Raw genomic sequence first — 41003 nt, forward strand, 5'->3', positions numbered from 1 at the left:
TCGTCCGTCACGGTCACCTGGGTTCGCTGGGCCACCCGACCATTCTGCCGCACCCGGTCCGGGTCGTCCCTGCTCGTCCTCGTCCCGCCGTCGTCGGCCACGAGCCGCGGCGGCGCTGGTTCATCCCGGTCCGGCGGCACACCCGACGAGCGGCGTCGGAGCCGTCGGCCCGTCCTCGACGTCCGAGGGACGCGGCTCGACCGCGAGCGGTCGCCGGCGGGCGACGGCGTCCCGGCGGCCGCTCCACCACGACGCCGCGCGGTCGACCACGAAGCCGAGCAGGATCCCCGCCACGACGCCGACGGCGACCGCCAGCAGCGGCTGGTCGCCGAGCCACCGCGCGGCGAGCATGCCGAGCGCGACCGACCATCCCGCCCAGACGACGGACGCGACGGCCGAGACCCCCATGAACCGTCGTCGTGAGAACCCGACGGCGCCGGCCGTGACGTTGACGGCGGTACGCCCCACCGGCACGAACCGGGCGCCGAGCACGACCGAGGACCCCCTGCGGTCGAGAGCCCGGGCCGCCCAGGCGACGGTGCGCCGACCCCGGGCGCCGCGCAGGACCGGCAACGAGCGCGTACCGAGCGCGCGGCCGAGGGAGTACGCGAGCTGGTCCCCGCACCACGCCCCGAGCGCGGCCACGAGGAGCACGAGCGACCAGGCGACGCCGCCGCCCTCCTGTGCGGCCACGGCCAGCGTCACGATCACCGTCTCCCCCGGCACGGGCGGGAAGAACCCGTCGGCGGCCGTCGTGGCGAAGAGCGTGGGCAGCGCCCACGCCGAGTCCACGAGCGCCAGCAACCACGCCTCGACCTGCCCCCAGAGCCCTGCGATCCCGTCGACCATGGGATCCAGGTTGCTGCTTCTGCCGGCCGTGCACCATGGGGTATCCCCCCGGTCCTACCCTGAGGCGCCCCCGACGCGCACCGTCGCGGCGGCACGCCGGCGGTGCCGTGTCCGGGTGGTGCGCCGGGCCCTGTGGACCGCCGGACGGCGCGTCCCCGCGGTGGTGGACAATGAACCGCGAGGAGTGACCGAGAGAGCACCGTGGAGCGAGGAGCACTGTGATCACTGTCAGCACCGACGGCTCGTGCCTGCGCAACCCGGGCGGAGCGATCGGGTGGGCGTGGATCAACCACGACGGCACGTTCGACTCCGGCGGCGCCGAGAGCGGGACCAACCAGGTCGCCGAGCTCACCGCGCTGCTGCAGGCGGTCCGCTCGCACCCGGGCACGGACCCGCTGCTCATCGAGTCGGACTCGCAGTACGCGATCAAGAGCGCGTCGGAGTGGGTCGTGGGCTGGAAGCGCAAGGGGTGGCGCACGGTCGGCGGACAGCCGGTGAAGAATCTCGAGCTCGTCCAGGCCATCGACCGCGCCATCGACGAGCGCCCGGGACCGGTGCGCTTCCGGTGGGTGCGCGGGCACGTCGGCAACGAGTTCAACGAGCGGGCCGACCAGCTCGCGGGCCTCGCCGCCCAGGACTGGGCCGCGGGGCGCGGGCACCTCGACGGCACCCTCGTCCCGGAGCTCGGCCACGGCGCGGCCGGTCGCGCGCCCGCGCCGGCGGTGTCCTCCGCGCGGATGTCCGCGGCAGACCCTGCCTGGGACATGGACACGCTCTTCGACTGAGGGCACGCCTGGGGCATCCTGGGGCACGTGACGACACGCTCCCCCAGCGCCCTGGTCCGCGATTTCTTCGACGTCGTACGGTCCGGCCGCGAACCCGGTCGAGCCGGTGAGTTCATGGCTCCGCTCGTGCGCGCGCACCAGGTCACGTCCCACGCGCCGACGACCGTCGAGCGGACGCCCGCCGAGTACGCCGAGCACGTCGGGGCGATGGTCACGGCGTACGGGCACTTCTCGCTGACGGTCGACGAGCTCCTCGCGGACGACGACCGGGTCTACGTCCGCTGGACGCAGCGCGGTCGCCACCTCGGGGACGTGGACGGGATCGCGCCGACCGGGCGCGAGGTCGTCGAGGTCGCGAGCTGCGTCTACCGCGTCGCGGCCGACCGCGTGGTCGAGTACTGGATCCAGGTCGACCGTGCCGGCCTGGCCGCGCAGCTCGCGCGAGGTCCCGCGGCCCGCTGAGTGGTGTGGGACACGGGTGGGACCATGGGTCCGTGACCGTCCTGCCGAGCTCGATCCCGAGCGTCTCGCTCGCCGGCCCCGGGCCGGGGCACCGTGCCGACGAGCCGCGCGTGGGGCGCGTCGTCTCCGACCGCCCGCTCGACCTGCACCTGACCCTCGACCGCCTCGCGCGCGGCCCGTACGACCCGACGTTCCGCCGCACGCCAACGGGCGACGTCTGGCGCACGAGCCGCATGGCGTCGGGCCCGGTGACCTGCCGCCTGTTGCAGACCGGGCCGCGCGACGTCGTCGGGCAGGCGTGGGGAGCGGGCGCGGACGAGGCCCTGGACTCGCTCCCCGGGCTCCTGGGCGAGCACGACGACGCGACCGGGTTCGCCCCGCCGGCCCTCCTGCGCGACGCGCACCGCCGAACGCCCGGGCTGCGCGTGCCGCGCACGGGCCGCGTCATGGAGGCGCTCGTCCCGGCGATCCTCGAGCAGCGCGTCCAGGCCGTCGCCGCCTGGCGCTCGTGGGCGTGGCTCCTGCGTCGGCACGGCGAGGTCGCACCGGGGCCGGCCGGACCGGCCGGGATGCTCGTCGTGCCTGACGCCGCGACCTGGGCCTCGATCCCCGTGTGGGACTGGCACCGGGCCGGGGTGGACCCCGGCCGAGCGCGCACCGTCACGGCCGCCGCTCGGGTCGCCCGCCGGCTCGAGGAGTGCCCGGCCGTGCTCGACACGCACGGCGCCGCGGCCGCGCACGCTCGGTTGCAGGTCGTGCCGGGCGTGGGCGTGTGGACGGCTGCCGAGGTCGCGCAGCGCGCGCTCGGCGACGCCGACGCGGTGTCCGTGGGCGACTTCCACCTCGCGAAGGCCGTCGGCTGGGCGTTGGAGGGCGAACGGGCCGACGACGAGCGCATGCTCGAGCTGCTCGCCCCCTACGCCCCGCACCGCTACCGCGTCGTCCGGCTGCTCGAGGTCTCCGGCCGCGCACGACCGCCGCGTCGCGGACCGCGCCTGTCGATCCAGGACCACCGCGCAGGCTGACGGACCGGCACCCGGAGACCGTCCGGGCACCGCGCCGTCACCGTCGGCCTCTCGCGGCCCGCGTCGTGCTCAGTCGGGCAGCGCGCAGGTCCCGTCGGCGCACGTGCCGGCGTCGCCGCCGACCATCGTGAGGCCGGCGGCGGCCTCGCGCTGAGGGGCCGCTGCCTCCGCGGCAGAGACGCTGATCAGCGTCGTCCGTCGCGGGTTCGCGGTCGAGTGGAAGACGTTTGCCGTCATGTCGGTCATCCGGACCTCCTCGTGGGACCTCACCGGGTGTTCGCCCAGTCTCGGTGGTACTGCGTCGCACGGCGACCCGGTCGGGGTCGGCCGCGCTGTGAGATGCGTCGCTCAGGCGGCAGCGACCTCGGCGGCGGCCTGCTCGATGGCCTGGACGAACACCGCCGGGTCCTGTGCGCCCGAGATCCCGTACCGGCCGTCGACGACGAAGAACGGGACACCGTTGATGCCGTAGGCGCGGGCCTGGTCGATGTCCGCCTGGACGGCGTCGGCGTACCGGTGGTCCGCGAGCGCCGCCGCGACCTCGTCCCGGTCGAGCCCCACCTCGGCGGCGAGGTCGGCGAGCTCGTCGGCGCGACCGACGTGGCGCCCGTCCTCGAAGTACGCCTTGAGCAGTCGCTCCTTCATCTCGAGCTGCTTGCCGTGCGCCTTCGCGTGGTGGAGCAGCTCGTGCGCCGTGAGCGTCTTCGTCTGGTGGACCGCGTCGAAGTCGAACGCGAGACCCTCCGCGGCGGCGAGCGTCGTCATCTGGCCCAGCATCTGCTCGACCTGATCGTGCGGCATCCCCTTGTGCCCGGCGAGGAAGTCGACCGCGCTGCCCTCGAAGTCGACGGGCGTGTCCGGGGAGAGCTCGAAGGAGTGGTACTCGATCTCGACGCGCGGACCCGTGCCGGTCTCGGCGAGGCGGCCCAGCGCCGTCTCGAGGCGGCGCTTGCCGACGTAGCACCAGGGGCACGCGACGTCGGACCAGATGTCGACCTTGACGGTCGTGGGAGCAGGTTCGGTCATGGACCGTTCAACCAGCAGGTGTGCTCATCGATTCCCCGGCGACGGTGTGACGTGCGTGGCGCGGTAGAGGTCCTGCAGGACCATGATCTCGGCACCGTGGTGGACGAGCTCGCGGTTCATGTGGGCCACGAGGTGCACGAACGGCGACTGCGCGTCGATCGGCGTCGCCTGGCTGAGCCCCACGGTGAAGGCCTCGTCGTCACCGAGGGCGTCGACCCCGACGCGCCACCGGTCCACCTCGTGCCGCAGGCCGGCGACGGCCGGCCCGACCTCGCCCGAGAACTCGACCGAGTCCCGGCGGCGCTCGTGCGCGCCGAACGTCCACTCCCAGCGTTCGAGATACGCCTCGGTGAGGTGGGCGACCAGCCACGCGATGGTGCGGGGCTGCGGCGAGTCGGCCCCCTCGGGCCACTCCATGACCCACTCGCCCGGACCGAGCGTGCGTGGCGTGCGCTCTGTGCCCCGCCGCACCACGCGCAGCGCGCCCGGCCCGGGTTCCCACTCGAGCTCGTCCTGCGTCACGGTCGCGAGCCGGTCCGCGAGCTCGAGCCACGAGAACCCGAGCTGCCCCCGGACCACCGCGAGCGCGGTCGGGACCTGGAGGACCGACCAGTCGAACTCCGGGCTGCCGTAGACGGTCGAGCCGTCCTCCGCCTGATGCACCACGAGCTGCTCCTTCGCCACGTCGTCGTCCTGCCGTCGCACAGGACGGTACGACCGACCACCCACACCCGCTCGCGCCCCCGCGAGCGGTCCGCGCGCCGTCGGGCCATGCTGGCAGCAGACCCCGACCAGGAAGGCCGACCGTGAGCACCCACGACGAGCTCGACCCCCAGATGGTGCTGCTGCGCCACGGCGAGACGGAGTGGAGCGCCAGCGGGCAGCACACGGGGACGACGGACATCGACCTGACCGCGGCCGGCGAGCAGCAGGCCGTCGCCGCAGGCGTGTGGATCCAGCGGTGGGCGGACGAGCGGGGGCGGGGGCCCGCCACGGTCCTGTCGAGCCCGCTGCGACGCGCGCGCCGTACGGCGGCGCTCGCCGGCTTCGCCGACGCGCCGACGGACGCCGACCTCGTGGAGTGGGACTACGGCCCTGCCGAGGGTCGTACGACCGCCGAGATCTCGGCCGAGCTGGGACGCGAGTGGCTCGTGTTCCGCGACGGGGTGAACGTCGTGCCGTCCGCAGACGAGCGCCGCGGCGAGGAGGTCGAGGAGGTCGCGGCCCGTGCGGCACGCGTCCTGGCACGCGTCGAGCCCACGCTGCAGGAGGGCGAGGACGTCGTCCTCGTCGCACACGGGCACCTGCTGCGCGTGCTCGTGACCCAGTGGCTCGGGCTCGACCCGCACCTGGGTGCGCGGTTCGAGCTCGGCACCGCGGCGATCAGCCTGCTCGGGTACGGGCACGGGCTGCGCACGGTCGAGGGCTGGAACCTGCCCCCGGGTCGCTGAGCCGACCGCGGACGCGTCTCCCGCCGCAGGGCCCGGCGGTGGCACCATTCTCCCCATGGGACTGAGCGAGAAGCACCTCACCGACGGTGAGCACGTCGTCATGGAGCTCAAGGAGCACGCGAAGGCGCTCTTCTGGCCGATCGCCCTGCTCGTCGTGCTCGTCGTCGCGGTGGCGGCGGCCGTCGTGCTCGTGCCGGACGCCGTCGTCCGGTGGGTGGTCGCGGGGATCGCCGCGCTCGCCGCGATCGTCTGGGTGTTCGTCCCGTGGCTGCGCTGGCGCACCACCGAGTACACCGTGACGAACAAGCGCATCTCGATGCGCTCCGGGATCATCACGCGCACGGGCCGCGACATCCCGCTGTACCGGATCAACGACGTCAACTACGAGAAGGGCCCGATCGACCGGGTCTTCGGCTGCGGGACGCTGGTCATCTCCGACGCCTCCGAGAAGCCGGGCCTCGTCCTGCACGACGTGCCCGACGTCGAGAACGTGCAGGTGCACCTGCACGACCTGCTGTTCTCGGCGGACGACGGGTCCGACGACGGCGAGTGGCCGCCCCGCGAGCCCCCGCGCGGTCGACACGCACCCCGGATCCCGCGCGCCGAGCGCTGAGCGGGTCGGTCCGCTCAGCCCGCTCGGTCCGCTCGACCCGCTCGGCCCGCTCAGTCTTCCAGGCGCTGACCCGCGGCGATCTCGGCGCGCTCCCGCAGCTCGTCGCTGAGCGTCGTCCCGCCGTCGAGGTGGGCCGCGAGGAGACGCCGGGCGAGGTCGGCCGCGCGGTCGGGGGCTTCGCCGCGACCGTTCCACGCCGCGAACCAGTCCGCGATCGTCACGCCGTGCTCGGGGCGGTAGCAGACCGTGACGGCGTCGCCGGCACGGACCTCGCCGCGCCGGACGACGCGCAGGTAGGTCCCGGTCCGGTTCGCGGCCGTGAACCGCACGACCCAGCGCTCCTCCTCGACCCGGCGCCCGAACGTCGCGCACGGGGTGCGCGGCTGCGTCACCTCGAGCAGCGCGGACCCCACGCTCCAGCGCTCGCCGACGACGGCACCGCTGACCGGCACGCCCCGCACTCGCAGGTTCTCGCCGAACAGCCCCGGGGGCACGTCGTGCCCGAGCTCGCCGGCCCACCACTCGGCGTCGTCCTCGCCGTAGGCGTACACCGCCTGGTCCTCGCCGCCGTGGTGCGCCCGGTCGGCCTGGACGTCCGCGTACAGGCCGAGGCGCCGCACCTTCACGGGCCCGTCGACCGGTCGCTTGTCGATGGCCGTGACCCCGACCGCGCCCGCGTCGGGCAGCAGCGCGTGCACCCGGCACACCGCCACGAGCTCGCCGGTCGGGGCGGACGACGCCAGCTCGGTCACGGGTACGGGTGCGGCGCTGCTCATCCCCCGAGTCTGGCAGCCCACCCCCAGAAGGTCACCCCTCACCCCACCCACTCGTCGCGCCACCCCCACCCCCACCCCGGCGCTCCGCGCCGCCGTCGAGCACGACCTGAGGGTCGCCACGCGTCCGGTGACGACCCTCAGGTCGTGCTCGACGACGTAGCGTCGGGGGATGAGCACCGTACGTCCCTCCCGGTGGGAGCAGAAGGTCGCCGCCGATCCCTCGCACTCGACCTGGTACCGCGACCGCATGCGCGGGCTCGCCGCCGACGGGGCCGACCTCGCGGGAGAGGCACGTCTGGTCGACGCGATGCTCCCCCGCGGCTCGCGGGTGCTCGACGCCGGGTGCGGCCCGGGGCGTGTCGGTGCGGAGCTCGCGGCGCGCGGGCACGTCGTGGTCGGGGTCGACGTGGATCCCGTCCTGGTCGACGCCGCGCGGCAGGACCACCCCGGGGCGGACTGGCGCGTGGGCGACCTGGCCGAGCTCGACCTCGTCGCCGACGGGGTCGCGGAGCCGTTCGACGCGATCGTGTGCGCGGGGAACGTCATGACCTTCCTGGCCGCCGGCACGGAGGTCGAGGTGCTGCGACGCCTGCGCGCGCACCTCACCGCCGGCGGTCGCGCCGTCGTCGGGTTCGGGGCCGGCCGCGGCTACGCGTTCGACGCGTTCTTCGCCGACGTCGGGACCGCGGGGCTGCGGGTCGACGTCGCGCTCGCGACGTGGGACCTGCGCCCGTTCGACGACGGCGCCGACTTCCTCGTCGCGGTGCTGTCCCGGGCCGCCGGGACGTCGACTGCGTGACCTGGCACGACACACAACCTACGCAACCGTAGGTTACGGTTGCGGGGTGAACGCGCTCGCGAGCAGGCCCTGGACCGAGCGGTACGCCCCCGGCGTCCCGACGACCGTCGAGATTCCCGACGAGCCCGTGACCGCGGCCCTGTTCCGCGCCGCGAGCCGCTGGCCCGCCCGCGCCGCCGTCGACTTCTTCGGCGCGGCCACGACGTACGCCGAGCTGGCCGCAGAAGTCGAACGTGCGGCCGGGGCGCTGCACGACCTCGGGGTACGCCACGGCGACCGGGTCGCCCTCGTCCTGCCGAACTGCACGTCCCACGTGGTCGCGTTCTACGCCGCGCAGCGCCTGGGCGCGGTCGTCGTCGAGCACAACCCCACCTACACCGCCGACGAGCTCGCGCACCAGCTCGCCGACTCCGGCGCGAGCGTCGCGGTCGTGTGGACCAAGGCCGTGCCGGCGGTCCTCGAGGCGCGCGGGCCCGCGCTGCGCGCCGTCGTCGCGCTCGACGTCGCACGCGACCTGCCGCGCTCGTCCCGGCTCGCGCTGCGGCTGCCCGTCGCGCGCGCCCGCGCCCAGCGCGACGCGCTGCGCGGACCGGTCCCGCCCGGCGTGCCCGACTGGCACGCGCTCGTGCGCCGCGCGCGGCGCCTGCCGGCGTCGCTGCCCCACCCGGGGCCCGACGACGTCGCGCTCGTCCAGTACACGGGCGGCACGACCGGCACGCCCAAGGGCGCGACGCTCACGCACCGCAACCTCGTCGCGAACGTCGTGCAGGGACAGGCGTGGGCCGGTTTCACCGAGGGCGCCGAGACCGTCTACGGGGTGCTGCCGTTCTTCCACGCGTTCGGGCTGATGTTCTGCCTGACCCTGCCGGCGCACATCGGGGCGACGCTCGTCACGTTCCCGAGGTTCGACCCGCAGGCGTTCGTCGCCGCGCAGGCACGCCGGCCCGCGACGTTCCTGCCGGGCGTCGCGCCCATGTTCGACCGCATCCTCGACGCCGCGGGCTCCGGCACCGACGATGGCACCGCCGACGGTGCCGACCGACCGGACGGCGCCGACGGCGTCGACGGGGGCCACGCCCGGCGACGGGCCGACCTCAGCTCGGTCCGGCTCGCGTTCGCCGGAGCGATGCCGATCACCGCCGAGACCGCGAGCCGTTGGGAGGCCGCCACCGGCGGGCTGCTCATCGAGGGCTACGGGATGACGGAGACGTCGCCCATCGCGCTCGGCAACCCCTGCTCCGACGACCGCCGCCCCGGGACCCTCGGGCTCCCGTTCCCGAGCACGGAGATCCGTGTCGTCGACACCGACGCCCTCGACGCCGACGACCTCCGCGACACCGAACCCGCCGGGCCGGACGCGTCGGCGGACGGTTTCCCGGTGGTCCGCGGCGAGCTCCTCGTGCGTGGTCCGCAGGTGTTCCGCGGGTACTGGAACCGGCCCGAGGAGACCGCGGGCCAGCTGCTCGACGACGGCTGGCTCCGCACGGGCGACGTCGTGCAGGTCGCGCTCGACGGACCGGACGCCGGGGTCGTGACGCTCGTCGACCGCATCAAGGAGATGATCGTCGTCGGCGGCTTCAAGGTGTACCCGTCGCAGGTCGAGGACCAGCTCCGGGCGATGCCGGGAGTACGGGACGTGGCGGTCGTCGGGCTCCCCGGCACGGGCTCGGACGAGCAGGTCGCGGCCGTCGTCGTGCTCGACGACACCGACGGCGCACCCGCACCGCCGCGCGTCGACCTCGCCGCCGTGCGCGAGTGGGGCGAGCGCCGGCTCGCACGCTACGCGCTGCCGCACGCGCTCGCCGTCGTGCCCGAGCTCCCGCGCTCGCAGATCGGCAAGGTGCTGCGCCGCGTGGTGCGCCAGGACCTGCTGGAGAACGACGACGTGGAACGTCGCGAGCGCTGAGCCCGTGCCGTCCTACCGTGTGACGCTGACCGTCGGTCTGCTGCATCTCGGCGTCGAGCCGGAGTCCGTGCTGCCCGCTGCCGCGGACGCGGCCCGCGCCGTCGCGACCGTGGAGGCGTACGACGTCGGCGTCGTGCGCGGCGAGGCCCGCGTGACCGTGCGGTTCGTCGCGGACGGTGACGAGGCCGCCCACGGCGTCGCCGACGCGGTCGAGACCGGGGTGCGGCACCTGGCCGCGACGTCCGGCGGGCGCCTGACGCGGCGCTGGGGCGGGCGCTGGTACCCCGCCTGACCGCGCGCAGGCGCCGACCACCCCCGTAACCTGGCGGTGTGCCCCGCACCGACACCACCGACCTGCCCCACGTCGTCGTCGTGGGCGGCGGCTTCGCCGGCCTCGCGACCGTCAAGGAGCTCGCCAAGGCGCCCGTGCGGATCACGCTCGTGGACCGCCGCGTCTACAACACGTTCCAGCCGTTGCTCTACCAGGTGGCCACCGGGGGCCTGAACCCCGGCGACGTCACCTACTTCCTGCGCGGTATCCGGCTCCGGCAGAAGAACGTGCGGGTCGTGCACGAGCACCTGGTCGGGATCGACCACGACAACCGGCGGATCCGCCTGCTCAACGACGAGCTGGTCGACTACGACTACCTGGTCCTCGCCAACGGCGTGACGGTGAACTTCTTCGGCACCCCGGGTGCCAAGGAGAACTCGTTCCCCATGTACTCGCGGTCGCAGGCGATGAAGATCCGCGACACGCTGTTCGTCCGGCTCGAGAAGGCGGCGGCCACGCCGGGGACCGACGAGGGGCTGCGGGTCGTCGTCGTGGGCGGTGGCGCGACCGGGGTCGAGGTCGCCGGCGCCCTCGCGGAGCTGCGCACCGCGGGACTGCGGCCCGCCTACCCCGAGATCCACGGCGACGCGTTCGAGGTCAAGCTCGTCCAGCGCGGCGGGGAGGTGCTCAAGGCGTTCCACCCGTCGCTGCGTCAGTACGCCGCGGACGAGCTCCAGCGCCGCGGCGTCGGTCTCCACCTGGGGGCGGGCGTCGCCGAGGTCCTGCCCGACGCCGTCGTCCTCACCGACGGCACCCGCATCCGCTCCGACCTGACCGTCTGGTCCACGGGCGTGAGCCCGCACGAGGAGGTCGACGACTGGGGGCTGCCGCGCGGCGAGGGTGGTCGCGTCGTCGTCGGGGCCGACCTGCAGGTCGAGGGCCTGCCCGGCGAGTTCGCGGTCGGCGACATCGCGGTCTCCCCCGCCGACCTCCCTCAGCTCGCGCAGCCCGCGATCCAGGGCGGCAAGCAGGTCGCGCACAACATCCTCGCGCTCGTCGAGGGACGCCCGACGACGGCCCTGCACTACTTCGACAAGGGAACCATGGCGGTGATCGGGCGCCGGGCAGCCATCGCGGAGGTCGTCGGCCGGGTGCGGCTCACCCGCGGGGTGGCGTGGCTCGCGTGGCTGTTCGTCCACATCATGGGCCTCATCGGCCCGCGCAACCGGCTCACGACGCTCGCCGGACTCGTCACGCGCTACGGCTTCCCCTTCCACCGCCGGCCCATCCCCATCGTCGGCGACGTGCCGACCATGCGCCCCCCGAAGCGGAAGACCACCACCGGCCCCTGACCTCGGACGATCGTCTCCCGGTGTACGGGGTGCGCTCCATCGCCTACCCTCAGGGGGACAGACCTGCCGCGAGGCAGGTGCAGGGGGGCGACAGCTGGGGGGCGCGTCGTGGTACGTGCAAGTGCTTTTCGTGGTGCGCGACGTGGCGTGCTGCCGATGACGACGGTGGCGATGGTGGTGCTGCTGTCGGCGTGCAGACCGGGCGTCCCGGACGCGGCTCCGCCGCCGCCACCGACCACCGCACCGTCCGACCCGAGCACCCCGGCCGAGCCGGACGCTCCCCCCGGGGCAGGGGACCCGACGACGGACGTGCCGGACCCGGGTGATGGCGACGACCCGGGTGATGGCGACGGAGTCCGCGTGCAGGTGGAGATCGAGCCCGCGTTCCTGGCACCCGCGCTGGCCGACACCGACCTCGCGCACGCACGCGCAGAGCTGGTCGGGCTGGGGGCTGGGGACGTCGCGGTCGTGGACGCGCGCCACGGGCGCGGCGTGACCGGACCGGACCGCGGCTGGGTGGTCTGCGGACAGGAGCCCGCGGCCGGGGAGCTGGTGCGGAGCTCCGTCACGGTCACTCTCGTCGCCGCGCGGAGCTCGCGCGGCTGCCGCTGAGCCCGTCGTCGCCACCCACGACTGGCGTACCGGGTGCGGGTACGCGACGGTGAGGTCGTACCCCTGCCGCACGCGAAGGAGAGCACGATGAAGATCGCCCTGGTCGGAGCCCACGGCAAGGTCGGGCGCGTGCTGATACCGATCCTGGCCGAGCACGGCGACACCGTCCTCGGGATCGTGCGCAAGGAGGGGCAGCCGACGCTCGTCGAGGAGCTGGGCGCGCAGCCGCTGCTGCTCGACGTCGGGGCCGCCTCGACCGACGAGATCGCCGAGGCGGTCCGGGGCTCGGACGCCGTCGTGTGGTCCGCCGGTGCCGGCGGTGGGAGCCCCGAGCGCACGTACGCGGTCGACCGCGACGCGGCGATCCGGACGATCGACGCCGCAGCCGCGGCCGGCGTGCCGCGGTTCGTCATGGTGTCGTGGATCGGTTCCGTCGCCGAGCACGGCGTCGACCCCGAGTCCGCGTTCTACCCGTACGCCGAGGCCAAGCTCGCGGCCGACGACCACCTGCGCGCGAGCGATCTCGAGTGGACCGTCCTCGGGCCGGGCACGCTGAGCGACGACCCACCGACGGGCGCGATCCACGTCCTGGCCGAGGACGAGGAGATCGAGGGCGGCCCCGGGCTCGAGGTGTCCCGCGCGGACGTCGCGATGGTCGTGGCGCAGGCGCTGCACAGCGACAGCGCCGTGGGCCGGTTCGTGCGGTTCACGTCCGGCGACACCCCGATCCTCGAGGCGTTCGGCCACTAGCTCGCAGGTCGGGACCGTCGCCCGCGTCGTCGCCCGTCGTCGTCAGGAACGGCTCTCGACCCATGCCCACCCGGCCGTGCCGAGCACGCCCGAGCTCGCTGTCGAGCACGACCTGGGGGTCGTCATCCGGCGGATGACGACCCCCAGGTCGTGCTCGGCGGGCTGCGGGGTCAGGTGCAGCTGATCGCGTCGAACGGGACCGTGTACTGCTGGTACACCGAGTCGCCGTTTCGCCACTGGTACGCGGCGACGGTGGCGATCCCGGCCTCGACGGACGAGGCACGGGTGCTGAACGACTGGTAGACGTTCTTGCCCGGTGCGAGCGACGAGACCTTCTTGTCCCCGTACGGCGTCGCGCCCTGCGCGGCCGGCCGCGCCGTGATCCGGAGGTCGGCCGGGGCGGCCTCGCCGTTGGTCGCACGGATCGCGACGTAGGCCGTGCCGTCGAGGCAGCGCGCCTGCGCCTCGATGCCGTCGACGCGCGGGTTGCCCACGCCGTTGATCGCAAAGGTGTCCTCGGACAGCGACGCGACGGCGTGCCCGATCGCGCGCGACATGATGTCGAGTGCCGCGGGGTCGACGTTGTCGATCGTGTCGAGCGGCGAGTGGTAGTTCGGGTCGTGGGTGATCCCCTCGGTACCGCCGAACAGCGCGACCTCCTCCGCGGTCTTCACGTCGTCCGCACCGGTGAACAGACCGGACGCCGGGATGCCGTTGACGATGAACGCCTGGTAGTCGGAGCGGCCCGAGAACTCGGTGTCCACCCAGGGCTGGTCGATCCCGTCGAAGTAGTCGGTGAAGACCTCCTCCGTCTCGGGCGACCCGGCCGGGACGTCGACCGGCGCGGGGTACGTCGACTCGTCCGCGTCGTACACGCCGATGATGTAGTTCGGCGAGCCGACCATGTCGAAGTTCAGGTAGGTCGCGATGTCGTCGAGCGCCCCGGGGTCGTTCGCCGCGAGGTCGTCGACGTAGTGCGTCGACCCGACGAGGCCGACCTCCTCGGCGCCCCACCACGCGAAGCGGACCGCGTTCTCGACGTCCTGCCCGCCGTCCGTCGCCTCGGCGAGCTGGACCGCGACCTCGAGGATCGCCATCGACCCGGACCCGTTGTCGTTGATCCCCGGCCCGTCCTCGACGCCGTCGAGGTGCGCGCCGACCATGACGACGTTGTCGTCCCGGCCACCGGGCGTCTGGGCGATGACGTTGAACGTCTCGAACTCCTCGACGTGCGTGACGACCTCGACGGTCGCCTCCGGAGCGGCGCCGTCGGCCAGCGCCGCGAGGATCGCCTGCCCGTCGGCCTGCGTGATGCCGACCGTCGGCACCCACGCGTCGTCGTCGGCACCGAGCGTCGGGCTCAGGGCCCCGTCCGTGTTGTTGTAGAGGATGACGGCGACGGCGCCGGCCTGTGATGCGAACAGCACCTTGTCCGAGAACGGGCACGTCCCGCGACTGACGAGCGCGACGCCACCCGTGGCCTCGACACCGTCCCAGGTCTCGGCCGTGCAGCCCTGCACGAGGTCGTCGGACGGTTGCACGAGCGGTCCGGTCACGCCCCCCTCCGGCGTGTCCGGGGCGAAGGCCGCCGGGTAGATCGACTCGGTGACCTCGACGCCCGCCGCCGTCGCGGACAGCGCGTCGATCACGGGCTCCTCGAACGTGAAGTACTGACGCTCGGGCGCGTAGCCGGCGTCGGTCAGCGCCTGCTCGACGTACGCGGCGCTCGCCTCGTAGCCCGGCGTCTCGAGCGCGCGGGTGCCGCCGTTGGCGTCCGCGATCGCCTGCAGGTCCTCGAGCCGGTCCATGACGGCGGGCCCCGTGACGAGGTCGGAGAGCGGCGGCGGGTCGACGGCGGCCCGGACCCCGCCGGGTGCGGCACCGGCCGGCGCAACGGTCAGCGCGGCGAGCACCAGGCTCGCGGCGGCGACGGACGGGACGATCGTTCGCGATCTCACGTGTCTCACGCATCCTCCTCGGCAGTGGCCCCCGCCGGCCGTCCCCGGGGTGCCGGGATCAGCCGAGTCGCACAGGACGCGACGTCGCGAAGACCCGTGTGCTCGTGAGCGTAGGTCCGCTCCGGGTCCGGCGAAAGCCCAGGGCGGGTGAGTTCACGCGACGGTAACGAACGACGGCCGCCGCCGGCCCGCGGTGGTGCTCTCGGAACCGGGCGGAGTCGGGCAGACTGGGCGCGTGCCCGGATTCGCCGTCGTCGACCTCGAGACCACCGGGTTCTCCCCGCGGCTCGGCGACCGGGTCGCGGAGGTCGCGGTCGTGCTGCTCGACGACGCGGGCCGGGTCGAGGACGAGTGGTGCAGCCTCGTCAACCCTTGCCGCGACCTCGGGCCTCAGCACGTCCACGGGATCACGGCCGCCGACGTCGCCCTCGCTCCGACGTTCGACCGCGTCGCACCCGCGCTGCTGCGCCTGCTCGACGGTCGTGTCCTCGTCGCGCACAACGCGTCGTTCGACACGCGGTTCCTGCGGGCCGAGCTGGGCCGCGCCGGGATCGCGGCGGCGATCGACCCGCTCGCGTGCGTGTGCACGCAGCAGCTCGCGGGCCGCTACCTCACCGGCTCGCGCGGCCTGGCGGCGTGCTGCGCCGCGGTCGGGATCGTGCACGACGACGTCCACTCCGCCCTCGGGGACGCGCGGGCGACCGCGGGCCTGCTCGCGCACTACCTCGACGTCGCCGCCGACGACGAGTGCTGGGCCGTCGCGCGCGCCGCGGCGGCCGGGGTGCGCTGGACCCTGCCGCCGGAGTGCGGCGACCCCGCCGGTCTCGGAGCACCCTCGGGTCCGGTGCTGCGCGGGGCGAGCCGGCGGCACGCGCACTGGCTCTCCGGGCTCGACGTCGCCGGTACCCCTCGTGACACCACCGGCACCACCTCGCGGGAGGAGTACCGCCGCCTGCTCGACCTGGCCCTGCTCGACCGCTACGTCTCGCACAGCGAGCGCGCTGCCCTCCTCGCCACCGCCCGCGACGCCGGACTGACCCGCGGGGACGTCGAGTCCCTGCACCGCGACCATCTCGCGGACCTCGCCCGGCAGGTCCTCGACGAGACGGTGCTGCTCGGCGAGGTCGCCGGCGGCGACGCCTCCACCCGCGGCCCGGGGGACCACGCGGACGACCGCTCCCTGCTCGGCGCGCTGTCGGTCGACGCCGACCTGCACGAGGTCGCGGGCCAGCTCGGTCTCGACGCGGACGACGTCGCGGGCGCCGCCCAGGCCGCGCTGGGAGCGCGGCTCGTGGACGAGGCGGGCACCGGCGTCGGGCAGCGGGAGGCCTTCACGCTGGGACCGCGCGACGAGATCGTGCTGACCGGGTCGATGCGGCGCACCCGCGAGGCGTGGGAGGACGACGTCCGGCGGGCCGGACTCGAACCGTGGCGGTACGTGAGGCGGCGCACGCGGCTCGTCGTCGCCGCCGACCCGGACTCGTTGTCGACCAAGGCGCGCACCGCCCGGCGCTACGGGATCCCGGTCGTCACCGAGGACGCGTTCGCCCGCATGCTCCGACGGCCCCCGGCCGCCCGCCCGGTGGACCCTGCCGGCCCCGCCGGTACCGTGGGACGCTGGGCGTCGTGAGTCCCGACGCGCCCGGCACCGGTGACGTGCCCGACCTCGCCGACGAGCTCGCCACCGAGCTCGACCGGCTGTACGCGCTGCCGCTCGAGCAGTTCGTCGTCGCGCGCACGGCCGCGGCCCGGCGCGTCAAGGCGTCGGGCGACGCGGTGGGCGCGGCCCGCGTCGCACGGCTGACCAAGCCGACGGTCGCCGCCTGGGTGGTCAACCAGGTCGCCCGGTCCCACCCCGACCAGGTCGCGGCGCTCGTCACGCTCGGCGACGAGCTGCGGACCGCGACCACCGACCGCGACCGAGGTCGCATCACCGCGCTCGACCGGCTCCGGCGCGAGCGCACGGACGCACTCGTGGGCGAGGTCCGGTCCGCCGGCGAGGTCGCGGGCCGTGCGGTGTCGGCGGGCACGGTCGACCGGCTCGCCGAGACCCTGACCGCCGCCGTCATGGATCCCGACGCCGGAGCGCTCGTCCGGTCCGGCCGGCTCGGGCAGGCGCTGCAGCACGTCGGGTTCGGGATCGTCGACGAGGGTGGCGAGCCTGCCGACGTCGTGACGCTGCGCGACGAGGTCGCCGCGCGTCGCTCCCGGACCCGGGGCACCACCTCGACCGGCGACGCGGGCGCCGACGCGGACGCGGACCCCGTCGCGGAGGCCGAGCGCGAGGTGGCCGAGACAGCGGCCGAGGTGGACCGGCTCGAGGCCGCCCGCGACGAGGCCGACGCCCGGGTGCGCGAGGCCGGGGACGTCGTCGGGCAGGTCGAGGACGAGCTGGGCACGATCGAGGACGAGCTCGCCCGCCTCGCCGACGAGCGGGACGCCGCGCGGGCCCGGCTCGCCGACGCGAACGACGCCCGCGCGCGTGCGCAGGACGCCCTCGCGACGCTCGACGACGAGCTCGACACGGCGACCGACCGCGCCGCCGCGGCCCGCAAGGCCCGACGCGCCGCGCGCCCGCCCCGCTGAGACCGGACGCCAGGACACGGCTGCGCGCGCGCCCGACCCTGCCCTAGGCTGACGGACCATGACGAGCATCCGGGCCGCCCGCTCGCCCCTCGCCCCCCGAGCGGGCCGTACCCGCGCGCGCACGGTGGGCGCCGTCGCGGCCGTCCTGCTGCTCGCCGCCGCGTGCACCGGCGGCGACGAGGACGAGATCGAGCCCGTCACCGTCGGGGCCGACGAGTACCAGCCGGTCGTCGAGATGACCGTGCCCGTCCCGAGGTCGCCGGAGGACGAGGTCACGGTCGGCGTCGTGGCGCTCACGGCGGACGGGCCGACGACGCAGCTCCAGGTCGTCCTGACCCCGCACTTCACGTCGGTCGAGCCCGGCGACCTGGTCTCGATCTACGACATGTTCGGCAACGACGTACTCCCGACGATCGTCGACGTGGACGCCGTGACGAGCTACGAGGTCGTCTCCGACACGGGCACCGACCTCGAGACCGACGTCAACCGGGCCTCCGCCCGCAACGACGAGGCGGTCCTCTACCAGGCGTGGTTCCCGCGCCCCCAGGGCGACCCGGCGGCCGTCGACCTGTGGCTGCACCCGTCGTGGCCCGCGATCGAGGACTTTCCCGTCACGTACGAGCCCGAGGACTGAGCCGTGCGCGCGCCACGACACCTCGGCGCCGGGGCCGCGCTCGCCGCGCTGCTCGCGGGTGGCGGCCTCGTGCCCGCCGACGCCACCGACGACCCGTCCGGTCCCGTCCCCGGGTTCGACGCGCTCACGCTCGACGACCTCGGTGGTGCGCCGAGCGCCGAGGCGCTGGAGTCCGCGACCTCGACGTACGAGACCGACAACGCCCGGACGTACGCGCTCGAGGGCAGCGTCGAGAGCGTCCAGACGATCGAGGAGGAGGGCGAGGAGGTCGTCGTGACGCTCTCGTCCGACGTCCTGTTCGACGTGGGCTCGGCCGACCTCTCCGACGCCGCGGCCGAGCGGATCGGCGGGCTCGTGGACCGGGTGCCGCAGGACGGCCCGCTCACCGTCGAGGGCTACACGGACTCGGTCGGCTCCGACGAGGACAACCTCGACCTGTCCCGGCGCCGGGCGCAGTCGGTGGCGGACGCCGTCGCCGCAGCCCGTCCCGACCTCGACCTGACGGTCGAGGGCTACGGGGAGACGCGGCTCGCCGTGCCCGAGTCCGGCGACGACGTCGCCGAGGACCGCGCGCAGAACCGTCGCGTCGAGCTCCGGTACACCGGCCCGGTGCCGGGCCGGTCAGAGACGCGCGTCGAGACCGAGGACATCACGCCGGCCCAGGGTGAGTACGTGCCGGCCGACGCGCCGTCGGTCCACCCGGTCGGCGAGGCCGAGACGGTCGACGAGATGGTCGTGCCGGTCCCCGGGTCCGACGGAGCGCAGGTGCGGGTCGCGGTCGAGCCGCTCGTCGTGCGCGGGTCCCTCACGAGGCTCCGGCTCACCCTCACGCCGCTCGACGCGGTGGACGACGACGAGACGGACGACGTGTCCGTGTGGGACATGACGGGATCCGGCGAGCTGCACCCCACGCTCGTCGACACGCGCACGCTCGCGCAGTACCAACCGGTGCGCTCCTCCGGCGTCGAGCTCGAGAGCGACCCGGTCCGGGCGACGACGTCCGTCGACGGGACCGTGCGCTACGAGGTCGCGTTCGCCCGCCCGGTCGATGACCTGTCGTCGCTCGACGTCGCCGTGGTGGCGTCGTGGCCGACGTTCGAGGACGTTCCCGTGGAGTGGGACTGACCCGACACCACCTCGTGGACGAACGCGAGCTTGGCCCGCACCGGCTCGGTGAGCACGAACGGGTACAGGTCGTTCTTGCCCATCGAGCGGTTGATCTGGTTGAACGCGATCGCGAGCGGGTGCCACAGCGTGAGGATCTCCTCCATCGTGGCCTCGCGGTAGCCGGTCACGGAGAACGCGGGGTGCGTCGCGAGCGATCCCCGCAGCTCCGGCGCCAGCTTGTCGCCGATGAGCCCGCCCAGGTTCATCCCGAACGAGGCCGCGGTCTGCAGGGTGTCCGTGATGTGCAGGTAGTGGGCCCAGGACTCGGCGAAGTCCTCGTACGGGTGCATCGTCGCGTACTCGGAGATGAACTCGGCGCGCCACCCGTCGGGTGCGCCGTGCGCGTAGTGCCGGTCGATCGCCTGCTGGTAGTCGGCGGTGTCGTCGCCGAACAGCTCCCGGCACCGAGCCAGCAGGGCAGGTGACGACGACACGAGCTCCTGCCAGTAGTAGTGCCCGGTCTCGTGGCGGAAGTGGCCGAGCATGGTCCGGTACGGCTCGCCCAGCTCGACGCGCAACGACTCGCGGTACGCGTCGCCGGTCTCGGACAGGTCGATCGTCACGACGCCGTCCGCGTGCCCGATCGTCACGGGGTCGCCCGTCGTGGACGACAGCAGGTCGAACGCGAGGCCGCCGTCGCGCTCGGCGTAGCTGGTGATCGGCAGGTCGTTCTCCAGGACCTGGAACAGCAGGCGCCGCTCCGCGACGAGCGCCGCCGCGTACTGGTCGGTCGCGAGGTCGTCGCCGGGGGACGGGTGCCGCCGGACCAGGCGGCACGCGACGCAGAACGCCTCGAGCTCCGGCCCCTCGGGCACGAGCCAGTTGCACCCGAGCGGCTGGTTGGCGCACAGGATCCGGGGCACGCCCTCCCAGCGGGCCCGGCCGTCGTCGTCCAGGGCCCGCATCCGGTCGATGCCGTGGACGTAGCCGAGGGTGGAGCCGCAGGACACGCAGGTCGGGTCCTCGAAACCGACGAGGCTGCCGCAGCGCGAGCAGGAGAAGGCGCGCACGGGATCAGGCGAGGTAGGTGCGGGGCCGGCCGAGGAACGCCCGCAGCGCCTCGACGACGAGCGCGTGGTCGTCCGCCTGCGCCAGCCCGGACACCGTCACGACGCCCACCGGGCCGACGCCCTCCACCCGGACCGGGAACGCCCCGCCGTGCGCGGCGTACTCCTGCAGCGCGAGCTGGTGCTGCTCGCCGAACGTCTGGCCCCGGACCTTCGACCGCAGCCCCACGAGGTACGACGACGCCCCGAACCTCTGCACGACCCGGACCTTGCGCTCGACCCACGAGTCGTTGTCCGGCGTCGAGCCCTCGCGCGCGGCGTGGAACACCTGCTGGTGGCCCTTGCGGACGTCGATCGTCACGGGCAGGTCGCGCTCGGTCGCGAGCTCGACCAGGACGCACCCCAGGCGCCACGCGTCGTCGTGCGTGAACGCGGGGAGCACGAGGTCGCGCTCCTGCGCCTCGAGCGTCGCGACGAGCTCGGTCAGTGCGGTGCGGTCGTCGGCGTTGCTGGTCATGCGCACATCGTGGCACGCCGACGGACCCTCGAGCTGCTCAGTCGCCCCGAGCGTGCCGGGTCTCACGCTCGTTCGCCCGCTGGATCCCGTCGACGAGCTCGTCCTTCGTCATGCTCGAGCGGCCGTCCACGTCGAGCCGCTGCGCGACCTCCAGCAGGTGCTCCTTGGTCGCGTTCGCATCGACGCCGCCCGCGGACTCACCGTCCGGGTCGAGCCCGCCCTCCTCGGCACGCTCGTCCGACGGGCCGGGCTCGTCCTTGGGCTCCCAGTGGTCGCCGACCTTCTCGTGCGTGTGCTTGAGCGCCGCGAACGCGACCCGGCGGGCACGCTGGTCGGAGCCGTACTGGTCCATCGCCGCGTCGAACGCCTGCGCGAACGTGCGCTGCGCCTTCGCGTCCGAGCGCTGCAGGGTGCTCGGGATCTCGGACTGCTTCGCGTCGCCGTCCCGGGTGGCCTTCGGCATGGTCCTCTCCTGCCCGACGACGTCCGCCGTCTCCCCCGACCATCCCGCGCGGAGGACGATCCCGCCAGCGCACGGCGGCTGTGCCCGAGAGATGCAGCAGTGCCCGAGTGATGCGTTCCTGCCTGCATCACTCGGGCACCGCTGCATCGCTCGCCCCCGGAGGTTTCCGGGAGCCGGTCATGTCAGGGACAGGTGAGAGAGGCGTAGCCCGCCTCGGACGGGTGGGATGCGCCGTCGTCGGTCACGGTGGCCGTGGCCGTGCCGGCGTCGACCGACGTGGCGCGGACCGCGAACGACTGGTAGGCCGAGGTGCCCGGACCGACGTCTGCGAACGTGCGCGAGCCGTACGGCGTCGACAGCTCGACGTCCGCCGCGTCCGCACCGACGTTCGTGGCCCGCACCGCGACGTACGCCCTGCCCGCCAGGCAGCGCGCGCTCGCGGTGACGTCGAGCTGCGGTGCCGCGGCGCCGTCGTGCCGGACCGTGACCCGGTCCACGACCCGTTCGGTCGCCGTCGCGTACGTCGTGACGGTGAACGACGTCGGGGTCACGTCGACCTCGGAGTAGCTCGGCTCGCGGGACTGCTCCCAGCGAGCGGTCCAGGGCTTCGCGCCGTCGAAGTCGTAGTACTTGCTGCCCGTCGAGGAGTTGCCCGTCACGTACAGCACCTGCCCGTCCTGCGGGTCGAGGACGTCGCCGATCGCGGGCTCGGTCTCCGGCACGACGGGCGTCGTGCCGTCCATGAGGTGGCTGCGCGTGAAGATGTGGTCATGCCCCGCGAGGACGACGTCCACGCCGAGCTCGCTGAACACCGGCGCGAGACGCTCGCGCAGGCGGACCACGTCCGCGTCGCGCGAGTGGAAGGCTTGGCTGTACAGGGAGTGGTGGAACGACACGACGACCCACTCGTAGTCGTCGCCGCGCTCGTCGATCACCCCGCGCAGGTACGCCTCGCGCTCGTCGATCCCGGCGTCCGAGGACTGGTTCGAGTCGAGCGAGACGAACAGCACGTCGCCGTAGCCGTACCAGTAGTCGCGCATGCCCTCGGTCGCGTTCGGGCGCGCGTAGTGCTGGTCGTAGAGCATGCTGCCCGCGTCGTGGTTGCCGACGTCGGGTGCGAAGCGCAGCGTGCGCATGGACGCCGCGGAGAACAGGCCCGCGTACTGCTCGGTGCTGCCCGAGCTGTCGACCTGGTCGCCCGCCGAGACGAGGAAGGCGGCGTCGGGGTGACGCTCGTCGATCGTGCCCGCGTTGCGGACCCAGCTCGCGGTGTCGTTCGACGTGCTCCCGCTCGCACCGATCTGGATGTCGCCGACGAACAGGAACGAGTACTCGTCGCCGAACGTGCCCGTGTCGAACGTCGCCGGCTCGGACCAGCCGGTGGCCGCGCTCCCGACGCGGTAGACGTAGGACGAGTTCTCCTCGAGACCGCTGATCGCGGCGTGGTGGTAGGTCGCGCCATCGACCGAGGCGTCCGCGGCGGACGGCGCCGACTGCGCGTCGAGCGGGAACGTGCCGCCGACCACGTCCTGCGCAGGTGCCCACTGCACCTCGCCCGAGCCCGGCAGGTTGGCGAACCACGCGACCGTGGCCTGCGTCTCGTCCGCCCCGATGCCGAGCGTGACGTCGCGCACCTCGCCCTGCGTCGGGACGAGCGAGCGGACGTCGAGGTAGATGTCGGAGCTGGTCGGAGCGTCCTGGTAGAGCGCGACCGAGATCGTGTTCTCCCCCGCCTCGAGTGCGCTGGCCGGGACGACGAACGTGCTGGTCACGGGATCGCTGCGGCTCGTCCCGAAGTACTGCAGGTTCTGCGTGATCTCGCGGTCCTCGTCGCCGAGGCGCGCGACCTCCTCGCCGTTGACGTAGACGATCGCGGCGTCGTCGTACACGATCTCGCCCTCGAACGCCGCGGCTGCGTCCAGCTCGGCGGCCGTGACGTCCACGTCGGTGCGGAAGAAGAACGTGGGGACGTCCGTCGTCGTGCTCTCGACGTACTGCGTGAGGAGCGTGGTGATCGGGAACGCGTCGCCGATACCGGTCGCCTGGCCGCGCTTCGCGCCGAACGCGCCGGTGCCCGACTTCCAGGCGGAGTCGTCGAAGCCGGTCGTCGTCCAGACGCGCTGGTCCTCGTCCGACCCGGCGGGGTTCGTGTTGTCCTCGAGATAGCGCCACGTGGTGTCGCCCGAGCTGATGAGGGACTCGTCGGCGGCCGCCGCGACGTCCGACGTGGCCGTCACGACGCCGGTGACGAGCAGCGCGCCGACGAGCGAGAACGCGACCGTCGACGCCACCGTGCGCGTCGACGCGCCCGGTCGGTGGGATGCGTGCAGGTTCATGGGTTCCTTCACAGGTCAGGGGCCCGGGCGACGACCGTCGGACCGCCGTCGCAGCACCGGGACCGGGTTGGGAAGCGCTGTCACGCTACGGAGCCCGGGTGGCGTGCGGACATCGCCCCGGTGAACGGCGCCCGACGATCGGGTGGCAGGTCGTCCTGGTCGTCGGGGTCCCCGGCCACGAGCACGAACCTGCGCACCGCGAACGCCGGACCCCGGGCCGTCAGGGCTTCGATGTTCTGTAGCCCGACGACCCGGGGTCGGTTGCGGTGCGGTGGCAGTCCGGCCGGTCAGACGCTCCGGCGGCGTCGCACCACGAGGAACGTCCCGAGAGAGACCAGTGCCAGCGCCGCCGCGACGAGACCGGCCGTCTGCGCACCGGTCGCCGGGAGGTCCTCGTCCGGCGTCGGGGTCGGCGTGTCGGTCGGCACGTCCGGCGTCGGGGTGGGCGTCGGGGTCGGGGTGGGCGTCGGTGTCGGCGTGGGAGTGGGCGTCGGTGTCGGCGTGGGAGTGGGCGTCGGGGTGGGCGTCGGAGCCGTCTCCGCCGCGTTCGTCAGGACGAGCTCGACGTCGTCCGCCTCGCCCACCTCGACGCTCACCGTGCCGTCCGCGGCAGGTTCGACCGTCTCGCCGTCGACCTGCCACCCGGGGTCTCCCCACTCGACGCCCTCGACGTCGGGAAAGGTCGGCTCGGAGAGCTCCACCTCGGTGCCCGGCGCGAGGTCGTCGATCGTCGCGGGCTCGCCGACGGTGACGGCCAGCGGGTCCTGGTCGACGCCGTCGAGCGCGTAGCCGACCGTGAACTCGGTGTCGTCCGGGACGGCGGAGGCCGCGCCTCCGTCGACGAGCTTGGTGAGCGTGAGGCTGCCGGGCGCGACGTCGGCCGCGCACGGGATCGCGCCGGCGAACAGGTAGGAGTGGACCTCGCCGCCCTCGACCACGAGGTTCTGCGCGACGACCTGGCCGTCGAGCGGCGCGGCGTCGAGCGTGAGGTCGGCGTCCGGGGCGTAGACCGACCCGTCGACCCGCGTCTCGCCGCCGTCGAGGGTCACCGGGCCGTCGACCTGGGACATGTCCCACATGACGTAGCGGGCGGCCTCGCCCTCCGCGCCGAACACCTTGCCCTGGACCGTCGTCGTCCCGGCGGGGACCTGGACGATCAGCGGCGCGTCGACCGAGGGCACGGCACCGTCCGAGAACTGGACGGTGTGGGCCGCCGCGACGTCCTCGTAGTCCACGACGTTGGGCCGCCCCTGGACCAGCGGCGACAGCACGACCCGGTCGCCGTCGTCCTCGGTCACGGTGAGCTCGTTCGCCTCGCCGCTCGGCACCAGGTCGGCGAGGCACTGCTCGACGTCGTCGGGCTCGGTCGCGTCGGCCTCGACGTAGGCCGCGACCGAGTCGAGCCGCGTCGGGACGGTGCTCTCGCCGTCGGGCCAGGGCTGGTTGGTGGCGTCGATCGCGGGCTCGCCGTCGACCTCCGTCCGGTACCGTACCCAGTCGGCGCGCTCGTAGGTGTCGAACTCCGCGTCGCCCGTGACGACCTTCAGGTCGCCCGACAGCTCCTCCACCCGGTCCGCCGGGACGCCGGAATCGGTGATCTCGACGAGCCCGGCGTCCGTCGCGTAGCTGCCGATGAGCAGCCGCGTCGGGTCGCCGTCGACGGTCGGGATCGTGTAGTCCGCCGTGCCCGCGACCTGGTGGGCGATCTGGTACTCGCCGCCGTCCGCCCGGACCGTGAGCTCGTCGCCGACGGCGATGCTGCCCTCGGTCTCGGAGTTGTCCAGCTGCGCGTCCTCGCGCGCGTAGACGGTGAAGCCGCCCGCGAGGTCGAACGGGTCGACCTCGACGGTCGCGGCGCTCGCCCCTGCGACCGGGAGGACGAGCGCGGGGGCCACGAGACCGGCCACCGTCGCCGCGCGGAGTCGCCGGGAACGGCGGTGTCGGGTGAGCCGACGCCTGGTCGAGGAGGGCAGCACGGACGAGAGCGAGGTGGGGCGGGTCATCACTGCCTGAGGGTCGCGGGACGGGCGGTACGGCGACGCGCGGGTCGCACTCTGCGCAGCACGCTAACCCATCCTGGACGGCTGTCCAGTTTGCTGACAGGCGGTGCCGATCCATCGTGATCGGCGCCACAGCTCGCGTGCTGGCGGGCGTCGCCCGGCGCACCCGCCTACGCTTCTGGGATGTCACGGCTCGCGCGGTTCCAGGGCCGGATCGCCGGCTGGGGCACGGCGTCCGGGACGCGGGTCGTCGTCGGGCGATGGGACTTCTCGCCGCTCGGCGGGTTCGCGGACGTCATGGTCGAGCGGCCCGACGGCGAGCGCCTCCTCCTCGCACCGACCGAGGGCATCGCGGCGTTCGTCTCGAGCACCTACCGGTTCGACCGGGTCGAGGTCGTGCCCGTCACGGTCCGCGACGACGCCGAGGACGGCGACGGGTCACGGCACGACCGGGACGCGTCACGGCGCGACGGTGACGCGTCACGGCGCGACGGGGACGGGTCACGGCACGACGGGCGCGCGGGCGTCCCCGCACCGTGGCTGGTGGACGCCGGCCCCCTCTCCGCACGGGTCGTCGTCGGGCCGCGGACCGGGCTGGGTCGCTTGTTGCGGCTCGTGCCGGGACGACTCGCCACGTCGCCACGGTTCACCGGCCTGACCGACCCCGCGGCCCGCGTCCTGCTGCACGGTGTGCGTACGCGCGGGAGCGCCGGGTCGGGACGCGTCGAGCACTACGGTGCGACGGACGTGCACGCGGTCGTGGCGGTCGCGTCGACGTGGGGCGACGAAGCGCTCGGCGGTCTGGCGCCGGTCGACCCGCCGGTGCGGTTCGGGTTCGGCTCGACGCCCCGACGCCCGGCGGTGACCGACGTCGTGACGACGATCGTCCTACCTGCCGCTGGCTGAGACGGCCGGGCACCGGCCACGGCGGGCGGCTACCTCGCTCGTGCGGCCGTCACCTCGGCGAGCGCGTCACGGACCGCCTCGACGCCGACGCGCACCTCGTCGAACGACGTCGACAGCGGCGACAGCCCCAGCCGCAGCCCGTCCGGCCGGCGGAAGTCGGGGATGACACCGCGAGCCCACAGCAGCGGGAGCGTCGCCTCGAACGCCTCGTGGTCCACGGTCACGTGGCTGCCGCGCAGGCCGGTGTCGCGCGGGGACGCGACGCGCGCGCCCAGCGGGACGAGCAGGTCGTCGACGAGCTCCAGCGCGAGCTCGGTCAGCGCGACCGACTTCGCGCGGATCGCGCCCATGCCCGCCTCAGCGACGAGGTCGACCATGTCCTGCATGGCGAGCATCCCCACGATCGCCGGCGTCCCACTGAGGAACCCGCGAGCGCCGGGGTGCGGGGCGTACCCCGGTCCCATCTCGAACGGCGCCGCGCTGCCCATCCAGCCCTGGATCGGCTGGGTCAGGGCGTCCTGCAGGTCGGCGCGCACGTACCCGAACGCGGGCGCGCCCGGACCGCCGTTCAGGTACTTGTACGTGCAGCCGACCGCCAGGTCGACGCCCCACGCGTCGAGCTCGACGGGCACCGCACCGGCCGAGTGGCACAGGTCCCACAGGACGAGCGCGCCGGCGTCGTGCGCGAGGCGCGTGATCCCGGCGGCGTCGCTCAGGTACCCCGACCGGTACGCGACGTGGCTCAGCACGACGAGCGCGGTGCGGTCGGTCAGCACCTCGGCGACCTGCTCGGGCGTGACACCCCCGTCGTGCGCGGGGGCGACCCAGCGCAGCGTCACGCCGTGCTCGCGCGCGACGCCCTCCAGGACGTAGCGGTCGGTCGGGAAGTTCCCCGAGTCGAGCACGACCTCGTCCCGGCCCGCGACCGACGGGGCCCCGAGCGCGGCACGGACGAGCTTGTAGAGGATCACCGTGGTGGAGTCGGCCACGAACGCCTGCCCGGGTCCCGCGCCCAGCGCTGCGGCGCCGATCCGGTCGCCGAGGGTCAGCGGCAGGTCGTACCACTCCTCGTCCCAGCCGCGGATGAGCCGCGCTCCCCACTGCTCGGTCGCGAACCGGGCGAGCCGCTCGGCGGACGCGCGCGTCGGGCGGCCGAGCGAGTTGCCGTCGAGGTACGCGACGACGTCCGCCGACGGGACGAACGCGCCGACGTAGCGCGCGAGCGGGTCGGCGGCGTCGAGGGCGGCGGCGCGCGCGGCCCGCTGTTCCGTGCCGCTCGAGGAGCTGGTCGAGGAGCTGGTCGGTGTGCTCATGTCTGTTCCATCCCGGGGTGGGGCACGGTCGTGGCGCCGGCGAGCCAGCGCGGGAGGTCGTCCGGGTCGCTAGGCGCCTCGCCGGGGACAAAAGTCACCCACCCCGCCGAGAACGACCTGGAGGTCGTTCTGGGGCTCAGAACGTCCCTCAGGTCGTTCTCGGCGGGATGTGTGGAGGTGGTGGAGGTGAGCGTGCGCAGGAGGGCCTTCGGGTCGAGGCCGGCGGCTGCGAGCGCACGCAGCTCGCGCTCGTTCACCCCGACCGGGAGCGGGCCGTTACCCAGGTCCGTCCCGTAGACGACCGTGCCGCCCGCGGCAGCGAACCGCCGGACGTTGTCGATCGCAAGATCCTGAACGGCCGACGACACGCCCCACCCATGCACATCGAGCGTGCTGACCCAGCTCATCCGGCTCACCCACCCCCGGCCGAACACGACCTGGAGGTCGTTCTCGCTCGCTTTCCGGCCCTCAGGTCGTGTTCGACGGCGGGTGGCGGGGTGGGGGGCGGGTTGGGGGTGGGGGTGGGGGTGGGACATGGCTGCGAGCAAGGCGTCGGGGAGGGGCTCGGAGAACGGGGCGTGGGCCAGGCGGTCGACGCCGGCCTCGAAGGCGCGCGCCGCCTGGCCGGGGCCCTCCGCGTGCGCGACGACCGTCGCGCCCCGCGCGTGGGCGCGCGCGGCGATCGCGGCGAGGGTGACGTCGTCGGGCACGGGGCCGGCCGCGCTGTTGAGCGCGACCTTGACGAACGACGCGCCCACGGCGAGCTGGCGGTCGACGGCGGCGACCGCCTCGGCGGGCGAGGCGACCTCCTCGACCGAGCCGTCGGGCGCCCAGGCGCGGCCCGAGGGGTAGCCGCCCGGCGCGGTGAGGAACGCGCCGGCGAACGCGACCTGCGGAAGTCTGGTGGCCTCGGCCGACTCGGCAGCGCGCGCCCAGCCCGCCGCGACGTCGGGCACCCAGCCGAGGTCGTGCACGGCGGCGATGCCGTGCGGGAGGAGCGCGGTCGCGTCGATCAGGCCGAGGTGGACGTGCGCGTCGGTGAACGGCGGCAGGAGCGTCCCGCCGTCGACGGCTCGGCCGAGCGGCACGCGCGTCATGCCCGCACGATCTCCGTGCGGACGGCGACGAGCTCGGCGAAGGACGTGAGGTCGAGCGCGCGTTGGAGGAAGCCCTCGCCGCTGGAGGGTTCCTGGGTCGTGCGACGAGGCCAGGACACCGCCGCACGGGACCCGTGGCGCCGGAGTCCGAGGGCGCTCAGGCGGACTCCTCGGCGCGCTCCTCGATCTCGCCCACCGACTCGCCCGTCGGGTCGTCGGCGCGGCTCGGCAGCAGCCGACGCCCGCCCAGCGGGTCCGCGACGACCTGCCGGAGCGTCCAGCCCGACGTCGGGCCCCCCTCGACCTCCACGAGACCGGTGTTCGCGAGCGGGGAGTGCGCCATCGTCGCAACGTCCACGCCGGCAGCCCGCGCGCAGGCCCAGGACCGGATCGCCGCACCGTGCGAGACGACGACCGCCGTCTCCCACCCGCTGTCGACGACCTGCGCGACGGCGTCGTCGAACCGGCCGAGAAAGTCCCGCCCGTCGGGTCCGCCCGGCACCCGGCGCGACAGGTCGCCCCCGGCCCAGGAGAAGACGGTCTCGAGGTAGCGCATGTGGGTGTCGTGGTCGTCCGTGCCCTCCCAGTCGCCGCCGTCGACCTCGCGGAACCCATCGAGCTCGACCGGCTCGAGCCCGCGCAACTCTGCGAGCGGCGACGCCGTCTGGTGCGTGCGCACCAACGTCGAGACGGCGATGCCGTCGATCGCGCGGTCCTCCAGCACGTCCGGGATCGCGGCGGCCTGGCGCGCGCCGAGCGCGGTGAGGCCGGGGCCCGGGAGGGCGGTGTCGAGCAGACCCTGGACGTTGGACGGGGTCTGGCCGTGGCGGACGAGCAGCAGGCGCATGGTTCTCCGGTTCGCGGGGTGTTCCTGGGATATCGCCACCCTACGATCAGCCGACGACGGTGGCAGGCTGGCACCATGTCGCGCAGGGAGCTCGTGGTGCTCGGGACCGCCAGCATGGTCCCCACGCGCACGCGCAACCACAACGGGTACGTGCTGTTCTGGGACGACGAGGCGATCCTGTTCGACCCGGGCGAGGGCACGCAGCGGCAGATGACGCTCGCGGGCGTCTCCGCGACCGACCTCACCCGCATCGCGATCACGCACCTGCACGGCGATCACAGCCTCGGCCTCGCAGGGGTCGCGCAGCGCATCAGCGGGGACGCGGTGCCGCACACGATCCCGGTGTCCTACCCGGCGTCGGGCCAGCGGTGGATCGAGCACCTGCTCGACGCGTCCGCGTACCACCGCCAGGGCCGGACGACGCTCCAGCCCCTGACCACGGACGGCCCGGTGCCGCCCTCGCCGGACCGCCCCGACCCCGGTTTCACGCTGCGCTCGGCCCGGCTCGACCACACGCTCGACGCCGTCGGCTACCGCCTCGACGAGCCCGGCGGCACGAGTCTCGATCCCGAGGCCCTCGCCGCGCACGGGCTCGCGGGACCTGTCGTCGGGCGGCTGCAGCGCGACGGCGCCGTGCAGGCGCCGGACGGGCGGACCGTCACGCTCGACGACGTCGGCCGCCCGCGCCCGGGCCAGTCGTTCGCGTTCGTCATGGACACGCGCCTGTGCGACGCGGTGCACGACCTCGCCGCCGGCGTCGACCTGCTCGTCATCGAGTCCACCTTCCTGGACCGCGACCTGGACCAGGCCGAGCGCTGGGGCCACCTCACCGCGTTCCAGGCGGCGAAGGTCGCTGCGGACGCCGGCGTGCGCCACCTCGTGCTCACGCACTTCTCGCAGCGCTACGCCGACCCGGGCGAGTTCGAGCGCGAGGCCCGGACGGTGTTCGACGGCGCGCTGACCGTCGCGGCCGACCTCGACCGCGTGCCCGTGCCGCGGCGCTCAGGTCACCGGTCGTCGACCTCCACGAGCTCGCCGTCGCGGACCTCGAACCGCACCTCGTAGTCGAGCGCGACCTCGTCGTCGAGCGCGACGGCACGCGGCGACGACCCCGACCCCGGGTCGTCGTCGACGCGACGCAGGGTAGCGGTGGCCTCGACCGTCCCGTCCTCGACGGTGACCGTGATCGTCGGCGGTGCGCCGGTGGACGACGAGTGGCCGTCGCGCTCGGCGACGATCAGCGGCGGGTCGGTCAGCTCCCAGGCGAAGTCCTCGACGTCCACCTCCGGGTCGAGGTCGAGGGTCGCGTACCTCTCGGACATCTCGCCGCAGCCCTCCGGCGCGGCGTCGGCTGAGGCGACGCACGCGTCCAGGCTCTGCGTGACCTGGGTCGCGGCGGCCTCGAGCGCCGCGTCCGTCACCGCGTGCCGCAGGAGCTCGTCGCCGTCGACCCCGCCGACGAAGCTCGTGTCCCCCGGCCCGCCGACCAGCACGGGGACGGTCGGTGCCTCGAGGAACGGGCCGCCGTCGGGCAGGGTGACGTCGTAGCGCCCCGGGAACGCGGCGAACCACGGGGCCTCGTCCGAGCCCACCGACGGCGCCACCTCGACACCGTCGACGACGACCGTGAAGTCCGGGGGCAGGTCACGGGCCCGCGGCAACGAGGCGCGCGACACCGGCGGCGGGACGAGCTCCCACCGGTCGAAGAGGACGAGCTCGCGACCGGCCCGCCGCACGGTGAAGACGTCGAAGACCTCCTGCCCGCCCTCGTCCCACGTGACGGTCACGAACGCCCGGTCCGTCCCGTCCTCCCGCTGGACGCCGTCGACGTGCGGCGACGACGGCCTGGCCTCGACCTCGCCGTAGACCTCGTTCGTCAGCAGGACGCTCTGGTCGGGCGACAGACCCGGAGCGCTCATCGCGAGCGCCGCCTCCGCGTCCCCCGCGCCGAGGGTCTCGAGGTACGCGACGACGGGCCTGCCGGCCGAGAAGACCGTCGCGCTCAGGACCGCGCGCGCTCCGACCGCGAGCACGACGAGCAGCACGACGGCGCCGGCCACGATGCCCACGACGACGGTCGGCGACACGGTCCGACGGCGTCGTCCCGGCTGCGGTGCCTGCACGCCGGGCGTGGGCGTCGGCTGCGTCATGAGGTGGTCCCCCGACCTGTCGTCCGTGCGTGAGCGCTGCTGCCGGTCACTGTTCTACCAGTGCCGACGGGCCGGGGCCGCGCAGGTCCACCCGCCGATCGAGCGGTAGTCTCGGCACCCACGACCGAGGGGGTGAGCGTGCCGAAGCGGAACCGCGCGCGCGAGGCGGCACGGGCGCAGGGCTCCCCCTCCGCCGCGCCCACCGCGGGTGAGCGCGCGCGCACGAGCCCGCCACGCGGCGTCGGGCACGTGGTCACCGAGGACGCCGCCCGCGAGCTGGCCGAGCGCCTGCTGACCCCGGGCCGGACCTGGCCGGTCGTGGTCGTCACGACGCCCGCGGGCGTCGGCTCCCCCTACGTCGACCCGGCGGCGCTCGAGCACGAGGTCGCGGGGCTCGCGGAGGTGGTGGTCCTGCCGACGGGCGGCCCGTCGTGGGCGTTCTCCGACGCGATGCCGGACCGTACCCAGGTGTACGGCGGCGCGTCGCGCGTGTACGCGGTCGAGCACGACTGGGTCGAGCACCCGCACCGCTCGCGCCTGCACTTCGCGTGGTCGGGCGACGACGACGAGCGGGTGCGCCGCCACCTCGTGCAGGACGCGCTCGGCGCGGCGGTCCGCGCCGGGCTCGTGGGCCGGTCGGTCTCCCCGTCGTCCGCACGCGGGGCCGGGAGCGTCAGCGGCGTCGTGGGTGGACGCGCGTTCGTCACGCTCGACGACGGCGGCCAGGCCGTCGTCGCGGCCGAGCTCACCCTGCCCGGAGTGCCGCTCGAGCGGATCCTCGCGACCGGGCAGCGCGTCGAGGGGACCCTCGACCGGGCGTCCGCGCGGCTCGACGTCCGCGCGTCGCTGCCCGACGCCGCGGGCTCCCGCCGTCTGGTCCACGCCGCGTACCAGCCCGGCGACGTCGTGCTCGCGCGGGTGCGCGAGGTGGAGCACGACGCGGTCGTCGTCGATCTCCTGCCCGAGCTGCACTGCCGCGTCGCGCGCGACCGTGTGACGGGCAACGAGCTCGACGACCTGGCGGACCTGTTCAGCGAGGGCGAGGTCGTGATCGCGCGGGCCGTCGCCTCGCCGGGCGGGATCGCCGTGCGGCTCGACGACGTCGACGAGTCGGAGGACGAGCCCGTCGCGGCGCCCGCGCTGCTGGCGGGCGGTCCGCCGTGGCTGGCACCACCCAGCGCGCCGGAACCGTCCGGGACGCGACCGGCGACCCGGAAGTCGGCCGACGGCGACACCGGCCCCGGACAGGCCGAGGCAGACCCCGGCACAGCGGCCGGGGCGCCGATGACCGTGCCGGCGAGCCTCCCGGCGCTCGCCCCTGTCTCCGCTCCCGTGCCGGCCGCGCGGCGTCCGGCGGCACCGACGCCCGCCCTGCTCGCCGCGAAGGCCCGCGGGGAGGTCGAGGCGCTGCCCTGCCCGCCGGAGCCGAAGGCGCCCGCCCCGCCCCCGGCGCCGCGCGGCAGCGCGCTCGGCGACACCCAGCTCGCGCTCGCCGCGGCGCGAGCCCAGGGTGAGATCGACCGGGCAGCGGCGCGCGACGCGACGCGCCGCGCGGCGGACCTCGACGTGGAGGTCTCCCAGCTCCGGGCGCTGGTGCAGGAGCAGCGCGAGCAGGTCGAGCGGCGCGACCGGACGATCGCCGCGCAGAAGACCCGGTACCGCGCCACGGACCTCAAGCGGCAGAAGGCGACGCGGCAGCACGTCGACCACGAGGCCGGCGACCGCGGTGCGCCGGCCGAGTTCGCCGACCCCGTCGACCAGCTGCGCCACGACGTCTACCTCGCGTGGGCCCGCCTCGTGCCCGCCGGCGAGAAGGCGGACCGCCCGCTCGGCGCGTACGAGGTGGGGCCGCGGTTCGTCGAGTCCCTCGGGCTCGAGGGCGTGTCCCGGCGCAAGGTCGTCGAGGCGCTCGTGCACGTGCTCACCGGCCGCGCGAGCGAGATCAACGGGTACCAGCTGCACCGGCTGCGCACCAGCACGAGCGGGGCCGCGCCCGCTGCGACCCGCGACGACGGCGCGGTCTGCTGGCGGCTGTCGGTCCAGGTCAACACCGCGAGCGCACGCCGCCTGCACTTCTGGCGGCTGGCGGACGGCAGCGTCGAGCTGTCGCGCGTCGTGCTGCACGACGACATGGAGCCCTGAGCGCGTGCCGACGACGACGTGAGCCGGCCCCTGCGTCGTCGGACCGAACGCAGAGACCGGCTCACCTGGCTGTCAGACCTCGTGCCGCCGAGGACCGAGCACGCCTGGGTCGACCGTCACCCGCACTGCAGCGAGGCGAAGTCGGCGTCGACGGTGCTCACGGTGCCGTCGCCGGACGTCGCCGTGACGCTCACCGCACCGGCGTCGACCGTCGTGGCACGCACGGCGAACGACTGGTAGGCGTTCGCCCCGGGAGCGATCTCTGCGAACGCCCGCTCCCCGAACGGCGTCGACAGCGTCACCGCGACGGGGTCGTCCCCGACGTTCTGCGCACGGACCGCCACGTAGGCGCTGGTGCCCAGGCAACGGGGCTGGGCGACGACCGTGACGACCGGCTCGGTGGGAGCCTGCTCGGCCGGGTAGACGTCGAGCGCGTCCAGCTCGGTGTACCAGGTGCTCCGCGTCAGGGTGACGGTGTTCCAGCCCTGGTCGAGCTGCACGTCGTGCGTGACGGACTGCCAGTTGCCCCAGGTGGTGTGTGGGAAGGTGACGGTCCCCGCCGGCTGGCCGTTCACGGAGACGAGGTCCGAGGACTCGAGGTTCCAGCCGCCACGCTCGGACCCGTTCGCGAACCGCACCGCGAGCGTGTACGGACCCGCCTCGTCGGCGTGGACCTGCAGGGCGACCGAGCTGTCGGCGAAGTCGAGACCGCCGACCTTCTCGCCGCCGGAGGCGCCCGCTGCGGTCCCGACGGTGCCGCGCGTGATCGTGCCGTCCTCGAACTCGTAGCGGTCGGCGTCCGTCGGGATGACGGGCGGCGCGCTCGGGCGCGGGTCGCGGGTGGCGGGGTAGACGTCGATCGCGTCGATCTCGGCGTAGAACGTGCCACGCGTGAGGGTCACCGTGTTCGCGCCCTCGACGAGGTCGACGACGAGCTCCGCCGTCTGCCAGTTGCCCCACGTGGTGTGCGCGAACGTCACGGTCCCCGCGTCCTCGCCGTTGACGGTCACGGTGTCCGTCGACGGGACGCGCGTCGAGCCGTCGAGCGACCCGTTGCCGTAGCGGATGCCGAGCATCGCCGGGCCCGCCTCGTCGGCGTGGACCTCCACCGTGACGGAGCTGTCGGCGAAGTCCATGCCGCCGACCTTGGCGCCGCCCGACGCCCGGGTGTCGGCCACGACCCGCGCGTTCGTCAGCACGCCGTCCTCCGCCTGGTACCGGTCGGACGCCTGCGCGACCGACGGGACGCCGTCGGCGGACCAGTCGAGGTCGCCCACGTACATCGCGCGGTAGGTGTACGTGGAGTTCCAGCCGTGGAAGACGATCGCCGTCTCGCCGTCGGGCCCGGTGACGATGTCCTGACCACCGGGGCCGCGCACGTCGCCCTGGAAGCGGTCGGTCGTCATGAGCTCCGTGGTCGCCTTGGTCCACGGGCCGGCGAGGCTGTCCGACGTCGCGTAGGACGTCCGGTACCCCGCCGCGCCGAAGTCGTTGGCGGAGTAGAAGAGGTAGTAGGTGCCGTCACGCTTCACGAGCGTCGGGGCCTCGACGACGTTCCCCTCGTAGGGCGTGTCGACGCGGATCAGCTCGGTCGGCTCGTCGGTGAAGGTCGTGCCGTCCGGGGTCAGCGGCTGGCTGAAGATGATCGCGGTCTTGCCGGCGCAGCAGTTCCCGTCGGCCTTCCACAGCAGGTACAGCTGGCCGTCCTCGCTGTACGTCCCGGCGTCGATCGCGCCGCCGAGGTCCTCCGTACCGTTCTCGCCACCCGGGCACACGAGCGGGTCGGTGCCCACGGGCTCGAACGGGCCGTCCGGGGACTCGGAGAGCGCCAGGCCGATGCACTGGCGCTGCGACGCCTCGTCACGCGCGGTGTAGTACAGGGCGTAGCCGCCCTCGACGGCGGCGACCTCCGGGGCCCACACGCAGTGGTCGGTCGCCCCGCCCGGAGCGAAGCTGCACTCCCCCACCCAGTCGCCGAGGACGGGCGCGGCGTCGGGCTGCTCGGTCCAGGTCTGCAGGTCGGTCGACGTGCGGTGCTGGACGTTCTGCCCGTCGGAGTTGGTCGCGTACGCGTGGTACGTCCCGTCGACCAGCAGGAGGTCCGGGTCGGCGAAGTTGTCGTCGATCACGGGCGCGATGCCCGACGCCGCGGCCTCGCTCGCCGCCGGGGCAGCAGGCGCGGCGGACGCGGCGGTGACAGGGAGCGCGACGGCGAGAGCGAGAACCGCGCCCGCGACGGCAGAGACGATGGAACGGGTGGACCGGGAACGTGGCCTCATGGTGTCCTCTCGGCGGTGAGGGGGCAGACGCCCAAGGGCAGGGTTGACCTGGGCGCCCTGAGTCTTCCCTGCTGTTCCACAGAAGTCAACAACACCTAGCAGAACTCAACATGTTGAGCCCTGGGTCGACTGCGGCCACGGTCGCCGGGCAGACCCGATGAACGTCGCCGATCACGACGACGGCCCGCGACCTCGCCGCACGACTGGCCGCATCGGCCGGCGTCGCGCTCGGGGCACGAACGCTCGACGGCGTGCTGGGGCGGTCGCCGCCCGCTCCGGCAGATCGAGCGTGACGGCGCGTCCGCCCGAGCTAGCCGACCGAGTCCTCGACCAGGCGTGAACGGGCCTCGTACACCTGCAACGGGTCCGCGGCGGACTGCGTGGTCGCCTCGCCCGGGATGTCGGTCCACGTCGGCGAGCCCGCGATCCGGAACTGGCCCGACCACGTCGTCGTCAGCCCGATCGTCACCGCGTCGACCGGTTGCTCGTACGTGTGCGTCACCGACTCGTCCGGGTACGCAGCGCCAGGATCCGACGTCACCAGCGCGTCCGAGCCGTCGCCGTAGTCCCACGCGAACTCGTCCGGGACCGCGCGGATCTCCACCGGGATGCCGAGGAGAGCTGCTGCCAGCACCTGGTCCTCGTCCTGGGTGTACGTGATCGTCGGGACGTTCACCAACGTCCACCCGTTTGGCGGTTGGACCACGATCGCCGACGCTTCGATGGGCAACGTCGCGAACTCTCGCTTCGCCTCTGCCAGCAGGTCAGCGGGCGTCACGCACTGTTCGTCGCCGACCAACTCGGGTTCACTCCACGTCCCGTCGTCAGCGCGATCCTGGCGGAACAATGCACCGTCCGCGAACTCATCCTCGCCGCACTCGATGCCCTCGTATGCCAGTTGCGCACCTTCATTACAGACAAATGCGAAACGGGTCGAAGGGTCGTCGACGCTATTCACCAGCAAACACTTTGCTGGCGTCGTCGCGAAGTATCTCTCCGTCTGCTCGCCGGCTGATTTAGGGTAGTACACCGAGTCTTCACGAGTGGACACAACGACGGCATCGACTCTGACCGTGTCGTCGACAGTTCCGCCTCCTAGATCCTCGTAACCTGTACCGGCGTAGGAAGCGCCACCGGCTGAGAACATACTGCTGAGGCCTAGCACAATCGCAAAGAAGGGCCGCGGCCACATCATGACTTTTCGCCCGTAAGATCGGTGATGCCGACGACGATCCATTCGCCTCCTTGTCGCCCCATCTCAACTCGACGGCCGCTCTTTCCTCCAGAAGAAGAGAACACTTCTTCGCCAGAAGCGTCAGAGATGCTCATTGGCTCCTGCGAGTACTCAATGTCCAACGGGAATATGCCCGTATCGTCGTCGCGCACGTACTTTCCTGGCGCAGGAACCACCACGGCCACTTCTCCGCCAGCGTAGATGTCACCATTCTTCTTAATCTTCTCAGCCTGGTCGATAAGCCCGGCGCACGACTTGCACCCGTCATAGGACATCGATTCCCACTCCGCGGTGTCCCCAGTCGCCATAACGTAGGGGTACAGTTCGAGAAAGTACTCTGCCGAGGCCGCAGCACCGTTAACGTCGTCCTTCTCCATCTCGGCAGGTCGTTCGGGCTTTGCGGGACCAGTTTCGGTCGGCTCAGGCTCTTCGGTGAGTTCGGGTGCAGGCTTTGTCTCAACCTTGCTGGTATTCGGTTCCTGCTTCGGAGCCTCATCCGCCGTGCATCCGGCGGACACCAGACCCACCGCCACGAGGACGCCAACGGCAACCACGCGACGTCGGGCACGGAGGGACGAACGAGGAATGGACGGACGCACAGCAACCCCTGCCGGATCGGGACACGCCCCGACCCCGGCAGGGCCACGACGCGCGAACTGCCCCAGAACCTAGCGAAACACCGCCGGGGAGGGAACCTCCCGTCCCGGCCTGTGGACAGAGCTCAGGCGACGTCCACCGAGTCCAGCGGCGTCGGCACCGCGACCTGCCACCCTGCCGGCTTCATCTACCGCATTGCGTTGCCCTATGGCATATCAATGATAACCTCGCTCGCATGACCGACATCCGAGCGGAGCGAGAACGCGCGGGCCTGACGCAGGCGCGCCTGGCCGAGCTCGTCGGCATCGCGGCATCCAACCTCTCGGCGTACGAGTCCGGGAAGCGGCATGCCTCCCCCGCGATGAACGAACGTATCCGTCGGGCGATGATTCGACCGTCCGATCGGCTTCGTGCCCACCGGGACGACGTCCGAACGGTCATCGACCGGAACGGCGGGACCAACCCGCGGGTGTTCGGGTCCGTGGCTCGCGGTGATGACACCCCGGCAAGCGACCTCGACATCGTCGTCGACGTGCGCCCCGAGGACGCGTGGCGCTTCGTCTCCACCGCGCGCGAGCTGTCCGAGATGCTCGGCATTCACGTCGACCTCGTCACCGAGCGCGGGCTCCGTGCCAAGCACCGCGACATCCTCGACGAGGCCGTCCCATTGTGAACACACGCACGCAGCGGTGGCTCCGCGACCTGATCGAGCACGCGCACACCGTCGCGCGGTTGGTCCGACGTGGCAAGGACGCCTACGACGCCGACGAGATGCTGCGCTACGCCGCCGAGGACCTTCTGATCCGCCTCGGCGAGTGCGTCAGCAGGATCGACCGCGACGAACCTGCCTTCGTCGACGCCCACCCTGACTTCGAGCTGCGGCGACTCAAGGATGCGCGCAACGTCATCGCGCACGGGTATGACATCGTCGACTACGAGCTGCTCTGGGCAGTCCTCTCGACGAACGTCCCGCAGGTCGCGGCCCGGCTCCGTTACCTGGTCGACAGCACCGGGACGTCATGAGCATCCCGCTCGCACGAGACGCACGCCACGACGCGCGAACTGCCCCAGAACCTAGCGAACCACCGCCGGGGAGGGAACCTCCCGTCCCGGCCTGTGGACAGAGCTCAGGCGACGTCCACCAAGTCCAGCGGTGTCAGGACCGCGATCTGCCACACCCCGCCCGTCTCGACGAGCTGGTAGACGAACCGTTCCGTGGCGCCGTTGTCGTGGTGCCACGTCACGTCCGCCCAGACGCTGTGCGGCGCCTCTGCCACGACCTCGACGTCGGACCGCGTGTCCGTCACGCCCTCGTACTGGCCGAACGCGGCACCGAAGAACTGTTCGGTCTGGGCCCGGTCGGACACCGCGACCGACTGCCCCGGGAACAGGATCAGCGCCGGTACCGCGTACAGGTCGGCGATCGCCGCTGCATCGCGGTCCAACAACGCCCGGGCGTAGCGGTCGAAGAACGCGTGGGCCCTCTCACTCGTGCTCATCCCTCGACCGTACCTACGGTCTCCGACGCGCGTACGTTCGGTGTCGGAGGGCAACCCGTCCGCACGACGGCCCGCGGCATCGCTGCCGTCGCCGACACTCGGCGACCACCTTCCGCGTCTCGGTCAGCCCAGCGCGACCTCGACCCCCCCGGAGAACATCGAGTCGTGCAGCTCGATCGACGCCGGGGTGGCGTCGGCAGGGATGTCGAACACCACCACCCCGTCCACCGAGTTCCCCGGGTTGATGTCCGTCAGGAAGCTGTTCGAGTCATCCAGGTAGATCGCTGCGCTCCCGTCGTTCTCGTGGGTGCGACCCTCGGTGTCGGTGAGCTCCTGGCTGCTGCCGTCGAACAGCTGCGCCTCGTCACCGATGTTCTCCACCGTCATGTGCACCAGCACGTACTGCCCCTGCGCCTCCTGCGCGAGGAAGTCATCACCCACGCTGGCCACGCCCGTCTCGACCTCGGTCACCGTGAACTCGAATTTCCCGTCCCGCACCGCGTCCCCGACAACCGCCGCCGCGTCCGGCTTCTCGACCGGCTCCTCAGCCGCCGCCTCCTTGGCGGAATCCTCCGGCGCGGGCTCATCCGTCGCGTCCGCGTCGCTGCTCGAGGCAGAGCTGTTCGCGGAGTCCACGAAGACCGGGGCCTCGTCGGACCCGCCGGCGCTGGCGGTGCCGATCATGATTCCCAGTACGAACGTCCCGGCACCGATGAACGTGGGCGCCTTCCAGTGCCGTTTGCGCTTCGGCGCGCCGGTGGGCGGCGCCGTCCAGCTACCGTTCGGGGCGTATCCCTGCGGCGGCATGGCGGCGTGCGGCACGGCACCGGGCGGCACCGTGGGCTGGGGCGCGTAGTGCGGTGCAGCGGCATACTGCGCTGCCGGTGGGTGCTGAGGTCCGGGCGGGTACTGCGGTCCCGGACCCTGCTGCGGCTGGGGCGGCGGCGCGAAGCTGCTCATGATCGTTCCCTACGTGTTGTCGCCGCTGCGCGATGCCGCGCAGCCACCAGAAGGGACTGCGCACTCGATCGGCTATGACGCGACTTGGGTGCCTCGAGCACTTCGCTCGCGGGATCTCGTTCGACGAGGGCAGATCGCACCACGTCAGCGTTTCGAGGCGCGGTATCCGGCGGCTTCCGCATCGCCCGCTGTGGCGAAGCACTCCTCCGGATCCGTGACGTCGTAGAACGCGCCGCTCGGCACGTGGTAGATCCACTCGCCCGACGACGAGTGGTTCCCCTTGACGGGGCACGCCCCGTCGCCGGCCGGTTGCGGACCCGGCGGTTCGACGACCACGTCCTCGGCAGGAGAGTCAGCGACCGCTTCCTCCTCGGGCTCCACCACCACCGTGACCGGCAGACCCTCGGTGGGGCAGGAGGAGAGCACGTCGATCATCGCCCCGCGTTCCGCCTCGGTCACCCAGAGGTCGTACTCGACCTTCACCGCGACCTGCCGTGCCAAGTACTCGGGTCTGCCCCCGGTTTGGTTGACGATCGGGGTGTGCGGTAGTCAGGCCGCGTCTGCGGTCCGGTAGATCATCTCAAACTCGACCGGGGTAAGTCTGCCGAGACGGCGTTGGCGTCGGCGACGGTTG

General features: G+C 73.4%; 43 protein-coding genes (1 of these 43 running past the window's edge). 20 read left to right on the forward strand and 23 right to left on the reverse strand.

Translation table 11 applies throughout. From position 1 onward, the window contains the following. Positions 1-35, reverse strand: the beginning of a protein-coding gene (locus tag IF651_RS12685) for an Lsr2 dimerization domain-containing protein (protein ID WP_191829497.1). It extends 175 nt beyond the left edge of the window; 35 of the gene's 210 nt are visible here — the first part of the coding sequence; it begins with the start codon at positions 33-35; its stop codon lies beyond the left edge, outside the window. A gap of 85 nt (positions 36-120) precedes the next feature. After that, positions 121-849, reverse strand: a complete 729-nt coding sequence (locus tag IF651_RS12690) for a DedA family protein (RefSeq protein ID WP_191829498.1) — start codon at positions 847-849, stop codon at positions 121-123. A 218-nt stretch (positions 850-1067) separates the two neighbouring features. Here IF651_RS12690 and IF651_RS12695 point away from each other — a divergent pair, with 218 nt between their 5' ends. The 3 genes from IF651_RS12695 to IF651_RS12705 are packed head-to-tail and all read left to right on the forward strand — an operon-like array spanning position 1068 to position 3121. Continuing rightward, entirely contained in the window at positions 1068-1634 is a 567-nt protein-coding gene (locus IF651_RS12695; protein WP_191829499.1) for a ribonuclease HI, read from the forward strand. A gap of 27 nt (positions 1635-1661) precedes the next feature. Then, a complete protein-coding gene (locus IF651_RS12700; RefSeq protein WP_191829500.1) occupies positions 1662-2096 on the forward strand; it encodes an ester cyclase in 435 nt (144 codons plus the stop codon). A 32-nt stretch (positions 2097-2128) separates the two neighbouring features. Further along, the gene (locus IF651_RS12705) at positions 2129-3121 is read left to right on the forward strand and encodes a DNA-3-methyladenine glycosylase family protein (RefSeq protein WP_338403939.1); all 993 of its coding nucleotides are present in this window, start codon (positions 2129-2131) and stop codon (positions 3119-3121) included. Positions 3122-3190: 69 nt separating this feature from the next. Here the strand turns inward: IF651_RS12705 and IF651_RS12710 are convergent, their stop codons facing one another. The 3 genes from IF651_RS12710 to IF651_RS12720 form a co-directional block, all read right to left on the reverse strand. Continuing rightward, positions 3191-3367, reverse strand: a complete 177-nt coding sequence (locus IF651_RS12710) for a hypothetical protein (RefSeq protein WP_191829501.1) — start codon at positions 3365-3367, stop codon at positions 3191-3193. Between the two features lie 102 nt (positions 3368-3469). Next, positions 3470-4147 (reverse strand): DsbA family oxidoreductase, encoded by a 678-nt coding sequence (locus tag IF651_RS12715; RefSeq protein ID WP_191829502.1) that lies wholly within the window; start codon positions 4145-4147, stop codon positions 3470-3472. Positions 4148-4171: 24 nt separating this feature from the next. Beyond that, positions 4172-4831, reverse strand: a complete 660-nt coding sequence (locus IF651_RS12720; protein WP_206715317.1) for a DinB family protein — start codon at positions 4829-4831, stop codon at positions 4172-4174. Between the two features lie 122 nt (positions 4832-4953). On the opposite strand from IF651_RS12720, the gene IF651_RS12725 reads away from it, so the two are divergent. After that, positions 4954-5598, forward strand: a complete 645-nt coding sequence (locus IF651_RS12725) for a histidine phosphatase family protein (RefSeq protein ID WP_338403940.1) — start codon at positions 4954-4956, stop codon at positions 5596-5598. A gap of 55 nt (positions 5599-5653) precedes the next feature. Next, positions 5654-6211 (forward strand): PH domain-containing protein, encoded by a 558-nt coding sequence (locus IF651_RS12730; RefSeq protein WP_191829503.1) that lies wholly within the window; start codon positions 5654-5656, stop codon positions 6209-6211. Between the two features lie 50 nt (positions 6212-6261). Here the strand turns inward: IF651_RS12730 and IF651_RS12735 are convergent, their stop codons facing one another. Then, positions 6262-6987 carry an MOSC domain-containing protein gene (locus tag IF651_RS12735; RefSeq protein ID WP_191829504.1) on the reverse strand — a complete coding sequence of 242 codons (726 nt, stop codon included), beginning with the start codon at positions 6985-6987 and terminating at the stop codon, positions 6262-6264. A 169-nt stretch (positions 6988-7156) separates the two neighbouring features. On the opposite strand from IF651_RS12735, the gene IF651_RS12740 reads away from it, so the two are divergent. The 6 genes from IF651_RS12740 (at position 7157) to IF651_RS12765 (ending at position 12677) form a co-directional block, all read left to right on the forward strand. Further along, entirely contained in the window at positions 7157-7786 is a 630-nt protein-coding gene (locus tag IF651_RS12740) for a class I SAM-dependent methyltransferase (RefSeq protein ID WP_191829505.1), read from the forward strand. Between the two features lie 46 nt (positions 7787-7832). Then, on the forward strand, positions 7833-9692 hold the full coding sequence (locus tag IF651_RS12745) for an AMP-binding protein (RefSeq protein ID WP_191829506.1): 1860 nt from the start codon (positions 7833-7835) through the stop codon (positions 9690-9692). A gap of 4 nt (positions 9693-9696) precedes the next feature. Beyond that, positions 9697-9984 (forward strand): hypothetical protein, encoded by a 288-nt coding sequence (locus tag IF651_RS12750; RefSeq protein ID WP_191829507.1) that lies wholly within the window; start codon positions 9697-9699, stop codon positions 9982-9984. Positions 9985-10022: 38 nt separating this feature from the next. Then, positions 10023-11315, forward strand: a complete 1293-nt coding sequence (locus IF651_RS12755) for an NAD(P)/FAD-dependent oxidoreductase (protein WP_338403941.1) — start codon at positions 10023-10025, stop codon at positions 11313-11315. Between the two features lie 156 nt (positions 11316-11471). Then, positions 11472-11927, forward strand: coding sequence for a hypothetical protein (locus IF651_RS12760; protein ID WP_191829508.1), 456 nt, complete (start codon positions 11472-11474; stop codon positions 11925-11927). An 87-nt stretch (positions 11928-12014) separates the two neighbouring features. Further along, entirely contained in the window at positions 12015-12677 is a 663-nt protein-coding gene (locus IF651_RS12765; protein ID WP_191829509.1) for an SDR family oxidoreductase, read from the forward strand. Positions 12678-12847: 170 nt separating this feature from the next. Here the strand turns inward: IF651_RS12765 and IF651_RS12770 are convergent, their stop codons facing one another. Next, positions 12848-14635 carry a M28 family peptidase gene (locus IF651_RS12770; RefSeq protein WP_338403942.1) on the reverse strand — a complete coding sequence of 596 codons (1788 nt, stop codon included), beginning with the start codon at positions 14633-14635 and terminating at the stop codon, positions 12848-12850. A gap of 235 nt (positions 14636-14870) precedes the next feature. Between IF651_RS12770 and IF651_RS12775 the strand changes: the two genes are divergently transcribed. From IF651_RS12775 to IF651_RS12790, 4 genes are read left to right on the forward strand one after another with little or no spacing between them, the layout of a single operon-like run. Further along, positions 14871-16265 carry an exonuclease domain-containing protein gene (locus tag IF651_RS12775; RefSeq protein WP_191829511.1) on the forward strand — a complete coding sequence of 465 codons (1395 nt, stop codon included), beginning with the start codon at positions 14871-14873 and terminating at the stop codon, positions 16263-16265. Beyond that, on the forward strand, positions 16262-17221 hold the full coding sequence (locus IF651_RS12780; RefSeq protein ID WP_338403943.1) for a hypothetical protein: 960 nt from the start codon (positions 16262-16264) through the stop codon (positions 17219-17221). The genes IF651_RS12775 and IF651_RS12780 overlap by 4 nt, the downstream gene beginning before the upstream one ends. 58 nt (positions 17222-17279) lie before the next feature. After that, entirely contained in the window at positions 17280-17855 is a 576-nt protein-coding gene (locus IF651_RS12785; RefSeq protein WP_191829512.1) for a hypothetical protein, read from the forward strand. Positions 17856-17858: 3 nt separating this feature from the next. Continuing rightward, entirely contained in the window at positions 17859-18980 is a 1122-nt protein-coding gene (locus tag IF651_RS12790; protein ID WP_191829513.1) for an OmpA family protein, read from the forward strand. On the opposite strand, the gene IF651_RS12795 is transcribed toward IF651_RS12790, so the two are convergent. The 5 genes from IF651_RS12795 to IF651_RS12815 form a co-directional block, all read right to left on the reverse strand. Beyond that, positions 18875-20032 (reverse strand): putative zinc-binding metallopeptidase, encoded by a 1158-nt coding sequence (locus tag IF651_RS12795; protein ID WP_191829514.1) that lies wholly within the window; start codon positions 20030-20032, stop codon positions 18875-18877. The genes IF651_RS12790 and IF651_RS12795 overlap by 106 nt on opposite strands. A 4-nt stretch (positions 20033-20036) precedes the next feature. Beyond that, positions 20037-20546, reverse strand: coding sequence for a heme-degrading domain-containing protein (locus IF651_RS12800; RefSeq protein WP_191829515.1), 510 nt, complete (start codon positions 20544-20546; stop codon positions 20037-20039). Between the two features lie 37 nt (positions 20547-20583). Further along, positions 20584-21009, reverse strand: a complete 426-nt coding sequence (locus tag IF651_RS12805) for a ChaB family protein (protein WP_191829516.1) — start codon at positions 21007-21009, stop codon at positions 20584-20586. A 182-nt stretch (positions 21010-21191) separates the two neighbouring features. Next, a complete protein-coding gene (locus tag IF651_RS12810) occupies positions 21192-23345 on the reverse strand; it encodes a purple acid phosphatase family protein (RefSeq protein ID WP_191829517.1) in 2154 nt (717 codons plus the stop codon). Between the two features lie 287 nt (positions 23346-23632). After that, positions 23633-25348: a collagen-binding domain-containing protein gene (locus IF651_RS12815; protein ID WP_191829518.1), complete on the reverse strand. Its 1716-nt coding sequence runs from the start codon at positions 25346-25348 to the stop codon at positions 23633-23635. A 180-nt stretch (positions 25349-25528) separates the two neighbouring features. Between IF651_RS12815 and IF651_RS12820 the strand changes: the two genes are divergently transcribed. Further along, entirely contained in the window at positions 25529-26251 is a 723-nt protein-coding gene (locus tag IF651_RS12820; RefSeq protein ID WP_191829519.1) for a hypothetical protein, read from the forward strand. 29 nt (positions 26252-26280) lie between these two features. Here the strand turns inward: IF651_RS12820 and IF651_RS12825 are convergent, their stop codons facing one another. The 4 genes from IF651_RS12825 to IF651_RS12835 are packed head-to-tail and all read right to left on the reverse strand — an operon-like array spanning position 26281 to position 29508. Continuing rightward, positions 26281-27564, reverse strand: coding sequence for a kynureninase (locus tag IF651_RS12825; protein WP_191829520.1), 1284 nt, complete (start codon positions 27562-27564; stop codon positions 26281-26283). Continuing rightward, positions 27561-28661 carry an amidohydrolase family protein gene (locus IF651_RS12830; RefSeq protein ID WP_191829521.1) on the reverse strand — a complete coding sequence of 367 codons (1101 nt, stop codon included), beginning with the start codon at positions 28659-28661 and terminating at the stop codon, positions 27561-27563. Before IF651_RS12830 ends, IF651_RS12825 begins: the two co-directional genes overlap by 4 nt. Then, positions 28658-28780, reverse strand: coding sequence for a hypothetical protein (locus IF651_RS18060; RefSeq protein WP_277818618.1), 123 nt, complete (start codon positions 28778-28780; stop codon positions 28658-28660). Before IF651_RS18060 ends, IF651_RS12830 begins: the two co-directional genes overlap by 4 nt. A 38-nt stretch (positions 28781-28818) precedes the next feature. Then, entirely contained in the window at positions 28819-29508 is a 690-nt protein-coding gene (locus IF651_RS12835) for a histidine phosphatase family protein (RefSeq protein WP_191829522.1), read from the reverse strand. Between the two features lie 75 nt (positions 29509-29583). Here IF651_RS12835 and IF651_RS12840 point away from each other — a divergent pair, with 75 nt between their 5' ends. Beyond that, positions 29584-30573, forward strand: a complete 990-nt coding sequence (locus IF651_RS12840; protein WP_191829523.1) for a ribonuclease Z — start codon at positions 29584-29586, stop codon at positions 30571-30573. On the opposite strand, the gene IF651_RS12845 is transcribed toward IF651_RS12840, so the two are convergent. After that, the gene (locus tag IF651_RS12845; RefSeq protein ID WP_191829524.1) at positions 30516-31658 is read right to left on the reverse strand and encodes a hypothetical protein; all 1143 of its coding nucleotides are present in this window, start codon (positions 31656-31658) and stop codon (positions 30516-30518) included. The two genes, IF651_RS12840 and IF651_RS12845, sit on opposite strands and share 58 nt — an antisense overlap. A 138-nt stretch (positions 31659-31796) precedes the next feature. Here IF651_RS12845 and IF651_RS12850 point away from each other — a divergent pair, with 138 nt between their 5' ends. After that, positions 31797-33800, forward strand: coding sequence for a S1 domain-containing protein (locus IF651_RS12850; protein WP_191829525.1), 2004 nt, complete (start codon positions 31797-31799; stop codon positions 33798-33800). 116 nt (positions 33801-33916) lie between these two features. On the opposite strand, the gene IF651_RS12855 is transcribed toward IF651_RS12850, so the two are convergent. The 3 genes from IF651_RS12855 to IF651_RS12865 form a co-directional block, all read right to left on the reverse strand. After that, positions 33917-36079 (reverse strand): family 43 glycosylhydrolase, encoded by a 2163-nt coding sequence (locus tag IF651_RS12855; RefSeq protein WP_191829526.1) that lies wholly within the window; start codon positions 36077-36079, stop codon positions 33917-33919. A 310-nt stretch (positions 36080-36389) separates the two neighbouring features. Beyond that, complete coding sequence (locus IF651_RS12860; RefSeq protein WP_191829527.1) at positions 36390-37226, reverse strand: hypothetical protein; 837 nt, start codon at positions 37224-37226, stop codon at positions 36390-36392. 44 nt (positions 37227-37270) lie between these two features. Next, positions 37271-37867 (reverse strand): DUF6318 family protein, encoded by a 597-nt coding sequence (locus IF651_RS12865; protein ID WP_191829528.1) that lies wholly within the window; start codon positions 37865-37867, stop codon positions 37271-37273. Between the two features lie 278 nt (positions 37868-38145). Between IF651_RS12865 and IF651_RS12870 the strand changes: the two genes are divergently transcribed. Then, positions 38146-38583, forward strand: a complete 438-nt coding sequence (locus tag IF651_RS12870; protein WP_191829529.1) for a helix-turn-helix domain-containing protein — start codon at positions 38146-38148, stop codon at positions 38581-38583. Next, the gene (locus tag IF651_RS12875) at positions 38580-38933 is read left to right on the forward strand and encodes a HepT-like ribonuclease domain-containing protein (protein WP_191829530.1); all 354 of its coding nucleotides are present in this window, start codon (positions 38580-38582) and stop codon (positions 38931-38933) included. The genes IF651_RS12870 and IF651_RS12875 overlap by 4 nt, the downstream gene beginning before the upstream one ends. A 104-nt stretch (positions 38934-39037) precedes the next feature. Here the strand turns inward: IF651_RS12875 and IF651_RS12880 are convergent, their stop codons facing one another. From IF651_RS12880 to IF651_RS12890, 3 genes are all read right to left on the reverse strand, one after another. Next, positions 39038-39409, reverse strand: coding sequence for a DUF4440 domain-containing protein (locus IF651_RS12880; RefSeq protein WP_191829531.1), 372 nt, complete (start codon positions 39407-39409; stop codon positions 39038-39040). Between the two features lie 123 nt (positions 39410-39532). After that, positions 39533-40369, reverse strand: coding sequence for a DUF4352 domain-containing protein (locus IF651_RS12885; RefSeq protein WP_191829532.1), 837 nt, complete (start codon positions 40367-40369; stop codon positions 39533-39535). Between the two features lie 144 nt (positions 40370-40513). After that, on the reverse strand, positions 40514-40852 hold the full coding sequence (locus tag IF651_RS12890) for a sunset domain-containing protein (protein WP_191829533.1): 339 nt from the start codon (positions 40850-40852) through the stop codon (positions 40514-40516). Between the last annotated feature and the right edge of the window lie 151 nt (positions 40853-41003).

It is taken from the genome of Cellulosimicrobium arenosum (genome assembly GCF_014837295.1).
GTDB classification, from domain to species: domain Bacteria; phylum Actinomycetota; class Actinomycetes; order Actinomycetales; family Cellulomonadaceae; genus Cellulosimicrobium; species Cellulosimicrobium arenosum.

Bases quoted from the DNA above. Each gene is read 5' to 3' on its own strand.
- IF651_RS12690 (WP_191829498.1), bottom strand. From the start codon at position 849: ATGGTCGACGGGATCGCAGGGCTCTGGGGGCAGGTCGAGGCGTGGTTG.
- IF651_RS12710 (WP_191829501.1), bottom strand. From the start codon at position 3,367: ATGACCGACATGACGGCAAACGTCTTCCACTCGACCGCGAACCCGCGA.
- IF651_RS12715 (WP_191829502.1), bottom strand. From the start codon at position 4,147: ATGACCGAACCTGCTCCCACGACCGTCAAGGTCGACATCTGGTCCGAC.
- IF651_RS12730 (WP_191829503.1), top strand. From the start codon at position 5,654: ATGGGACTGAGCGAGAAGCACCTCACCGACGGTGAGCACGTCGTCATG.
- IF651_RS12735 (WP_191829504.1), bottom strand. From the start codon at position 6,987: ATGAGCAGCGCCGCACCCGTACCCGTGACCGAGCTGGCGTCGTCCGCC.
- IF651_RS12740 (WP_191829505.1), top strand. From the start codon at position 7,157: ATGAGCACCGTACGTCCCTCCCGGTGGGAGCAGAAGGTCGCCGCCGAT.
- IF651_RS12760 (WP_191829508.1), top strand. From the start codon at position 11,472: ATGACGACGGTGGCGATGGTGGTGCTGCTGTCGGCGTGCAGACCGGGC.
- IF651_RS12765 (WP_191829509.1), top strand. From the start codon at position 12,015: ATGAAGATCGCCCTGGTCGGAGCCCACGGCAAGGTCGGGCGCGTGCTG.
- IF651_RS12785 (WP_191829512.1), top strand. From the start codon at position 17,280: ATGACGAGCATCCGGGCCGCCCGCTCGCCCCTCGCCCCCCGAGCGGGC.
- IF651_RS12800 (WP_191829515.1), bottom strand. From the start codon at position 20,546: ATGACCAGCAACGCCGACGACCGCACCGCACTGACCGAGCTCGTCGCG.
- IF651_RS12805 (WP_191829516.1), bottom strand. From the start codon at position 21,009: ATGCCGAAGGCCACCCGGGACGGCGACGCGAAGCAGTCCGAGATCCCG.
- IF651_RS12810 (WP_191829517.1), bottom strand. From the start codon at position 23,345: ATGAACCTGCACGCATCCCACCGACCGGGCGCGTCGACGCGCACGGTG.
- IF651_RS12815 (WP_191829518.1), bottom strand. From the start codon at position 25,348: ATGACCCGCCCCACCTCGCTCTCGTCCGTGCTGCCCTCCTCGACCAGG.
- IF651_RS12820 (WP_191829519.1), top strand. From the start codon at position 25,529: ATGTCACGGCTCGCGCGGTTCCAGGGCCGGATCGCCGGCTGGGGCACG.
- IF651_RS12825 (WP_191829520.1), bottom strand. From the start codon at position 27,564: ATGAGCACACCGACCAGCTCCTCGACCAGCTCCTCGAGCGGCACGGAA.
- IF651_RS12830 (WP_191829521.1), bottom strand. From the start codon at position 28,661: ATGACGCGCGTGCCGCTCGGCCGAGCCGTCGACGGCGGGACGCTCCTG.
- IF651_RS12835 (WP_191829522.1), bottom strand. From the start codon at position 29,508: ATGCGCCTGCTGCTCGTCCGCCACGGCCAGACCCCGTCCAACGTCCAG.
- IF651_RS12840 (WP_191829523.1), top strand. From the start codon at position 29,584: ATGTCGCGCAGGGAGCTCGTGGTGCTCGGGACCGCCAGCATGGTCCCC.
- IF651_RS12845 (WP_191829524.1), bottom strand. From the start codon at position 31,658: ATGACGCAGCCGACGCCCACGCCCGGCGTGCAGGCACCGCAGCCGGGA.
- IF651_RS12855 (WP_191829526.1), bottom strand. From the start codon at position 36,079: ATGAGGCCACGTTCCCGGTCCACCCGTTCCATCGTCTCTGCCGTCGCG.
- IF651_RS12860 (WP_191829527.1), bottom strand. From the start codon at position 37,226: ATGTTCTCAGCCGGTGGCGCTTCCTACGCCGGTACAGGTTACGAGGAT.
- IF651_RS12870 (WP_191829529.1), top strand. From the start codon at position 38,146: ATGACCGACATCCGAGCGGAGCGAGAACGCGCGGGCCTGACGCAGGCG.
- IF651_RS12880 (WP_191829531.1), bottom strand. From the start codon at position 39,409: ATGAGCACGAGTGAGAGGGCCCACGCGTTCTTCGACCGCTACGCCCGG.
- IF651_RS12885 (WP_191829532.1), bottom strand. From the start codon at position 40,369: ATGAGCAGCTTCGCGCCGCCGCCCCAGCCGCAGCAGGGTCCGGGACCG.